This window comes from Curtobacterium sp. NPDC088465, assembly GCF_044753165.1.
Classification (GTDB): domain Bacteria; phylum Actinomycetota; class Actinomycetes; order Actinomycetales; family Microbacteriaceae; genus Curtobacterium.
Genome location: NZ_JBIVMR010000001.1, coordinates 1,343,930 through 1,401,091, shown reverse-complemented (window position 1 = coordinate 1,401,091; position 57,162 = coordinate 1,343,930). Strand labels below are relative to the sequence as shown.

Annotated in this window: 49 protein-coding genes (2 of these 49 only partly in view); 19 read left to right on the top strand and 30 right to left on the bottom strand. The window is 72.3% G+C overall.

Going from position 1 to position 57,162, the window contains the following annotated elements:
- From ACIP6W_RS06605 to ACIP6W_RS06580, 6 genes are all read right to left on the bottom strand, one after another.
- A protein-coding gene (locus tag ACIP6W_RS06605) for a type II secretion system protein J (protein WP_400428760.1) crosses the window boundary here: on the bottom strand, positions 1–579 show its 5' portion. It extends 150 nt beyond the left edge of the window; the window shows 579 of its 729 coding nt (coding positions 1–579); it begins with the start codon at positions 577–579; the stop codon falls past the left edge of the window.
- Positions 576–1,973, bottom strand: coding sequence for a prepilin-type N-terminal cleavage/methylation domain-containing protein (locus ACIP6W_RS06600; protein ID WP_400428758.1), 1,398 nt, complete (start codon positions 1,971–1,973; stop codon positions 576–578). The genes ACIP6W_RS06605 and ACIP6W_RS06600 overlap by 4 nt, the downstream gene beginning before the upstream one ends.
- Before the next feature lie 72 nt (positions 1,974–2,045).
- Positions 2,046–2,498, bottom strand: coding sequence for a type II secretion system protein (locus tag ACIP6W_RS06595; RefSeq protein WP_400428756.1), 453 nt, complete (start codon positions 2,496–2,498; stop codon positions 2,046–2,048).
- Positions 2,499–2,683: 185 nt separating this feature from the next.
- The gene (locus tag ACIP6W_RS06590; protein ID WP_400428754.1) at positions 2,684–3,916 is read right to left on the bottom strand and encodes a type II secretion system F family protein; all 1,233 of its coding nucleotides are present in this window, start codon (positions 3,914–3,916) and stop codon (positions 2,684–2,686) included.
- Positions 3,916–5,589, bottom strand: a complete 1,674-nt coding sequence (locus ACIP6W_RS06585; protein ID WP_400428752.1) for a type IV pilus twitching motility protein PilT — start codon at positions 5,587–5,589, stop codon at positions 3,916–3,918. The genes ACIP6W_RS06590 and ACIP6W_RS06585 overlap by 1 nt, the downstream gene beginning before the upstream one ends.
- 19 nt (positions 5,590–5,608) lie before the next feature.
- Positions 5,609–7,279, bottom strand: coding sequence for a GspE/PulE family protein (locus ACIP6W_RS06580; protein ID WP_251155190.1), 1,671 nt, complete (start codon positions 7,277–7,279; stop codon positions 5,609–5,611).
- Between the two features lie 369 nt (positions 7,280–7,648).
- Here ACIP6W_RS06580 and ACIP6W_RS06575 point away from each other — a divergent pair, with 369 nt between their 5' ends.
- Entirely contained in the window at positions 7,649–8,014 is a 366-nt protein-coding gene (locus ACIP6W_RS06575; protein WP_058728464.1) for a VOC family protein, read from the top strand.
- A gap of 146 nt (positions 8,015–8,160) precedes the next feature.
- On the opposite strand, the gene ACIP6W_RS06570 is transcribed toward ACIP6W_RS06575, so the two are convergent.
- The 3 genes from ACIP6W_RS06570 to ACIP6W_RS06560 all read right to left on the bottom strand — a co-directional run bounded on the left by ACIP6W_RS06570 (position 8,161) and on the right by ACIP6W_RS06560 (position 16,600).
- Entirely contained in the window at positions 8,161–12,042 is a 3,882-nt protein-coding gene (locus tag ACIP6W_RS06570) for a DNA-directed RNA polymerase subunit beta' (protein WP_066657075.1), read from the bottom strand.
- A 47-nt stretch (positions 12,043–12,089) separates the two neighbouring features.
- Positions 12,090–15,578 carry a DNA-directed RNA polymerase subunit beta gene (gene rpoB, locus ACIP6W_RS06565; protein WP_066657077.1) on the bottom strand — a complete coding sequence of 1,163 codons (3,489 nt, stop codon included), beginning with the start codon at positions 15,576–15,578 and terminating at the stop codon, positions 12,090–12,092.
- Positions 15,579–16,024: 446 nt separating this feature from the next.
- Entirely contained in the window at positions 16,025–16,600 is a 576-nt protein-coding gene (locus ACIP6W_RS06560) for a hypothetical protein (RefSeq protein WP_066657079.1), read from the bottom strand.
- A 338-nt stretch (positions 16,601–16,938) separates the two neighbouring features.
- Between ACIP6W_RS06560 and ACIP6W_RS06555 the strand changes: the two genes are divergently transcribed.
- The 6 genes from ACIP6W_RS06555 to ACIP6W_RS06530 all read left to right on the top strand — a co-directional run bounded on the left by ACIP6W_RS06555 (position 16,939) and on the right by ACIP6W_RS06530 (position 22,368).
- Positions 16,939–17,781 (top strand): spermidine synthase, encoded by an 843-nt coding sequence (locus tag ACIP6W_RS06555; protein WP_066657081.1) that lies wholly within the window; start codon positions 16,939–16,941, stop codon positions 17,779–17,781.
- Positions 17,782–17,961: 180 nt separating this feature from the next.
- Positions 17,962–18,762, top strand: coding sequence for a DUF4064 domain-containing protein (locus ACIP6W_RS06550; RefSeq protein ID WP_400428749.1), 801 nt, complete (start codon positions 17,962–17,964; stop codon positions 18,760–18,762).
- A gap of 135 nt (positions 18,763–18,897) precedes the next feature.
- The gene (locus ACIP6W_RS06545; RefSeq protein WP_400428747.1) at positions 18,898–19,764 is read left to right on the top strand and encodes a hypothetical protein; all 867 of its coding nucleotides are present in this window, start codon (positions 18,898–18,900) and stop codon (positions 19,762–19,764) included.
- On the top strand, positions 19,761–20,255 hold the full coding sequence (locus ACIP6W_RS06540; protein WP_400428745.1) for a SprT-like domain-containing protein: 495 nt from the start codon (positions 19,761–19,763) through the stop codon (positions 20,253–20,255). The genes ACIP6W_RS06545 and ACIP6W_RS06540 overlap by 4 nt, the downstream gene beginning before the upstream one ends.
- A gap of 47 nt (positions 20,256–20,302) precedes the next feature.
- Positions 20,303–21,004, top strand: coding sequence for a CGNR zinc finger domain-containing protein (locus ACIP6W_RS06535; protein ID WP_400428743.1), 702 nt, complete (start codon positions 20,303–20,305; stop codon positions 21,002–21,004).
- Between the two features lie 74 nt (positions 21,005–21,078).
- Entirely contained in the window at positions 21,079–22,368 is a 1,290-nt protein-coding gene (locus ACIP6W_RS06530; RefSeq protein WP_400428741.1) for an Nramp family divalent metal transporter, read from the top strand.
- Between the two features lie 35 nt (positions 22,369–22,403).
- Here ACIP6W_RS06530 and ACIP6W_RS06525 read toward each other — a convergent pair whose 3' ends face one another.
- Together ACIP6W_RS06525 and ACIP6W_RS06520 are read right to left on the bottom strand one after the other, a co-directional pair.
- Positions 22,404–22,706, bottom strand: coding sequence for a DUF427 domain-containing protein (locus ACIP6W_RS06525; protein WP_066657097.1), 303 nt, complete (start codon positions 22,704–22,706; stop codon positions 22,404–22,406).
- A gap of 55 nt (positions 22,707–22,761) precedes the next feature.
- Positions 22,762–23,367 (bottom strand): hypothetical protein, encoded by a 606-nt coding sequence (locus ACIP6W_RS06520; RefSeq protein ID WP_066657098.1) that lies wholly within the window; start codon positions 23,365–23,367, stop codon positions 22,762–22,764.
- A gap of 139 nt (positions 23,368–23,506) precedes the next feature.
- Here ACIP6W_RS06520 and ACIP6W_RS06515 point away from each other — a divergent pair, with 139 nt between their 5' ends.
- Positions 23,507–24,139: a GNAT family N-acetyltransferase gene (locus ACIP6W_RS06515; protein ID WP_066657099.1), complete on the top strand. Its 633-nt coding sequence runs from the start codon at positions 23,507–23,509 to the stop codon at positions 24,137–24,139.
- 74 nt (positions 24,140–24,213) lie between these two features.
- A complete protein-coding gene (locus ACIP6W_RS06510) occupies positions 24,214–24,696 on the top strand; it encodes a hypothetical protein (protein ID WP_066657101.1) in 483 nt (160 codons plus the stop codon).
- A 13-nt stretch (positions 24,697–24,709) separates the two neighbouring features.
- Here the strand turns inward: ACIP6W_RS06510 and ACIP6W_RS06505 are convergent, their stop codons facing one another.
- The gene (locus ACIP6W_RS06505) at positions 24,710–25,036 is read right to left on the bottom strand and encodes a hypothetical protein (protein ID WP_251155185.1); all 327 of its coding nucleotides are present in this window, start codon (positions 25,034–25,036) and stop codon (positions 24,710–24,712) included.
- 272 nt (positions 25,037–25,308) lie between these two features.
- Between ACIP6W_RS06505 and ACIP6W_RS06500 the strand changes: the two genes are divergently transcribed.
- Both ACIP6W_RS06500 and ACIP6W_RS06495 read left to right on the top strand, forming a co-directional pair.
- A complete protein-coding gene (locus ACIP6W_RS06500; RefSeq protein WP_066658792.1) occupies positions 25,309–25,878 on the top strand; it encodes a DUF1684 domain-containing protein in 570 nt (189 codons plus the stop codon).
- A 46-nt stretch (positions 25,879–25,924) separates the two neighbouring features.
- Entirely contained in the window at positions 25,925–26,284 is a 360-nt protein-coding gene (locus ACIP6W_RS06495; protein ID WP_066657105.1) for a GntR family transcriptional regulator, read from the top strand.
- A 173-nt stretch (positions 26,285–26,457) separates the two neighbouring features.
- Here the strand turns inward: ACIP6W_RS06495 and ACIP6W_RS06490 are convergent, their stop codons facing one another.
- On the bottom strand, positions 26,458–27,297 hold the full coding sequence (locus ACIP6W_RS06490) for an endo alpha-1,4 polygalactosaminidase (RefSeq protein ID WP_400340025.1): 840 nt from the start codon (positions 27,295–27,297) through the stop codon (positions 26,458–26,460).
- 282 nt (positions 27,298–27,579) lie between these two features.
- On the opposite strand from ACIP6W_RS06490, the gene ACIP6W_RS06485 reads away from it, so the two are divergent.
- Positions 27,580–29,259: a DEAD/DEAH box helicase gene (locus ACIP6W_RS06485; RefSeq protein WP_251155184.1), complete on the top strand. Its 1,680-nt coding sequence runs from the start codon at positions 27,580–27,582 to the stop codon at positions 29,257–29,259.
- A 142-nt stretch (positions 29,260–29,401) separates the two neighbouring features.
- Positions 29,402–29,602 (top strand): CsbD family protein, encoded by a 201-nt coding sequence (locus ACIP6W_RS06480; protein ID WP_066657109.1) that lies wholly within the window; start codon positions 29,402–29,404, stop codon positions 29,600–29,602.
- A gap of 214 nt (positions 29,603–29,816) precedes the next feature.
- On the opposite strand, the gene ACIP6W_RS06475 is transcribed toward ACIP6W_RS06480, so the two are convergent.
- Positions 29,817–30,359 (bottom strand): NUDIX hydrolase family protein, encoded by a 543-nt coding sequence (locus tag ACIP6W_RS06475; protein ID WP_066657112.1) that lies wholly within the window; start codon positions 30,357–30,359, stop codon positions 29,817–29,819.
- 73 nt (positions 30,360–30,432) lie between these two features.
- Here ACIP6W_RS06475 and ACIP6W_RS06470 point away from each other — a divergent pair, with 73 nt between their 5' ends.
- Positions 30,433–31,053 carry an alpha/beta hydrolase gene (locus ACIP6W_RS06470; protein WP_400428739.1) on the top strand — a complete coding sequence of 207 codons (621 nt, stop codon included), beginning with the start codon at positions 30,433–30,435 and terminating at the stop codon, positions 31,051–31,053.
- A 100-nt stretch (positions 31,054–31,153) separates the two neighbouring features.
- Here ACIP6W_RS06470 and ACIP6W_RS06465 read toward each other — a convergent pair whose 3' ends face one another.
- The gene (locus tag ACIP6W_RS06465; RefSeq protein WP_066657116.1) at positions 31,154–31,834 is read right to left on the bottom strand and encodes a PadR family transcriptional regulator; all 681 of its coding nucleotides are present in this window, start codon (positions 31,832–31,834) and stop codon (positions 31,154–31,156) included.
- Positions 31,835–31,985: 151 nt separating this feature from the next.
- Here ACIP6W_RS06465 and ACIP6W_RS06460 point away from each other — a divergent pair, with 151 nt between their 5' ends.
- Both ACIP6W_RS06460 and ACIP6W_RS06455 read left to right on the top strand, forming a co-directional pair.
- A complete protein-coding gene (locus ACIP6W_RS06460; protein WP_400428737.1) occupies positions 31,986–36,797 on the top strand; it encodes an ATP-dependent helicase in 4,812 nt (1,603 codons plus the stop codon).
- 80 nt (positions 36,798–36,877) lie between these two features.
- On the top strand, positions 36,878–37,657 hold the full coding sequence (locus ACIP6W_RS06455) for an Fpg/Nei family DNA glycosylase (RefSeq protein ID WP_209684886.1): 780 nt from the start codon (positions 36,878–36,880) through the stop codon (positions 37,655–37,657).
- A gap of 13 nt (positions 37,658–37,670) precedes the next feature.
- Here the strand turns inward: ACIP6W_RS06455 and ACIP6W_RS06450 are convergent, their stop codons facing one another.
- From ACIP6W_RS06450 to ACIP6W_RS06430, 5 genes are all read right to left on the bottom strand, one after another.
- Complete coding sequence (locus ACIP6W_RS06450) at positions 37,671–38,168, bottom strand: hypothetical protein (RefSeq protein ID WP_066657132.1); 498 nt, start codon at positions 38,166–38,168, stop codon at positions 37,671–37,673.
- Positions 38,169–38,290: 122 nt separating this feature from the next.
- Entirely contained in the window at positions 38,291–40,282 is a 1,992-nt protein-coding gene (locus ACIP6W_RS06445) for a glycosyl hydrolase (RefSeq protein WP_400428734.1), read from the bottom strand.
- 84 nt (positions 40,283–40,366) lie between these two features.
- A complete protein-coding gene (locus ACIP6W_RS06440) occupies positions 40,367–41,107 on the bottom strand; it encodes an HlyD family efflux transporter periplasmic adaptor subunit (protein ID WP_400428732.1) in 741 nt (246 codons plus the stop codon).
- Complete coding sequence (locus ACIP6W_RS06435; RefSeq protein WP_400428730.1) at positions 41,104–43,074, bottom strand: glycosyltransferase family 2 protein; 1,971 nt, start codon at positions 43,072–43,074, stop codon at positions 41,104–41,106. Before ACIP6W_RS06435 ends, ACIP6W_RS06440 begins: the two co-directional genes overlap by 4 nt.
- Positions 43,075–43,561: 487 nt before the next feature.
- On the bottom strand, positions 43,562–44,596 hold the full coding sequence (locus ACIP6W_RS06430) for an aldo/keto reductase (protein ID WP_209684883.1): 1,035 nt from the start codon (positions 44,594–44,596) through the stop codon (positions 43,562–43,564).
- 133 nt (positions 44,597–44,729) lie between these two features.
- Between ACIP6W_RS06430 and ACIP6W_RS06425 the strand changes: the two genes are divergently transcribed.
- Positions 44,730–45,275, top strand: coding sequence for a TetR/AcrR family transcriptional regulator (locus ACIP6W_RS06425; protein ID WP_209684882.1), 546 nt, complete (start codon positions 44,730–44,732; stop codon positions 45,273–45,275).
- A 56-nt stretch (positions 45,276–45,331) separates the two neighbouring features.
- On the opposite strand, the gene ACIP6W_RS06420 is transcribed toward ACIP6W_RS06425, so the two are convergent.
- Positions 45,332–46,252 (bottom strand): LysR family transcriptional regulator ArgP, encoded by a 921-nt coding sequence (locus ACIP6W_RS06420; protein WP_209684881.1) that lies wholly within the window; start codon positions 46,250–46,252, stop codon positions 45,332–45,334.
- Positions 46,253–46,322: 70 nt separating this feature from the next.
- Here ACIP6W_RS06420 and ACIP6W_RS06415 point away from each other — a divergent pair, with 70 nt between their 5' ends.
- Positions 46,323–47,198, top strand: a complete 876-nt coding sequence (locus ACIP6W_RS06415; RefSeq protein WP_400428727.1) for a LysE/ArgO family amino acid transporter — start codon at positions 46,323–46,325, stop codon at positions 47,196–47,198.
- Between the two features lie 249 nt (positions 47,199–47,447).
- Here the strand turns inward: ACIP6W_RS06415 and ACIP6W_RS06410 are convergent, their stop codons facing one another.
- From ACIP6W_RS06410 to ACIP6W_RS06390, 5 genes are all read right to left on the bottom strand, one after another.
- Positions 47,448–48,923, bottom strand: coding sequence for an APC family permease (locus ACIP6W_RS06410; RefSeq protein WP_066657154.1), 1,476 nt, complete (start codon positions 48,921–48,923; stop codon positions 47,448–47,450).
- Between the two features lie 384 nt (positions 48,924–49,307).
- Complete coding sequence (locus ACIP6W_RS06405) at positions 49,308–50,180, bottom strand: hypothetical protein (protein WP_081985143.1); 873 nt, start codon at positions 50,178–50,180, stop codon at positions 49,308–49,310.
- Between the two features lie 82 nt (positions 50,181–50,262).
- Positions 50,263–51,120: an alpha/beta fold hydrolase gene (locus tag ACIP6W_RS06400; protein ID WP_058729653.1), complete on the bottom strand. Its 858-nt coding sequence runs from the start codon at positions 51,118–51,120 to the stop codon at positions 50,263–50,265.
- A 213-nt stretch (positions 51,121–51,333) separates the two neighbouring features.
- A complete protein-coding gene (locus ACIP6W_RS06395) occupies positions 51,334–51,852 on the bottom strand; it encodes a methylated-DNA--[protein]-cysteine S-methyltransferase (RefSeq protein WP_209684879.1) in 519 nt (172 codons plus the stop codon).
- A complete protein-coding gene (locus tag ACIP6W_RS06390; RefSeq protein WP_251160699.1) occupies positions 51,849–53,405 on the bottom strand; it encodes an AlkA N-terminal domain-containing protein in 1,557 nt (518 codons plus the stop codon). Before ACIP6W_RS06390 ends, ACIP6W_RS06395 begins: the two co-directional genes overlap by 4 nt.
- Positions 53,406–53,776: 371 nt before the next feature.
- Here ACIP6W_RS06390 and ACIP6W_RS06385 point away from each other — a divergent pair, with 371 nt between their 5' ends.
- Positions 53,777–54,274 (top strand): molybdenum cofactor biosysynthesis protein, encoded by a 498-nt coding sequence (locus ACIP6W_RS06385; protein ID WP_251155279.1) that lies wholly within the window; start codon positions 53,777–53,779, stop codon positions 54,272–54,274.
- Positions 54,275–54,385: 111 nt separating this feature from the next.
- Here ACIP6W_RS06385 and ACIP6W_RS06380 read toward each other — a convergent pair whose 3' ends face one another.
- From ACIP6W_RS06380 to folP, 4 genes are all read right to left on the bottom strand, one after another.
- On the bottom strand, positions 54,386–54,931 hold the full coding sequence (locus tag ACIP6W_RS06380; protein ID WP_066657169.1) for a type 1 glutamine amidotransferase domain-containing protein: 546 nt from the start codon (positions 54,929–54,931) through the stop codon (positions 54,386–54,388).
- Between the two features lie 89 nt (positions 54,932–55,020).
- Positions 55,021–55,674 carry an HAD-IA family hydrolase gene (locus ACIP6W_RS06375; protein ID WP_209684876.1) on the bottom strand — a complete coding sequence of 218 codons (654 nt, stop codon included), beginning with the start codon at positions 55,672–55,674 and terminating at the stop codon, positions 55,021–55,023.
- A gap of 17 nt (positions 55,675–55,691) precedes the next feature.
- Positions 55,692–56,438 (bottom strand): pyrimidine reductase family protein, encoded by a 747-nt coding sequence (locus ACIP6W_RS06370; protein WP_400428723.1) that lies wholly within the window; start codon positions 56,436–56,438, stop codon positions 55,692–55,694.
- A protein-coding gene (gene folP / locus ACIP6W_RS06365; protein ID WP_066657176.1) for a dihydropteroate synthase crosses the window boundary here: on the bottom strand, positions 56,435–57,162 show its 3' portion. Its footprint extends 211 nt past the window's final position; the window shows 728 of its 939 coding nt (coding positions 212–939); its start codon lies beyond the right edge, outside the window — the gene reads right to left on this strand; the stop codon is at positions 56,435–56,437. Before folP ends, ACIP6W_RS06370 begins: the two co-directional genes overlap by 4 nt.

Below are 57,162 nucleotides of genomic sequence, written 5' to 3'. Positions count from 1 at the left end.
GCCCGTCGCGTCCGGAACGAGCGCGGTGTTCGTTGCGTCGAAGTAGACGAACAGGGTCTGCTGGCCGCTCGGGGTCGCCGAGACCGGCGGTGCGAGGGTCCGCGTCGTCGGAGTGCCCGTGAAGCGGTAGTAGCTCGACCCGGACACGACCGGCTGTCCGGGGGTGACGGTCTCGACCAGGCGTCGCGAGGAGTCGAGCGCGAGCACCACCTGCTGCGGACGGGGGTCGGGACCCGCGTTCGCGACCGGGGCCGCGCCCGACAGGTCCACGGCGGTCGTGAAGGTCATGGACTCGGTCCGAGCGACGGCGAACGCCGGGGCGTCGGCCGCGTTCTGCTGGGGGTTCCGCATCGCGGCGTGCAGGAGTCGGGTGACCTCGTTCATCGCCGTCGACGCCGAGCGGGCGTTCGTGTCGGTCGCGTTGGCGTACGTCGTCGCCCGCAGCATGGTGACGAACGTTCCGGAGACCACGGCGAGCACGATCGCGAAGATCATGATCGTGACGAGCAACTCGGGCAGGCTCAGCCCGCGGTCGTCGCGCCGGATCCGGTCCGCGACCCGCAGCAGGACCCCGCTCACCCCGCGGTCCTCGGGTCGAGCGTCACGACGTTCGCGGTGCCCGGGACGACGATGCCGAGCAGGCCACCGATGATGTTGCCGAGCGAGATGGGGTTGAAGTTGATCGCGTCCGAGCTCTCGGTCACGGCCCACGTGCCCCACGGCAGGGCGATGGTCGCCGTACCGTCACTCCTCGTCGCCGTGCGGGTGAACGTGTAGGTCATCCCCGCAGCACACCCCGGGTCGCCGTTGGCCGCGGTCGTCGTCGTGGCCCGGATGGTCGTGGTCCGGGCCTTCACGTTGATGGTCGTCGCTCCCATGGCGACGGTCGGTGTCGCGATCGAGCTCCCGGTCGCGGGCGCGACCTGTGCCGGAGCCTTCCCGGTCCGAGCGTCCGCACTCGTCGGCCACGCTGTCGGGTCGGTCGACAGGCAGGAGCCGCCCGGAGTGCCGGTCGGGGCGTACTTCCCTGCGTAGACGGCGTAGCCCGACGCGATCGGGCTGAGGTACTGGTCGCTGACCGGGGCCGAGGTCTGGTAGACGCCGAGGGTGCTGACGTACGAGGTCGCGAGGTTCGTCGGCAGCAACGCGCTCACCCCGGACGTGTAGCGGTTCTGGAAGTCCCACGCGGGGTCGTACGTGAACGCCGCGCCACCCGAATCGCCCGCGGCGACCGTCACCGACTTCACGGGGTTCGCGGCCTGCTCCTGGTCGCGGTACTGGCCGGACGGCGGGCTGAGCGTCACGGTGTAGGTCCCTGGTGCCACCTTGTTCGCGACGGTGCAGCCGTCCGCGTTGGTGACGTCGGGTTGTGCGCTGCCGTCGAGGATCCGCGCGGTGTTGCCGGGGACGGTACGGTCGGGCGCCAGGGTCGCCGTCACGTTGCTCGTCCCGCCGCCGTTGATCGAGGTCACCGAGATGAGGACCGTGCCGAGCGCGGGGTCGTTGATCTTGCTGGTCGGGGCGAGGACCGTGTCGGCCGCGATCTTCTGCGTGGCGGACGACTGACCGGTCCAGGACACGCGGATGTTCACGCGACGGAAGAGGAGAGAACCGTTCCCCGAGAGGCCAGCGACCGTGCAACCGGTGTCGACGTTGTTCGTGTTGATCCAGGACACGGTCCGCGTGACCGTGTACTCGACGCCGTCCACCGCAATGGCGGGGTAGGTCTTGTTCGCCAGGCCGTTCAGGTCGTTCTGGCCGTCGATCCGCGCGACGTCGATGTACTGCTGGGCGAGGTTGGCGGCCTCCACCCGACCGCGGTTGTCCGCGGTCATGCGGAGAACCAGGGTGGTGGACGCGAGTGCGCCCATCACGATCACCGTGAAGATGAGAAGGGCGATGACGACCTCGACGAGGGACAGCCCCTCGTCGGACCGGCGCACGCGCTGGAGCGCGCGGCGGATGGCGATCATCGTTCCTCCTTCCCGTCGTTCTTGCCGCGGAGGGCGAGTCGACAGCTGTCGACTCGCCCTCCGCGGCTCAGATCAGCAGCCGGTCGGCTTGTCGGTCGCAGCAGCCGGGCCGACGACCGAACTCGAGTCGGTGACGTAGAACTTCTTCGCGTCACCGCTCGGAGCGTCCGCCGCGAGGCAGAAGGCACCGCCAGCGGTCGGAGTGCCTGAGTAGGCGATCGGCTTCGTGAGGTTGGCCGGGTAACCGTACTTGCCGAGCGTGGTCCCGAGCGTGGGCGCGGCGGTCGCTGCAGGGTTGTCCGTGTAGTACGCGATGACCGCGGTCTTCGCGTTCGTCAGGTCGGACTTCACGCCCGCGTCCTTCGAGCTCGACTGGATGCCGAGGTACACCGGGATCGCGATGGCCGCGAGGATGCCGATGATGATGACGACCACCAGGAGTTCGATCAGGGTGAAGCCCTTGTCGTTCTGCTCCAGCAGTCCCTTGCGGCGAGCTTCGAGCTTGCCCATGAGAGCGAAGTACATTGTTGTTCCGTTCCTTCGGAAATGGGGTGGGATTGCGTTCGGGAGCAGTGCCCTGCCGCCTGCTCAACTGTATGCAAGACAGATTCTCGGCATAATCCCGAGAACGGGGGTGATCGGCGCAGCAAAATGCCCCCAGTACCGGGGGCAGAATGCATCCGGCCTCCCCTCGGACGAGGGGCGCGCGATCACCCGGACTGCTGGATGACGGACGAGATCTGGAAGATCGGCATGTACAGCGCAATGATCATGCCGCCCACGACGACGCCGAGGAAGGCGATGAGCAGCGGCTCGATGAGCGACGTCAGCGCCTCGGTGGTGGCGGTGACCTCTTCATCGTAGAAATCCGCGATCTTCTCGAGCATGATCTCCATGGAACCCGCATCCTCACCTACGGCGACCATCTGCGACACCATCGACGGGAAGACCGTCTCCGCGGACAACGGATCGGCGATGGAACTGCCTTTCCGAACCGATTCAGCAACGCGTTCCAGTGCGCGTTGCACGACGATGTTCCCGGACACTTCTCCGGTGATCTGCAATGCCTGGAGAATGGGTACACCGGCACCGATCATGTTCGAGAAGTTCCGCGAGAACCGCGCGATCACGATCTTCTTGTTCAGCTTGCCGAACACCGGCAGCCGCAGTTTCAGCGGGTCGAACACCGATCGCACCGCATCGGTGTTCTTCCTCGCACGCCACCAGAGGACGAACACGACGATCGCGACGGCCAGGACCGGCCCGACGTAGACCATCGACGCCGACAGGTTGACGAGGATCTGCGTCGGCAGCGGGAGTTCGCCGCCGAGTCCCTCGAACATCTTCTGGAAGATCGGGACGATGAAGACCAGCATGATCACCACGCTGAGCAGCGACATGACGAGCACGACAACCGGGTAGGTCATCGCCGACTTGATGGTCGTCTTGAGCTTCTGCTCCTTCTCGAAGTTCGTCGCGATCGACGCCATCGCCTGGTCGAGGAAGCCGCCGGTCTCCCCCGCGCGGATCATGTTGATCATGATCGGCGGGAACTCGACCGGGTACTTCGCGACGGCGTCCGAGAGCGCCACCCCGCGTTCGACGTCGTCGCGGACCTTCTCGAGGATGCCGCGGAGCTTGGTCGACTGCGTCTGCTCGGCCAGGATGCTCAGCGTCCGGAGCAGTGAGAGCCCCGAACTCAGCATCGTGGCGGCCTGACGCGCCGTGATGGCGAGGTCCTTGAGCGCGACGCCCTTCTCGAGCCCCGGGATCTTGATCTCGGTCTGCAACCCGGTGCCGGGCTTCGCCTCGGTGATGGCGATCGGCGAGACGCCCATGCCGCGCAGGCGCTGGACGACCGCGCCCTCCGACGCGGCGTCGAGCCGACCCTTGACGAGCTTGCCGGCGCCGTCGCGGCCCCGGTAGTCGAACGCGAGCGACATCAGTGGCCTCCGGAGTACTTGTCGCCGAAGTCGATCTCGGATGCGGCGATCGCGGCGGCGGACGAGTCGGAGGGCGACTCGACGCGCTGGACGAGCCGGTCGAAGCCGTCCTCGTCGTGCACCTTCTCCATCGCCGCAGCCCGGGTGACGGTGCCGACGTTGACCAGCTCGGCCAGGTCCTGGTCCATCGTGTGCATCCCGGCGTCGCGGCCGGCCTGCATCGCCGAGGTGATCTGGTACGTCTTGCCCTCGCGCACCAGGTTCGCGATCGCCGGCGTCGTCCGCATGATCTCGGTGGCGACGACCCGGCCGGTGCCGTTCGCCTTCGGCACGAGCGTCTGGCAGACGACACCCTCGAGTGTCGCCGCGAGCTGCGTTCGGATCTGCCCCTGCTGGTGCGGCGGGAACACGTCGATGACGCGGTCGATGGTGCCCGGAGCGCTCTGCGTGTGGAGCGTCGCGAAGACGAGGTGGCCGGTCTCGGCCGCGGTGAGCGCGACGGAGATGGTCTCGAGGTCGCGGAGCTCACCGATCAGGATGACGTCGGGGTCCTGCCGCAGCACGTGCTTCAGCGCGGCGGCGAACGAGTGCGTGTCCGCCCCGACCTCGCGCTGGTTGATGATCGCCTTCTTGTGGTCGTGCATGAACTCGATCGGGTCCTCGACCGTCACGATGTGGTCGGCCCGGGTCTCGTTGACCAGGTCGATGAGCGCGGCGAGGGTCGTCGACTTGCCGGAACCGGTCGGCCCGGTGACGAGCACCAGGCCGCGGGGCAGCTTCGCGAACTCCCCCACGTGCTCCGGGATGCCGAGCTGCTTGAGCGTCTTGATCTTCGTCGGGATGATGCGGAAGGCCGCGCCCCAGTTGCCGCGCTGCTGGTAGTAGTTCACGCGGAAGCGGAACTCCGGCGACAGGGAGTACGCGAAGTCGAGTTCCTGCTCGTGGTCGAACTGCCCGGCCTGCTCGGGGCTCAACAGGGTCTTCAGTGCGGCGATCACCTTGTTGCGTGCCCAGGGTCCCCCGGGGACCGCGGGTCGCAGGGAGCCGTCGACCCGCACGGTGGGCGGGGCGTCGGCGGTGACGTGGAGGTCCGAGGCGCCCTGGTACACGACCTGCGAGAGCGCCGTGATGAGGTCGGCGTCGGCGACCTCGCGCGCGTGGCGCGTGAAGCCGATCTCGGGGTGCGCGCCGGCGTCGACGGCGCGGCCCTGCGTCGTGGTGGTGACGGCCTGGAGGCTCGTGGTCGGTACCGCGGGCGCCACCGGCAGGTGCTCGGTCACCGTCTCGGCGTAGCCGTACGCGGCCGTCGACGCGGGGACGGCCGCCGGGGGCGTGGCCGGCGCGGCCTGCGGCTGCGCGACCGGGACGGCGACGGGGTCGCCGGCGGGCGGCGGCCACGAGGATCCGCTGGAGGTCGCAGCCGCGGACGAGCCGCCCCACGCCGCCGTTGCGCCCCACGCGGGCTCGGTCGACAGGTCGTACACGGCACTGCTCGACGTCGGCACGGGCGAGCGGTCGCTCGACGACGCCGAGGGTGCCGACGCCGCAGCGGCCGCAGCAGCGGCAGCGAGCCGCGCAGCCCGACGACCGCCGACCTCGTTGCCCGGCTGTCCGGGGTGCCATCCGGCGACGGGGTCGTCGCCGGCCTCGATGTCGTACACCGATTCGTTCATCGTCCTCGTGCTCCCGGGACTACGCGACCACGCGCAGGATCTCGTCGACGCTGGTCATGCCGAGCTTGACCTTCTCCCACCCGTCCTGTCGGAGGGTGAGCATGCCCTGCTGCTGGGCGACGCGGCTGATCTCGGCGCTCGAGGCCCGCGCGACGGCGAGCCGCTCGATCTCCTCGGAGACGGTCATGACCTCGTGCAGGGCGATCCGGCCGCGGTAGCCGGTGTTCGAGCAGACGGCACAGCCGATCGGCGCGAAGAACTCCGGCACGGCCGCGTCCGCACGGTCGAGGAACCCGAGCGCGTGCAGCTGCTCGGCCTCGTACACCGCCGGGGCCTTGCACCGGTCGCAGAGCCGGCGGGCCAGACGCTGGGCGACCACCGAGTCGAGTGCGGAGCCGACCAGGAAGGGCTCGATGTCCATCTCGGTCAGACGGGTGACGGCCGACGGTGCGTCGTTGGTGTGCAGCGTCGAGAGCACCAGGTGACCGGTGAGCGAGGCCTCGATCGCGATCTGCGCCGTCTCGTGGTCGCGGATCTCACCGAGGAGCACCACGTCGGGGTCGGAGCGCAGGATCGAGCGCAGCGCGGACGCGAACGTCAGCCCGGCCTTCGGGTTCACCTGCACCTGGTTGATGCCGGCCATCCGGTACTCGACCGGGTCCTCGACCGTGATGACGTTGATCTCGGGCTTCGCGACGGCGTTCAGCGTCGTGTACAGCGTGGTCGACTTGCCCGAACCGGTGGGCCCGGTGACCAGGATCATGCCGTACGGCTTCGAGTAGGACCGCTGGTACGCCTGGAAGTTCTGCTCGAGCAGGTTGAGGTCCTTGAGCGTCAGCGACGTGTTCGTGTTGTCGAGGATCCGCATGACGACCTTCTCGCCCCACACGGTCGGCAGCGTCGCCACACGCAGGTCGATCTGCCGACCGCCGTGGCGCACCGACATGCGGCCGTCCTGCGGCTTCCGACGCTCGGCGATGTCGATGTCGCTCATGATCTTGAGCCGGCTGATGACACCGTTCTGGATGTTCTTCGGCGCCGGGGCCATCTCGTGCAGCACGCCGTCGATGCGGTAGCGCACCCGGACCTCGTGCTCGCCCGGCTCGATGTGGATGTCGGACGCGTGGTCCTGGATGGCCTGCGACACGAGCAGGTTCACGAAGCGGACGATCGGCACGTCGTCGAGCGCGCCGTCGGTCAGGTCCACCTGCTGCTGGGTCGGGGCGGCCGACTGGTCCTCGAACGACGAGGTCAGGTCGTTGAGCTCGTCGTCGGCGCGCAGGTACCGGTCGAGGGCGCTCACCAGGTCGCGCTCGTCGACCTGCAGCGGCTTGATCGAGCGACCGGAGGCGGTGCGGGCGTCGTCGATCGCGAGCACGTTCGAGGGGTTCACCATCGCCAGCACGAGCGTCTCGCCCTCGAACCCGACACCGAGCACACCGTGCCGACGGCAGAGCGCCGCGGGCAGCATCGACACCGCCGTGCCGTCGACCGGGTAGTCGGTCAGCGGGACGGTGTGCGCGTTGTTCGAGGCCGCACGCGCGGTGATGTACTGCGCCTCGCTCACCACGCCCTGGTCGACCAGGGTGCGGATCGAGCGCTCGTCGATCGCTTCGTCCCCCGTCATCGAGTCGAGGTGTTCGATCGGCAGTGCGCCGTTGAGGATGAGGATCTCGGAGAGCGTGGCCATGTGTCCCGGAGCCTCCTTCGGGTCGAGACCGGGTCGTGGGGATGCGTCCCGCAGCGGTGCGGCGCCCGTCCACGCTATTGCCGCGGTGCGCGGCGACCGCAGTCCCACAACGAGGGGGCGACGGGGTGGCGGGTGTCCCCAGTGCAGGGGTACCCGCCGGTACTGGGTGGTCCGGACGATGATCGACACGGGTCGATGCTCCGTCGCGAGCGTGCTCGCGGGGTGGGCGGTCCGGCGATCGGTGGAGCACTCGGTCGAGACCCCGGGCTGTGCAGGAACGGACGCGACGGGGTCCACGCGCGGCCGCCGCCCGCACCGCCCCACGACGAAGTCCTCGACGTGCGGCGCCGCCCCGGGCCATGATGAGCCATGGACATCACGAGCGTGACCGTGGGCCTCCCCGTCTCCGACATCGAGGCGTCCTGCCTCTGGTACGGCGCCGTGTTCCAGCGTGCGGACCCCGACCTGGAGCCCGAGGACGGCGTCGTCGAGTACGAGATCGGCGGCATCTGGCTGCAGCTGTACCTCGACGCGGACGCCGAACGGCGTCCGGCGACCGTCCGGTTCGGTGTCGACGACGTCCGGTCCCAGCACGCCCGCATCGGGTCGCTCGGCATCGACGTCGGCCCGGTCGAGTGCGTCGACGGTGCCGTCGACTGGTTCGACGTCCGCGACCCCGACGGCAACGTCCTCAGCCTGTACTCGTTGGTCGACGAGAAGGGCCGCACGGCCTGAGACGCGACTGCGCGCCGGCCTGGAGGCGCGTGGCGGGCCCGTCACGAGCCTCCAGGCCGGCAGCACGCCGCTGACCGGCCACGCGCCGGCAACGAGGAAGGCCCCCGCATCCGAGGATGCGGGGGCCTTCCGGGTTCAGCTCAGGCTCAGTTGTAGGTCCCGGGCGTGAAGTCGTCCGACGAGAAGCTGTCGAAGTCGACGAAGCTCAGGTCGGCGTCCGAGAACGAGGAGTCGTCGGCGAAGATGCGGTTGGGGTACCGCTCCGCCTTGGCTTCCTCGGTCGCGGCGACGTCCACGTCACGGTACCGGCTGAGGCCCGTCCCGGCGGGGATGAGCTTACCGATGATGACGTTCTCCTTGAGGCCGACGAGGTGGTCCTGCTTGCCCTCCATGGCCGCCTGCGTGAGGACGCGGGTGGTCTCCTGGAAGGACGCGGCGGACAGCCACGACTCGGTCGCGAGGGACGCCTTCGTGATGCCCATGACCTCCTGGCGAGCCGAGGCGGTCTTGCGACCCTCCTGCAGCGCCGCACGGTTCAGCGCGTTGTAGCGCGACCGGTCGACGAGCTCACCCGGCAGCAGGTCGGTGTCGCCGTGGTCGACGACGGTGACCTTGCGGAGCATCTGGCGGACGATGACCTCGATGTGCTTGTCGTGGATCGGCACGCCCTGCGAGCCGTACACGTCCTGCACACCGTTGACGAGGTGCTTCTGGACCTCGCGCACACCCTTGACCCGGAGGACCTCCTTCGGGTCCACCGTGCCGGCGATGAACTGCTCGCCGAGCTCGACGTGCTGGCCGTCCTCGATGAGGAGGGTCGCACGCTTGAGCACCGGGTAGATGAACGGCTCGTCGCCGTTGTCCGGCGTGAGGATGATCCGACGACCCTTGTCCGTGTCCTCGATCGTGACGCGGCCGGGGGCCTCGGCGATCGGGGACGCGCCCTTCGGGGTGCGGGCCTCGAAGAGCTCGGTCACGCGGGGCAGACCCTGCGTGATGTCGTCGGCCGAGGCCGAACCACCCGTGTGGAAGGTACGCATCGTCAGCTGGGTACCGGGCTCACCGATGGACTGGGCGGCGATGATGCCGACCGCCTCGCCGATGTCGACGAGGTTGCCCGTGGCGAGCGAACGGCCGTAGCACTTCGCGCAGACACCGACGGCCGACTCACAGGTCAGGACCGAGCGCACCTTGATGCTCTCGACACCCGCCTCGAGCAGCGTGTCCAGCAGGACGTCACCGACGTCCGAACCGGCCTCGGCGACGACCGTGCCCTTCGCGTCCGCTGCCTCGGTGGCCAGCGTGCGCGAGTAGACGGTGTTCTCGACGCGCGGGTCGCGGACGAGGGCGCCGTCGGCACCCACGGTCGCGATCGGCAGCTCGAGGCCACGGGTCGTCCCGCAGTCGTCCTCACGGATGATGACGTCCTGCGACACGTCGACGAGACGACGGGTCAGGTAGCCCGAGTCGGCGGTACGGAGAGCCGTGTCCGCCAGACCCTTGCGGGCACCGTGCGTGGCGATGAAGTACTCCGCCACGGTCAGGCCCTCGCGGTACGAGTTGATGATCGGGCGGGCGATGATCTCACCCTTCGGGTTGTTCACCAGACCACGCATACCGGCGATGTTGCGCACCTGCAGCCAGTTACCACGAGCACCCGACGAGACCATGCGGTTGATGGTGTTGTCGACCGGGAAGTTGTCACGCATCTCCTGCGCGATCTCGTTCGTGGCCTCGGTCCAGATCTTGATCAGGTCGGCGCGGCGCTCCGCGTCGGTGATCAGACCCTTGTCGAACTCGCCCTGGACCTTGGCGGCCTGGACCTCGTAGCCCGCGATGATCTCCTTCTTGCGAGGAGGCGTCACGACGTCCGACAGCGCCACGGTCACACCGGAGCGCGTGCCCCAGTAGAAGCCCGCGTCCTTGATCCGGTCCAGCGCAGCGGCCGTCTCGGTCTTGGAGTAGCGCTCGGCGAGGTCGTTGACGATCGCGGAGAGGGTGCCCTTGTCGGTGACGCGCTGGACGAACGGGTAGTCCGCCGGCAGCGTCTCGTTGAAGAGCGCACGGCCCAGGGTGGTCTCGAGGAGGATCGGCTGACCGACCTCGTAGCCCTCCGGCGCCTCGCCCTCGGCGAAGTGGACACCCGACATGCGGATCTTCACCATCGCGTTGAGGTGCAGCGTGTTCTGGTCCTTGGCCAGGATCGCCTCGGCGACCGACGAGAACGCACGGCCCTCGCCGAGCGCGCCCTCACGGACGGTCGTCAGGTGGTGCAGACCGATGATCATGTCCTGTGCGGGCAGGGTCACCGGACGGCCGTCCGACGGCTTGAGGATGTTGTTCGAGGCGAGCATCAGGATGCGGGCCTCGGCCTGGGCCTCGACCGACAGCGGCAGGTGCACGGCCATCTGGTCACCGTCGAAGTCCGCGTTGAACGCAGCACACACGAGCGGGTGGAGCTGGATGGCCTTGCCCTCGACGAGCTGCGGCTCGAACGCCTGGATGCCCAGACGGTGCAGCGTCGGCGCACGGTTCAGCAGGACGGGGCGCTCGCGGATGATCTCCTCGAGCACGTCCCACACCTGCGGACGCGAACGCTCGACCATGCGCTTGGCCGACTTGATGTTCTGCGCGTGCGACAGGTCGATGAGGCGCTTGATGACGAACGGCTTGAACAGCTCGAGCGCCATCTGCTTCGGCAGACCGCACTGGTGCAGCTTGAGCTGCGGGCCGACGATGATGACCGAACGACCCGAGTAGTCGACGCGCTTGCCGAGCAGGTTCTGGCGGAAGCGACCCTGCTTTCCCTTGAGCATGTCGCTCAGGGACTTCAGGGCGCGGTTGCCGGTACCCGTGACGGGACGACCACGACGACCGTTGTCGAACAGCGCGTCGACCGCTTCCTGCAGCATGCGCTTCTCGTTGTTCACGATGATCTCGGGGGCACCGAGGTCGAGCAGGCGGCGGAGACGGTTGTTGCGGTTGATCACACGACGGTAGAGGTCGTTGAGGTCCGACGTGGCGAAGCGGCCACCGTCGAGCTGCACCATCGGGCGCAGCTCCGGCGGGATGACCGGCACGACGTCGAGCACCATCGCGGCCGGCGAGTTGCCGGTGGCGAGGAAGGAGCTGACGACGCGCAGGCGCTTGATCGCGCGGATCTTCTTCTGACCCTTGCCCTCGGCGATCTGCAGGCGCAGCGACTCGGCCTCGGCGGCCAGGTCGAAGGCCTCGAGCCGCAGCTTGATCGCCTCGGCGCCCATGTAGGCGTCGAAGTAGATCCCGAAGCGGTCCTGCAGCTCGTGGAACACGGCGTCCTCGGGCTTGAGGTCGCCGACCTTGAGGTTGCGGAAGTCCTCCCACACGCGCTCGAGGCGGGTGATGTCCTCGTCGAAGGACTTGCGGACCTGGGACATCTCCTTCTCGGCGGTGTCCTTGGTCCGGCGCTTCACGTCGGCCTTGGCGCCCTCTTCCTCGAGCGCTGCGAGGTCGTCCTCGAGCTTCTTGAGGCGGTCGGCGATGATCGAGTCGCGCTGACCCTCGAGGTTCTTGATCTCGAGGCGCATCTCGTTCTCGAGACCGGGCATGTCGGCGTGACGGCCCTCTTCATCGATGTCGATGATCATGTACGCCGCGAAGTAGATGACCTTCTCGAGGTCCTTCGGCGCCATGTCGAGGAGGTACCCGAGGCGCGACGGGACGCCCTTGAAGTACCAGATGTGCGTGACGGGCGCGGCGAGCTCGATGTGGCCCATGCGCTCACGGCGGACCGAGGACTTGGTGACCTCGACGCCGCAGCGCTCGCAGACGATGCCCTTGAAGCGGACACGCTTGTACTTGCCGCAGGCGCACTCCCAGTCGCGGGACGGACCGAAGATCTGCTCGCCGAACAGACCGTCCTTCTCGGGCTTCAGGGTGCGGTAGTTGATGGTCTCCGGCTTCTTGACCTCGCCGTACGACCACTGACGGATGTCCTCGGCGGTCGCGAGGCCGATCCGGATGGCGTCAAATGACGTTGCTTCGAGCAATGTTCTTCTCTCTTGCTGAGTTCGAAACGTGTTCGGTACGGGCCGGCTCAGATGTCGTCGACGGACGACGACTCGAACCGCGAGGAGATGTTGATGCCGAGCTCTTCAGCGGCACGGAAGACCTCGTCGTCCGTGTCGCGGAGGCTGACCGCCTGGCCGTCCGCCGAGAGGACCTCGACGTTCAGGCAGAGCGACTGCATCTCCTTCATGAGGACCTTGAACGACTCGGGGATGCCGGGTTCCTGGATGTTCTCGCCCTTGACGATCGCCTCGTAGACCTTCACGCGGCCGAGGATGTCGTCGGACTTGATCGTCAGGAGCTCCTGGAGGGCGTAGGCGGCGCCGTACGCTTCGAGCGCCCACACCTCCATCTCACCGAACCGCTGTCCACCGAACTGCGCCTTACCACCCAGCGGCTGCTGCGTGATCATCGAGTACGGACCGGTCGAACGGGCGTGGATCTTGTCGTCGACCAGGTGGTGCAGCTTGAGGATGTACATGTAGCCGACCGAGACGGGCTCCGGGAACGGCTCGCCGGAGCGGCCGTCGAAGAGCTGCGCCTTGCCGGAGGAACCGATCAGGCGCTCGCCGTCGCGGTTCGGGAGCGTGCTGTCGAGGAGCCCCTCGATCTCGCGCTCGTACGCACCGTCGAACACCGGGGTGGCCACCTTCGTGCCGGGCGCCGCGCTGTGCGCTGCTTCCGGCAGGGCGGATGCCCACTCCTGGATGCCCTCGACGTTCCAGCCCTGCTTCGCGAGCCACCCGAGGTGGATCTCGAGGACCTGGCCGAAGTTCATGCGGCCGGGGACGCCGAGCGGGTTGAGCACGATGTCGACCGGGGTGCCGTCCGCGAGGAACGGCATGTCCTCGACCGGCAGGATCGTCGAGATGACGCCCTTGTTGCCGTGACGACCGGCGAGCTTGTCACCCGCGGTGATCTTGCGCTTCTGGGCGATGTAGACGACCACGCGCTGGTTGACACCCGAGCCGAGCTCGTCGTCGCCGTCCTGCGCGTCGAAGACCTTGACGCCGATGATCGTGCCCTCTTCACCGTGGGGCACCTTCAGCGAGGTGTCGCGCACCTCGCGCGACTTCTCGTTGAAGATCGCGCGGAGCAGGCGCTCCTCGGCGGAGAGCTCGGTCTCGCCCTTCGGCGTGACCTTGCCGACCAGGATGTCGCCGGGGCGGACCTCGGCACCGATGCGGATGATGCCGCGCTCGTCGAGGTCGGCCAGGAGGTCCGGGCTGACGTTCGGGAGGTCGCGGGTGATCTCCTCCTTGCCGAGCTTCGTGTCGCGAGCGTCGACCTCGTACTCCTCGATGTGGATCGAGGAGAGCGTGTCGTCCTTCACGAGGTTCTGCGACAGGATCATCGCGTCCTCGTAGTTGTAGCCCTCCCACGGCATGAACGCGACGAGGAGGTTCTTGCCGAGCGCGAGCTCGCCGTTCTCCGTCGCGGGGCCGTCGGCGATGACCTCGCCCTGCTCCACGCGCTCGCCTGCGGAGACGATGACGCGGTGGTTGTAGCTCGTGCCCTGGTTCGAGCGGTCGAACTTGCGCAGGTAGTAGGTCTGCGTGCCGCCCTCGTCGAGCTGCAGGGTCACGGCGTCGGCCGAGACCTCGGAGACGACACCCGCCTTGTCGGCGGTGACGACGTCACCGGCGTCGATGGCGGTGTAGCCCTCCATGCCGGTGCCGACGAGCGGCGACTCGGAACGGAGCAGCGGGACGGCCTGACGCTGCATGTTCGCACCCATGAGGGCGCGGTTCGCGTCGTCGTGCTCGAGGAACGGGATGAGCGAGGTCGCGACCGACACCATCTGGCGCGGCGAGACGTCCATGTAGTCGACCTCGTCCTTGCCGACGAGCTCGACCTCGCCGCCCTTCTTCCGGACGAGCACCTTGTCGTCCTGGAAGTGGAAGTCGTCGGTCAGCGGCGCGTTGGCCTGGGCGACGACGAAGTCGTCCTCCTCCGATGCCGTGAGGTAGTCGATGGTCGTGGTGACCTGACCGTTCACGACGCGGCGGTACGGCGTCTCGATGAAGCCGAAGGAGTTGATCCGACCGAACGACGCGAGCGAGCCGATCAGACCGATGTTCGGGCCTTCCGGGGTCTCGATCGGGCACATGCGGCCGTAGTGCGACGGGTGGACGTCGCGGACCTCGACGCCGGCACGCTCACGGGACAGACCACCCGGGCCGAGGGCCGACAGGCGACGCTTGTGCGTCAGACCCGCGAGCGGGTTGTTCTGGTCCATGAACTGCGACAGCTGCGAGGTGCCGAAGAACTCCTTGATCGCGGCGACGACGGGTCGCACGTTGATCAGGGTCTGCGGGGTGATCGCCTCGATGTCCTGCGTGGTCATGCGCTCGCGGACGACGCGCTCCATGCGGGACAGACCGGTGCGGACCTGGTTCTGGATGAGCTCGCCGACGGCGCGGATGCGACGGTTGCCGAAGTGGTCGATGTCGTCCACGTCGAGACGGAGCTGGACGGGCTCGCCGTCACGGACACCGTCGAGCGTCGTCTTCTCGGCGTGCAGCGAGACGAGGTACTTGATGGTGCGGACGATGTCCTGCACGGTCAGCACCGAGTCCGAGAGCTGCGCGTCGATGCCGAGCTTGCGGTTCAGCTTGTAGCGACCCACCTTGGCGAGGTCGTAGCGCTTCGAGTTGAAGTAGAAGTTGTCGAGGAGCGCACGCGCGGCCTCGGCGGCGACCTGCTCGCCCGGACGCAGCTTGCGGTAGATGTCCTTGAGCGCCTCTTCCTTGGTGAGGACGGCGTCCTTCTCGAGGGTCGACTCGATCGAGGCGAAGCCCTGGAACTCCTCCATGATCTCCTCGCTCGTCAGGCCGAGGGCCTTGAGGAAGACGGTCACGGACTGCTTGCGCTTGCGGTCGATGCGCACGCCCACCTGGTCGCGCTTGTCGATCTCGAACTCGAGCCACGCACCACGCGACGGGATCACACGGGCGGAGTAGATGTCCTTGTCGGAGGTCTTCTCCTGCTGGCGCTCGAAGTAGACGCCCGGCGAGCGGACGAGCTGCGAGACGACGACGCGCTCGGTGCCGTTGATGATGAACGTGCCGCGCTCGGTCATGAGCGGGAAGTCGCCCATGAAGACGGTCTGCGTCTTGATCTCACCGGTCATGTGGTTCATGAACTCGGCGTTGACGTACAGCGGCGCGGCGTAGGTCTTGCCACGCTCCTTGCACTCGTCGATGGAGTACTTCGGGTCCTCGAGCTCCGGGGACGTGAACGAGAGCTGCATGGTCTCGCCGAGGTCCTCGATCGGGGAGATCTCCTCGAAGATCTCCTCGAGGCCGGAGTGCAGCGCGAGGTCGGTGCGACCCTGCTCCTGTCCTTCGGCGAGGCGGGCCTTCCAGACGTCGTTGCCGACGAGCCAGTCGAAGCTCTCCGTCTGGAGGGCGAGCAGATCCGGCACCGTGAGGGTGTCCGTGATCTTGGCGAACGAGAGTCGCGAGTGGTTGCGACCGTTCTTGGGGTTGGTGGATGCGTTGGGCGCAGCAGCCAAGGGTGTGACCTCCGGTAGGCCCCGTCGGGCCGGTACTGACGAGCAGCACGTAGGTGAGTGGATTGATCGCTCGGCGCGACCCCGGGACCACCGACACGGAACGCACGACGGCAACGACCGTCGAGGACCTGTGGGATGATCGGTGAGCGGGTCCCGCCGCCATATACGGGACCGGCTGCACCAGGGCGCGTGTTCGACCGCAATATGACGACACACGAATGCCAGGGAGCGCGAACTGTCATCATAGGTCGCCCTGGCGCGCGCTGTCCAGTCCTGGCTTGACCGGATTCGGCGATGGCGTGTATAAGCACGCGGACCGCCCCCCGCGACGGCGTGTACAAGCACGCGGACCGCCCCCGCGACGGCGTGTACAAGCACACCGACCGCCCCGTGACGGCGTGTACGAGCACACCGTCCGCCCCGGGATTCCCGCAGCGCGGCCCGGATCAGTCCTCGAGCGCGTGCAGCAGCTCCTCCGGGTGCTCGGTCCGGACGAAGGTCACCCGCCCCCGGTCGTCCGTGATCCGCACGCCGCGGCCCGGCGTGAGGATGAGCGCCCGCACCCCGCGACCGAGCCGCAGGCCCACCCCGCCGAAGGTGCGCGCGTCCGCGTCGGCCACCGTCACGTCGGCGATGCGTCCCCGCGCGATCCGCCGCGTCGGCAGCGGCCGGAAGTGCAGGACGACGGCGGCGTCGGTCACCGCGATGCCGGTCCGGGCGAGCAGCAGCAGGGCACCGGCCACGAGTGCGACCACGCCCGGCAGCAGCAGCGCGACCTCCGGTGCGTCCCCCGGCCAACCGAGGACGGCCGCGGTCAGCGCGCCCCCGCCGAGCAGCAGCACGGCGCCGACCACGCGCATCCACCGGGGAGCGCGCTCACCGTCGACGGCCACCGGCCGGGAGGCGCGGTGCGGCCGGGCGGACCGGCGACCGTCCGCCGCGGCGGAGCCGGTCCGGCTGCGTGGCACGCCGGCCGGGCGCCGGGCGGGACGGAGGGTGGGGATGCTCAGGGTGTCGGTCATCGCGGGTCTCCTGCGGGAGTCGTGTTCCTGCCGCGGGCGCCCGGGTCGTCGGACGGCGCACGCGTGGTGCCGTGCGCCGTCGCACGCGGGAGGGCGGCGAGCCTCGGGTGGGGGTGCGGGGCGCGCCGACGACGTGCGGGGCACCCGGGCGCGGTGGGGGTCGCGCGGGGTCGTGCCGGTCCACGTCGCGGTCACCCGGACCGGCGGAACACCACGGCCTCGGCCGCACGGTGCTCGACACCGGTCGGGTGACGACGACGAGAACGGTACGTCGTGTCCCTTGACGTCGGCTGGTCGTGCGGAGAGCGGAGGCTCCGCGGTGGTGTTCCATGGGAGGCATGGCTGATGCGTTCGACGGGTTCCGGATCGGTGCGGGCTGGGCGTCGGTGGAGCCGGACCGGCACCGCCCCGGGTCCTTCACGCTCGTGGTGGACGGCACGCCGCAGTCGCACGTCGACCTCGAGGACCCCACGCACCTGGCGTTCGAGTACATCCGGCGCATCGGACACGCGATCGACCTCCTGCCGGAGGGACCGATCACGGCGCTGCACCTCGGTGCGGGTGCACTGACCCTGCCCCGGTACGTCGCCGTCACCCGCCCGGGCTCGCGGCAGCAGGTCGTGGAGCTGGAGCGGGACCTCGTCGAGCACGTGCGCGAGGTGCTCCCGTTCCCCCGCGGCGCCTCGATCCGGGTCCGCTACGGCGACGCCCGCGAGGTGCTCGGCAAGCTGCCGGCCGGCCTCCGCGGCACGGTGGACCTGGCGGTCGTCGACGTGTTCGGCGGCTCGCAGATCCCCGCGCACGTGACGAGCGTCGAGTTCTACCGCTCCGTCGCCGAGTTCCTCTCGCCCACCGGGATCGTCGCCGTGAACGTCGCGGACGGGGCCGGCCTGGCCTTCGCACGCGGGCAGGCATCGACGCTGCAGGCCGTCCTGCCGTCGGTCGCGGCCGTCGCCGACACCGGCATGCTCAAGGGGCGGCGGTTCGGCAACATCGTGCTGCTCGGGTCGCGGACCGACCTCCCCGTGGCGGACATGCCCCGGCGCTACTCGTCCGACCCGATGCCGGCGAAGGTGGTGCACGGGCAGGAGCTCCGTGCCTTCACGGCGGGCGCGCCCATCGTCACCGACGCGACCGCGGTCGCGTCCCCCGAACCGAACCGCAGCGTCTTCGGCGGCTGAGCCCGCGGTCGCGTCCCGACCACACGCCGGACGGGAGGCCCGGTGCCGGTCCGGTGCCGGGCCTCCCGGCCGTGGGACGGGTACAGGAGCGCCGAGTCCCCCTGAACACGTCGGGCATCCGGCTGCCAGGATGGGGGACAACGACCGCGCGACCGCGCGACCGACCGAGGGAGTCCCCTGATGACGAACGACGACCGGAGCAACGAGGACCGGACGGGCGACGGCGACGCGCCGGTCTGGGGCAGTGCGCCGCAGCGCGACCAGCACGACGCACCCCGCTACGGCGAGCGCGTGGACCCGGCACCGGGATCGGCGCCGCAGTACGGCGAGCAGCACCAGGGCCAGCAGCAGTACGGGCAGCAGCAGTACGGCGAGCGCGACCAGCACGGACAGCAGCAGTACGGCCAGCCGCAGCACGGCGAGCACGACCAGCACGGTCGGTACGACCAGCGCGACGGCCGTCACGAGTCCCCGACGTGGGGCGAGCACCAGGGGTCGCACCAGCCCTACGCGGCGTCCTCGGCGCCGGCGAGTGCAGGCAGCCCGGCGTGGCAGTCCTCCGAGGAGACGAAGCCGGCGAAGAAGAAGAAGACCGTCGGCCTCGTGGCGTTCGCGCTCGGGGTCCTGTCGCTCGTGCTCGGCGTCGTCGGCGGTGCCGTGCTGGGCGCCGCGTTCGCGGGCAACGCCGCACTCGAGCAGATCGCACGCGACGGCGGCGGATCGGTGCAGCAGCAGGAACAGCTGCAGCAGCAGCTCATGAACGACCCGTCCGCGATGAGCCAGCTCGGCGGCGGGGCGATCATCATCCTCATCGCAGCCGTCCTCGGCCTGTGGGCCCTGGTGCAGGGCATCATCGCGGCGGTCGCGGGCCGGGGTCGCGTCTGGGGTGTCCTCGCGATCATCCTCGCCGTCGTCGCCACCTTCGCGACGTTCATCGCGGTCAGCATCGCCGCGGCTGCCGCGGTCACCGGCGGCAACTGATCCACGAGTACCACCGACGGCCCGTCCCGCTGCAGCGGGGCGGGCCGTTCCGCGTCACGGACCGGTCCGCGTTCTCGGACCCCCCGTGCGCGTGGCACCGCCCGCTCACGGGAGCCCGCGGTTACCCTCGAACCGATGTCCCTCCCGCCTGACGACAGCCAGCATCCCGACCGCGCTCGGGAACCCCGTCACGCCGCGCCGGGCGACTCCGCCCCGGTCACCGCGGGTGTGAGCCCGGGGAGCACCTTCGCGCCGATCAGCCTGCGGCCGGCCGTCGACGCCGACGCCGTGCAGCAGCGGCTGCGCGACCTCGGGCAGAGCCGGAGCACCGAGGCCCTGGCGGAGCGGGCCGAGCTCCTCCGCCTGCTCGGCCGGCTCGACGAGTCGCTCGTCGTCGCGGAGGAGGTCTTCCGGCTGACGATGTTCACCGGTGAGCGGTCGGACAAGGTCGCCGCGCGCATCCGCCGTGCGCACGTGCTGCACGACCTGGGACGCCACGAGCGCGCCGCGACCGAGGCCGCGATGGCGCGCGACACCGCCCGGACCGAGGAGTGGCCGGAGCTCGAGGGCGCCGCCGCCGAGCTCGAGGGCTGGTCGCTGTTCGAGCTGTCACGGTTCGACGAGGCCCGGTCGGCGCTCTCGCGTGCCTACCAGGCCTTCCGGCAGGCGGGGGCTCCGTCGGAGCGCACCGAGGCACTCCGCACCGCGGTCGAGGCCGCGCTCCGGGCCTCGGTGGCGCAGCCGAAGGCCCCCGAGGACAAGCCCCGCACGGCCCGCGAGGTCGCCGCGCGCCGGGCCGAGGACGACGAGCCGCAGACGACCCGCGTCGCCGAACCGGTCAAGCAGGTCCCGCCGGTCCGTCGCCGTGTGCTCGGCGCACCCGACGCCGCACGCACCGACGCCGACGACATCTGGGGTCGGATCGCGGCGAAGGCGGCGCAGAAGGGTCAGGCGCCGCGCGACGAGCCCACCGACGACCTGCGGGACCCCGGCGCACGGTGACGACGCAGCCCGCAGCGGCGACGCAGCCCGCGGCGACGCTCGAGCGGGTCCGTGCACGAGCCGAGCACCTGCTGGCGGTGTACCTCGGCCCGGGCGGGTGGACGTTCGCGTTCGACCACGCCAGGACCCGCGCGGGGCAGTGCGACTTCGGCCGCCGACGCATCACGGTGAGCCGGCACATCGTCACCCGGGTGTCGGACGACGACGTGGACCAGGTCCTGCTGCACGAGGTCGCCCACGCGCTCGCCGGCCCCCGTGCCGGTCACGGGCCCGTCTGGCGACGCACCGCGGCGGACATCGGGTACACCGGCTCCCGCCTGTACGACGGGCCCGTCGCGTCGGAGCTCGCGCCGTGGGTCGGCACCTGCCCCGCGGGCCACGAGCACTTCCGCTACCGGACACCGACGCGCCCCCTCGCCTGCGCCCGGTGCGCGCGACGCTTCGACGGCCGGAACCTCATCACCTGGGAGCGGCGCGCGGCTACCGCATGATCGATCCGGCACGTGGAGGCGCGCCGGGGAGCCGTTAGCCTGGGCGGATGCACACGGGGCAGCACATCCGGACGGACAGCGGGTCGTCGTGGTTCTTCGACGCCGGCCGGATCGCCCTGGACTTCGCCCACACCGGTGGGTTCGCCGACGATGCCGACGGCCGTCGCCCCCGCGCCCGGCTCGGTGAGCTCCTCGTGACGCCGGCCGACCTGGACGAGTGGCTCGGCGACCACACCGAGCCGATCGACGTCGGCGCGACGGCGCGGGAGCTGCAGGACGCCCGAGCCCTCCGCGCCGCGATCGGACGACTGGCCGTCGCCGCTGCCCCGGCCCCCGTCCGCTCGTCGGGCCCCGCCGAACGGACCGCGGTCGCGGCCGGGCTCCGCGCCGGTACCGGTCGGACCCGGCCGGCACCGGACGACATCGACACGGTGAACCTGTTCGCGGCGCTGCCGGACGTGCCCCCGAGCCTGCCCGGGGGCCGACGCCGCGCGGGTGCGAACCGGGTCCGTCTGGCCCAGGCGCTGTCGAGCGTGGCCCGCGACGCGGTGGCGCTCTTCACCGAGGTGGGCTTCGACGACGTCGCCGCGGACGGACAGGCGACCCGCCTCAGCCGGTGCTCGGCGGACGACTGCGGGCTCGTCTTCTACGACTCGTCGCGTGGCGGCACCCGCCGGTGGTGCTCGATGCAGCGGTGCGGCAACCGCGCGAAGGTCCGCGCGCACCGGGCGCGACGTGCGGCCGCCTAGGGCGCCCTGCCCGGACGACTCGTGACACGCCGAATCTGAGGATTCGGTCCGCCGAAACCTGGCAGGCTGTCGGCATGTCCGACACCGCCGCCGCCCGCCGTGCCCCCTCCGGACCTCTCGACGACGGCACCGGCGGACCCGGTCCCGGTCGGCCGCGTCGCCGTGCCGCCGGCCTCACGCTGCTCGGGCCCGCCTTCGTCGCCGCGATCGCCTACGTCGACCCGGGCAACGTCGCGGCGAACCTGACCGCCGGTGCGCAGTACGGGTACCTGCTGCTCTGGGTGCTCGTCGCCGCGAACGCCAGTGCCGTCGTGGTCCAGTACCTGTCGGCGAAGCTCGGGGTCGTCACCGGGAGTTCGCTGCCGGAACACCTGGGCCTGCGGATGCGTCGCACCCCGCGGCTGCTCTTCTGGGCCCAGGCCGAGGTCGTCGCCGCCGCGACCGACGTCGCCGAGGTCATCGGCGGGGCGCTCGCGCTGCACCTGCTGTTCGGCCTGCCGCTCGTCGTCGGCGGCGTGCTCACCGGCGTGGTCTCGATGGCGATCCTGCTCCTGCACAGCCGCCGGGGCACCCGCACGTTCGAGGCCGTGGTGACGACGATGCTCGCGGTCCTCACCGTCGGCTTCTGCGCGGGCCTGCTGTCCGCGCAGGTCTCCCCCGGCGAGCTCGTCAGCGGCCTGGTCCCCCGGTTCGAGGGCGCGCAGTCGGTGCTCCTCGCCGCCTCGATGCTCGGTGCGACGGTGATGCCGCACGCGGTCTACCTGCACTCGGCCCTGGCACGGGACCGGCACGGCGACGTCCCCGCCGGGCCGGAGCGCCGCCGGGTGCTCGTCGCGACGCGGTGGGACGTCGGGCTGGCCCTCATCGTCGCGGGCGGTGTCAACGTCTGCATGCTCGTGCTCGCCGCCGCCACGCTGCCCGGGGTCGCGGGCACCGACACCATCCCCGGCGCGCAGGCCGCGATCGCGGCGAACGTCGGCCCCGTCGTGGGCGTGCTGTTCGCGGTCGGCCTGCTCGCGTCCGGTCTGGCGTCGACCTCGGTGGGCTGCATGGCCGGCGCGGAGATCATGCACGGGCTGCTGCACGTCCGCATCCCGGTCGCGGTACGCCGGCTCGTCACGCTGCTGCCCGCCGTGGTGCTCCTGGCCGTCGGCGCGGACCCGACGATGCTCCTCGTGCTCAGCCAGGTGGTGCTGAGCTTCGGCATCGCCTTCGCGATCGTGCCGCTCGTGGTCTACACGTCACGGCGGAGCATCATGGGCGCAGACGTCAACGCGATGACCACCCGCGTGGTCGCGGGTGTCATCGCGCTGGTGATCGTCGCCCTCAACGTGGCGCTCGTGGTGCTGACGCTGGCCGGCTGAACCCGCCGGACGGCGACGACCGGGTCGTCCCCGTGTCAGTCGACGACGCGGACTTCCTTCCAGAAGGCGTAGTAGCCCGAGTAGTCCTTACCGACCCGGTCGAACGACGACGGGATCGGCGTGGGGTAGGTCCAGGCGCGGTCCGGCAGCGCCTGACCGTCGACCGTGACGGTGTAGTACTGCGTGTCGCCCTTCCACGGGCAGTGGTACTGGGTGTCGCTCTCCGAGAAGAACTCCGGCGCCACGCTCGACGGCGGGAAGTACCAGTTCCCCTCGATCTGGATGAGGTCCTCCTGCGGAGCCTCCGCGATCACGGTGTCGCCGACGACTGCCTTCATGACGTGCTCCTTGCGATCAGCGGCGTCCTGGCGACGCCGGTCCCGATCGGGAACGCTACGCCCGGGTGCCGGATTCCCGCAGGACGACGAGCTCGGGCCCCGCGGCGAGCGCCGCGTGCACCGTCTCCCGGTCCAGGTCAGCCGCACCCTCCGCGGCGCTCACGAGGTGCCGCACCGCGCGACGGAGTCCCGTGTACGCGGCGCAGGCGGTGGCCGCCTCGGGCGAGGTGTGGTCGATCCCGACCGTGACGAGGGCGTCGACGACGGCCCCGGCGGCGAGCAGGTCCTCGACCGCGGGCTCCGGCGTCTCCGCGCCGTCCGTCGGCTCCCCGGCGGCGTCCGCGACGGTGACGCCGGGGTCGGTGGTGCGGCCCGCGGCGACGACCGCGACGACGCACCGGTCCCCGCGCTCGGCCTGGAGGCTCGTCACGCGTTCCGCGACCGCCGCCGCGTTGCCGAGGTGGCCGAGCACGACCTCCGGGCCGTCGGGCAGCAGCGCTGCCGCGGCCCGCGCCCGTGCCGCGGGGTCGGCCCCACCCCCGGACGGTTCCGGCAGGACGTCCACCCACACCACGAGGTGCGTGCCGTGCGCGATCCGGTCGGCACCGGCGCTCCCCCACGCGAACCGGACCTGGTACTGCTCCTGGGTGCGTGCTGCCACCGGTCCACGATAGCCGCGGGCCGTCCCCGTCCGTCCCGGTCCGTCCCCGTCGGTCCCTGTCCGTCCCCACAGGAGCCCGGTCCACAGCCTGTGCCCGCTCGACCCCGCTGTCGGTGCCGCGACCGTAGGATCGGTGACCATGGAGATCGCCACCGTCCCCACGCTGACCGGCGACCGCGTCACCCTCGAGCCCCTGGCGGCCGAGCACGCGGACGACCTGCGGGCGGCGGTGGCGGACGGCGACCTCTGGCGCACCTGGTACACCTCGGTGCCGGCCCCCGACCGGGTCGAGGCCGAGATCGACCGGCGGCTCGGCGAGCACGCGGCGGGGCGGATGGTGCCCTTCGCGATCCGTGACCGCCCGACCGGTCGCGTCGTCGGGGCGACCACCTTCGCGAACATCGACACCGCCAACCGTCGCGTCGAGATCGGCTACACCTTCCTGGCGCGGGCGGCACAGCGGAGCGGGATCAACACCGAGGCGAAGCTGCTCCTGCTCTCGCACGCGTTCGACACCTGGGACTGCATCGCCGTCGAGTTCCGGACGCACTGGCACAACCAGCAGTCGCGGGCGGCGATCGCCTCGCTCGGCGCGAAGCAGGACGGCGTCCTGCGCAGCCACTCGATCGGCCGGGACGGCACGCTGCGCGACACCGTGGTCTTCTCGATCACCGCCACCGAGTGGCCGACCGTGCGCCTGTCGCTCACCGAGCGCCTGCGCACGCGGGACCGTGCCGAGGGCGCACGGCGTCGGGCCGCCCGGCACGCCTGACCCGTCGGACGCACGGGTGCACCGTCCCCCGCGGGGACGTCGCCCGCCCAGCGCCACGGCGTAGCGTCCGCAGCATGCACGTCGGTCTCCGCATCGTCCTCGACGCCCCGGTCGACGCCGTCCGCGACGCCCTGCTGTCGCCCTCGGTGATGGTCGCCGTCACGAAGCCGTTCCTCGTCTACCGCTCACGGTCACCGGAGGGACTCCCGGAGCGCTGGACCCCCGGCGTCCCGCACCCGATCACCGCCGACGCCCTCGGGGTCGTGCCGAGCGGCGACACGCACGTCGACATCGACCTGTACGAGGTCGACGGGGTGCCGGTGCAACGCGACAACGGAGGTGGCACCTCGGGACTCTTCGGGCGGATGACCATGCGGCACCGGATGGCCACCGTCGACCTCGGTGACGGGCGGACCCTGCTGCTCGACCGGCTCACCTACCGGATGCGCCCCACGCTCCTCGGGGCCGCACTCTGGCCGGGCATGTGGGTCATCTGGCAGTGGCGTGCGCTCCGGATGCGGCAGCTCGCCCCGTCGTGGGGCCGTCCCGGGCACTGACGCGCGACGTCCGTCAGGACTTCGGCTGCTCGTCCACCTGCACGTGGACGGCGTAGTCCGTGCCGTCGACGTCACGCACCTCGACGACGGAGTCGTACACGGTCGTGTCACCCTCGGCACCGATCTCGCAGTGCACGGTGTTCCCCTCGACCAGGTCGATCGGGTCCGTACCGCAGTCGACCAGCGGACGCTGACCGACCTCGCGTTCGAGTGCGTCGGCCACCACGTCCTCGAACCCCGACGGCGACACCGTCCGGTTCGCGGAGGCGGACACCGTGCACCCGCTCAGGACCGCGACGAGGGTCAGACCCGCCACGATCGGGGCGATCGAGCGGTGCACGCGTGGTGCCGCCCGTCCCGCCGTGGTCCGCGCGGCGGCGGTCCGTCTGGTCGTCGTTCCCCTGGTCACGTCGCCCGTCCCCTCGTCGGTCGCTGTCCGACCAGTGTGCCAGGGCCGTCACGGGAGCACCCGCAGGGGACCGTCCACAGCCCCGGCCCGTCGCTGGCGGGTCCGGAGCACCCGGGCGTACGCTCGTCCTCGTGAGCCAGACGCAGGAGCCGAGGGCCCAGGACCGCGTGCACAGCACCCTCGCCACCGTGGACTGGCGGCGGATGACGTTCGACCTGTACCGACGGGTGCGGGCGACGGCCGACCCCGAGACCGCGCACGCGATGTGGCGCGAGACCCGCGACGCGATGTTCGCCGAGCACCCGGCCAGTCCACTGCTCGACGAGGACGCCCGCGACTTCGAGGCGCTGCCCGTGCCCGACTACGACCCCGAGTGGCGGTTCCGCGCGCGCATCGAGTCCGCCGAGCCCCGTGCGATGGACGTGGAGACGGGCACCGACGGCGTCGTGCACTTCGACCGGCTCGGTGTCGTGCGGCTGCCGGGCATCGGCACGCTCGACGTCTGGTCGCACGGCGGCTACGCGGGCGGGGTCTTCGTGCCCGTGAAGGACGCCAGCGCGGGTCGTGCCCGCGGCACCTACGGCGGCGGGCGGTACCTGCTCGACACGATCAAGGGTGCGGACCTCGGCGGCGACGACGGCGAGCTCGTCCTCGACTTCAACTTCGCGTACAACCCCTCGTGCGCGTACGACCCGGCGTGGGCGTGCCCCCTCGCGCCCCCGGGCAACACCGTCGCCGTGCCGATCCCGGTCGGCGAGCAGTACGACTTCTGACACGACGCACGCACGAGCACACGGACAGGACGCAAGGGTGGATCGCATGACGGGACTCGTGGCACTCGACGCGGGCGGCCGGGTGCCGCCCTTCGAGCAGGTCCGTTCGCAGATCGCGGCGCAGATCGCCGCCGGGTACCTGGTCGACGGGGAGCGCCTGCCGAGCGTGCGGGCCCTGGCCGAGGAGCTCTCGCTCGCCGCGGGCACGGTCGCGAAGGCCTACCAGCTGCTCGAGGAGGCCGGGCTCGTGCACACCGCCCGGGGCGCCGGCACGCGGGTGGTGCGGCCGGCCGAGGTGCCCGACGCCGTCGCCGGGGCAGCGCACGCCCTGGCCGCCGCCGCGCGAGCGGCCGGGTTGTCCGCCGACCAGGCCGCAGCGGCACTGCGCGACGCCTGGCCCGCCTGAGGCGACCGCCCGCCGTCCGCGACGCGCGGGGCGGACGCACACCGTGCCTCCCGGCCGACCGCCGCGCGCGCCCTCCGCGACACGCAACGTCGGCGAGGTCTCGCAGCGCTGTGCTCCTGCGCACTGCCGCCGACGTTGCGTCGCGCCGGGCGGGACGGGACCGGACGGGGTCCTCAGCAGTGCTCGAAGACGTACTCGTCCGACGCCGGGGTGACCAGGTCGCGGTCCCGCAGGATCGTCATGGCCGGGCGGTCGCGCAGGCGGCACACCGATGCCCACGAGCGGTCGAGCGTGTCCGCGTACTCGACGTCGACCACGCGCTTCCCGTACGCGGCCGTGTAGGCCGAGCACTCGTCGTACTGCACGCACTCCTCGGAGACGACGAAGTCGAAGCCCGTCGACTGCCGCCCGGCCTTCCCGAGCTGCGGCGTGTTCTTCTGCCCGACGGCCAGACCGCGGTCGTGCCCGAGCCGCACGAGCGTCGCCGCCAGCGCGAGGTTCCCCGCGCGGGTCAGTCGCTTCCCGGACCGTGTCCACGAGTCGAGGTTGTCGAACTCGACGGCGGCGAACCCGCGGTCGGCGCACCGCGCGACCGACTTCGTGAGCTCCTTCGTGATCGCGGCGCGCTTCGCGGCGGTCCGGGTGTCGAGGAGCACCTCGTCCGGCCAGCCCGGGTCGGCCACGAGCTCGCCGGAACCGTCGCGCAGCAGTGCCGACGGCGCCCGGCGCTCCCACCCGGCGAGCGCTCCCGGCTGGGTCTGGAAGCCGTTGACGTAGCAGATGGAGTACTTCCCGGCGGCCGGGCGGTCGGTGCTGTCCCGCTCGACGATCGTCACCCCGGACGGCGGCGTGTACCCACCGCCGAGCTGGTAGTCGGGGCGCCCGGAGGTCGGCAGGTTCCGGTACGAGGAGGCCGTCGACCCGGCGGGTGTCGCGGCCTCGGCACAGCCTGCGCTGCCGAGGACGGCGACCAGCGCGATCGCGGTGGTCAGGAGGACGGATCGCGTGCGCACCACGGGATCATCGCACGCCACGTCGCACGCCCGACGCGAACGGCCCCGGCTCGTTCGACGAGCACCCGCTATGCTGGTGGTACTCGAGGCGCCGATCGCCTCGTGCGTCGTACGGACGCCCCCGACTCCCGACCCTCATCCGGTCGATGATCGCGCACCGACATCCCGGTGCCAGGCTCTCTGCTGCGGCGACCGCGTCAGCCTCTGCTGACGCGGGGTTCCCGCCCGCGCGCCACATGCCAGCGCGCCCACGGCCGGCACGAGCCGGCCCGAAAGGTCACCATGACCAACCAGGACATCCGTTTCTCCGACCTCGGCGTCCCCGCGCCGATGGTCCAGTCCCTCGCCCAGCAGGGCAAGGAGACCGCGTTCCCGATCCAGGCCGACACGCTCCCCGACTCCCTGCAGGGCAAGGACGTGCTCGGCCGCGGGCGCACCGGCTCCGGCAAGACGATCGCCTTCGCGATCCCCCTGGCCGCCCGTCTGGCCGCGAGCCGTCGCCCGCGCCGCGCCGGCCGCCCCCGTGCGCTCGTGCTCGCCCCGACCCGTGAGCTCGCAACGCAGATCGACGCGACCCTCGCCCCGCTCGCGAAGTCCATGGGCCTCAACACGACGACGATCTTCGGCGGCGTCGGCCAGGGCCGTCAGGTCGACGCGCTCCGCGCCGGTGTCGACGTGGTCGTCGCCTGCCCGGGCCGCCTCGCCGACCTCATGCAGCAGGGGCACGTGAGCCTCGGCGACATCGAGGTCACCGTCCTCGACGAGGCCGACCACATGGCCGACATGGGCTTCCTGCCCGGCGTGACGAAGATCATGCAGGCGACCCCGGAGCAGGGGCAGCGCCTGCTGTTCTCGGCCACGCTCGACAACGGCGTGGACAAGCTCGTCAAGAAGTTCCTGCACAGCCCGGTGATGCACTCGGTCGACGACGAGACCAGCCCGGTCGAGGCGATGACCCACCACCTGTTCGAGGTCGCCGACGCCGACGCGAAGAAGGACCTCGTCCGCGCGCTCGCCTCGGGCACCGGCCGCCGCATCCTCTTCATGCGCACCAAGCACCACGCGAAGCGCCTGGCGAAGCAGCTCACGAGCCAGGGCATCCCGGCCGTCGACCTGCAGGGCAACCTGTCGCAGGGTGCGCGTGAGCGGAACCTCGCGAAGTTCTCCTCCGGCGAGGCCCTCGTGCTCGTCGCCACCGACGTCGCCGCCCGTGGTGTGCACGTGGACCACGTGGAGCTCGTCGTGCACGTCGACCCGCCGACCGAGCACAAGGCGTACCTGCACCGTTCGGGCCGCACCGCGCGTGCCGGGTCCTCGGGCGACGTCGTCACCGTGACGCTGCCGGCCGAGCGCCGCGACGTCGCACAGATGATGCGTGCCGCCGCGATCAAGGTCACCCCGCAGCAGGTCACCGCGACCTCGCCGGCCGTCGCGTCGCTCGTCGGCGAGGTCGCGCCGATCCGCCACCTCGCTCCGGAGCAGCCCGCACAGCAGCAGCGCCAGCGGCAGCCGCGTGCGACCGAGACGGGTCTCGCCGAGTCCGCGGGCGGCGGTCGTCGCCGTGGTCGCGGCGGCCGGTCGGGAGGCTCGACGCAGGCTCCCGAGACCACCTCGGCCGGTCGCGGCTCGGGTCGCACCGCCGGTGGTCGCGGTGGTCGTCCGGTCACCGCGGGGGCTCCGGCCGCCGCTGGTGGCACCGGGCGCGCCGGTGGCGCCGGTCGCGGCAACGGCTCGGGCTCGGGTGCTGCAGCGTCGGGCGGTGCGGCCGCCGGTGGGCAGCGTCGTTCGGGCGGGAGCCGTCGGGCGTCGAGTGACGTCGTCCGTGGCGGGTCCGCCCCGGTGTGGTCGTCCGAGGGCGGCTACGCAGCGGGTCGTTCCGGTGCGGGTGAGTCCGGCGGCGGTCGTCGCCGCGGCGGCTCGCGTCGCGCATCGCGTCCGGCGGGGGCTGCCGACCGCCACTGAGCGGTCCGCTCGGGCCGGAGCGACGGTGTCCGGAACCTGGACGCCCGGTGGGAGCACCGGGCGTCCCCACGCGTAGGTTCTCCTTCACCGACGGCCGCGCGAGTGGCCGACGGGGAATCGTCCGTCGTTGGAAGGAGACCGTATGGCTGGCAGCGAAGAGAACCACACCGGCGAGAAGCTCGTCGGCAAGGTCAAGGAGGGCGTTGGCAACCTCACCGGCAACGACAAGCTGAAGGCCGAGGGTCAGACCGACCAGGCCAAGGCGTCGGCCAAGCAGGGTGTCGACGACGTCAAGGGCGCAGCGCACGGCGTTGCGGACTCCCTCCGCGACGAGAAGCACTGAAGCCGGTCCACGACCGAGCTGCGAAGCCCCCGGAACCGCATGGTTCCGGGGGCTTCGTCGTGTGCGGGCACCGCGTCGGTTCGGTCGCCCGCGGATCGAACCACGGAAACGACGTGGAACCAGACCGTGCCGGTGGTTCGATGTCGCTTCCGTGGTTCGGAGCAGGTCGGCATCGTCGCGGGCGCGGCCCGGGAGCGCCGCGGTGATGTGGTGGCTAGTGCAGGGCGCCGACCGAGGCGAGGCCGGCGCGCAGGAGTGCGCCGCGGCCGCCCTCCATCTCCTCGGCGACGGCGTCGGAGGCTGCCTCCATCGGGCTCATCCACGTGAGCTCGAGGGCGTCCTGCCGGGGCTCGCAGGTGCCGGTGACCGGGACGACGTACGCGAGGGAGATCGCGTGCTGCCGCTCGTCGGTGAACACCGAGGCGCCGGGGAGCGGGAAGTACTCGGCCACCGTGAAGGGCGTGGGGCTCGCGGGGAGCTGCGGGAACGCCATCGGACCGAGGTCCTTCTCGAGGTGCCGGAAGAGCGCCGTGCGGATCGACTCGCCGAACATCACGCGGCCGGAGACGAGCGTGCGCGCGATCGAGCCGCTCGGGGCGACACGGAGCAGCACGCCGACCTCGGTCACGACACCGAGCCCGTCGGTCCGGACGGGCAGGGCCTCGACGTAGCAGATGGGCAGTCGACGACGGACGTCGGCGAGCTCCTCGTCGGACAGCCAGCCGGAGTCGGGGTCGGGGGTGCGCAGCGAGGCCATGCACCGTGTCTACCAGTCGCCCCGGCGAGTTCGGCGGGAGGCGCGGTCGCCGTGGACGGCTAGCGTGGTCCCCGTGATCGATGCGGACATCGTGCAGTGGACCCGTCCGACCGGGGAACGCGCGGGCACGCCCCTGCTCGTGGCCATGCACGGGGTGGGGTCGCACGAGCGCGACCTGCTCGGGCTCGCGCCCGCGCTGCCGTCCGTCTGGACCGTCGCATCGCTCCGCGCACCGATGCCGTGGGGTCCCGGGTTCTCCTGGTACCCGCTCGGCACGCCGGGGTCCCCCGCGCTCGAGCCGGTCGACGCCGCGGTCGCCGGTGTCCTCGACTGGATCGACGCCGTGTCCGCCGACCACCCGCGCATCGGTCTGCTCGGGTTCTCGCAGGGCGGGTCGATGGCGCTGCAGCTCCTGCGTGCCCGACCGGCCGCGTTCGCCTTCGCGGTGTCGTTGTCCGGGTTCGTGGTGCCCGGGGTGACCGACTCCCGCGACGAGGCGGTCGCGGCCGTCCGTCCCCGGGTCTTCCTGGGACACGGCGACCTCGACCCGGTGATCCCGGCCGAGGCCACCGCGCGGACGCAGGCGTGGGCCGCGACGCACACGGACGTGACCGACCGGACGTACGTCGGCCTGCCGCACGCGGTGTCCGCCGAGGAGCTCGCCGACGCGGCCGCGTTCGTCGACGCGTCCTGACGGCCGCTCCCGCGACGGGTCCGCGAAGGTGACCGGGTGACCGACTGACGGCCAGGAGGCGCGTGGCGGGGTCGCCACGTGCCTCCCGTCCGGCACGGCGCTACTCGGCGAGGATCTGCAGCAGGTCCTTGCGGAGCTGGTCGACCTTCGCCGTCGCGGCCCTGGTCTGCTCGTCGGAGGCGCTGGTGCGGTACATGTGCAGCACCCCCATCGCCTTGCGGAGGGCCTCGACGAACTCGCGCTGCGTGTCGGGCATGCCCGGCGCGGCGTCGAACGCGGCGGCGATCTCGTCCGCCTTCGCCTCGGCCTCGGCGCGGCCGGCGTCGGTGAGCTCGAAGAGCGTCTTGCGGCCGTCGCCGTTCGAGACGACGAGGTCCTCGTCGACGAGCTGCTGGAACGTCGGGTAGACCGAGCCGGGGCTCGGCTTCCAGGCACCGCCGGTGCGCTCGGCGATGGTCTTGATCACGGCGTAGCCGTTCTGCGGGCCCTCGGCGAGCAGCCCGAGGATCGCGAGGCGGACGTCGCCGCGACGGCGGCGCTCGCGCCCGAAGCCGGGGCCGCCGCCGAAGCCGGGACCGAAGCCCGGGCCGAAGCCGCCGCGTCCGCCGAACCCGGGGCCGAAGCCGCCGCGTCCGCCGTGGTCGTGGTCGCCGCGGTCGCGGCCGGGGAAGCCGTGGCCGTGGTGCTGCCGCGCGCCGCCGAAGCGGGGGCCGCGCGGACCGGTGCCGCGGGGGCCGCGGCGGGGCGTGGTGCTGTCGAGGTCATCGTACGAGGGGCGCATGATGACTCCTTCCTGTCGGTGGTGACGTGAGCTCGCGATGCGTTGTGTTCCTATCGCGATGGGTCAACGATAGATCGCTACGGATCGGCCTGTCAAGCACCCGTCCTCCCTCGGACCGCTGTCGGTGGCGACGGGCAGGATGGGACGGACCATGACGGACGTCCTCGAGCGCTTCTCCCCCGCGACCGCGGAGTGGTTCCGCGGCGCGTTCCCCGGCCCGACCGCGGCGCAGGCCGGCGCGTGGGACGCGATCTCCACCGGGCAGCACGCGCTCGTGGTCGCCCCGACCGGCTCCGGCAAGACGCTGGCGTCGTTCCTCTGGTCGATCGACCGGCTCATCAGCGCGAGCGACCGTCCGCCGGCGAAGCAGCGCACGAGGGTGCTCTACGTCTCCCCGCTCAAGGCCCTCGGTGTCGACGTCGAGCGGAACCTCCGCAGCCCGCTCGTCGGCATCACGCAGACCGCGCGTCGGCTCGGGACGGAACCGCCCGAGGTCACGGTGGGCGTCCGGAGCGGTGACACCCCGTCGTCCGACCGGCAGCGGCTCCTGCGGCAGCCGCCGGACATCCTCATCACGACGCCCGAGTCGCTCTACCTCATGCTCACGTCGCGGGCGCGCGAGACCCTGGTGAACGTCGACACCGTCATCGTGGACGAAGTCCACGCGGTCGCCTCGACCAAGCGCGGCGCACACCTGGCGGTCTCGCTCGAGCGCCTCGACGACCTGCTCGAGAAGCCCGTGCAGCGGATCGGCCTGTCCGCGACCGTGCGCCCCGCGGAGGAGGTCGCCCGGTTCCTCGGCGGCCGCGCGCCCGTGTCGATCATCGCCCCGCCGGCGCAGAAGACCTTCGACCTGCGCGTGGTCGTGCCGGTCGACGACATGACCGAGCTCGGCGCCCCGCCGGTCGGTGCCGACGCGACCGAGTCACCGACGAACGGCTCGATCTGGCCCCACGTCGAGGAACGCGTCGTCGACCTCATCGAGGAGCACCGCTCGACGATCGTGTTCGCCAACTCGCGCCGACTCGCGGAACGCCTGACGGCACGGCTCAACGAGATCCACGAGGAACGCGTGCTCGGGGCCGTCGACACGGCGGGTGTCGGCACGGCTGCGCTCGGCGCGCCGGAGGTCGTGGGCGCGGAGGCCGTGGGCGCGGTGGCCGGGTCGGCTCCCGTCACACAGTCCCCCGGTCGGGCGTCCGCGCACGCACCCGTCGCACAGCCGAAGCGACCGCCGGCGCAGCTCATCGGGCAGTCCGGACAGACCGAGGGCGGCGGCTCCGACCCGTCGGTCCCGGTGCTCGCCCGCGCCCACCACGGCTCCGTGTCGAAGGACCAGCGCGCGATCATCGAGGACGACCTGAAGTCCGGACGTCTGCGCTGCGTCGTCGCGACCAGCTCGCTCGAGCTCGGCATCGACATGGGCGAGGTCGACCTCGTGGTCCAGGTCGAGGCCCCGCCGTCGGTCGCCAGCGGCCTGCAGCGCGTCGGTCGCGCCGGACACCAGGTCGGCGAGATCTCGCGCGGCGTGCTGTTCCCCAAGCACCGCGCCGACCTCGTGAACAGCGCGGTCACCGTCGAGCGCATGGTCTCCGGGCAGATCGAGTCGATCTCGGTGCCCGCGAACCCGCTCGACGTCCTCGCGCAGCACACCGTGGCCGCCGGGTCGATCGACACCGTCGAGGTGGAGCACTGGTTCGAGCTCGTCCGGCGGAGCGCCCCGTTCAGCTCGCTGCCGCGGTCGGCGTTCGAGGCGACGCTCGACCTGGTGACCGGGCGGTACCCGAGCGACGAGTTCGCCGAACTCCGGCCGCGCCTGGTGTGGGACCGCGTGCACGGGACCCTGACCGGGCGTCCGGGCGCCCAGCGACTCGCGGTGACGAGCGGCGGCACGATCCCGGACCGCGGCATGTTCGGCGTCTTCATGGTCGGCGAGAAGGCATCGCGCGTCGGCGAGCTCGACGAGGAGATGGTCTACGAGTCCCGCGTCGGCGACGTCTTCGCCCTCGGCGCGACGAGCTGGCGCATCGAGGAGATCACGCACGACCGGGTCATCGTCAGCCCGGCGTTCGGGCAACCCGGGCGGGTCCCGTTCTGGAAGGGCGACGGCATCGGTCGTCCCGCCGAGCTGGGACGGGCGACCGGTGCGTTCGTGCGCGAGGTCGACGCGGCCTCCGACGACGACGCGCGTGCCCGGGTCGCCTCCGGCGGGCTGGACGAGCGGGCCGTGACGAACCTGCTGACCTTCCTGCGCGACCAGCGTGCGGCGACCGGTCACGTGCCGAACGACACCACGCTCGTGGTCGAGCGGTTCCGCGACGAGCTCGGCGACTGGCGGCTCATCCTGCACTCGCCGTACGGCATGCAGGTGCACGCGCCGTGGGCCCTGGCGGTCGGCGCCCGGCTGCGCGAGCGGCACGGCATCGACGGCGACGCGATGGCGGCCGACGACGGCATCGTGGTGCGGATCCCGGAGACCGACGCGGAACCGCCCGGCGCCGACCTGTTCGTGTTCGAGCGCGACGACCTCGAGGCGCTCGTCACCGACGAGGTCGGCGGCTCGGCGCTCTTCGCCGCCCGCTTCCGCGAGTGCGCGGCCCGGGCCCTGCTCCTGCCGCGGCGGAACCCCGGGCAGCGGTCGCCGCTCTGGCAGCAGCGCCAGCGGGCGTCGCAGCTGCTCGAGGTCGCGCGGAAGTACCCGACGTTCCCGATCGTGCTCGAGACCGTGCGCGAGGTCCTGCAGGACGTCTACGACGTGCCGGCGCTGCTCGGCATCTCGGACCAGATCGCCGAGCGCCGCATCCGCCTGGTCGAGCGCGAGACCGAGCAGCCGTCGCCGTTCGCCCGGTCGATCCTGTTCGGGTACGTCGCGGCCTTCATGTACGAGGGCGACTCGCCGCTGGCCGAGCGCCGGGCGGCGGCACTGTCGCTCGACTCGACGCTGCTCGGTGAACTGCTCGGACGGGCCGAGCTCCGCGAGCTCCTCGACCCGGCGGTCATCGCCTCCGTCGAGCGCGACCTGCAGCGGCTCTCCCCCGACCGTCGGGCGCGCGACACCGAGGGGCTCGTCGACGTGCTGCGACTCGTCGGCGCCCTCGAGCTGGACGAGCTCGTCGCCCGCAGCTGGGTGGCCGACGCCGCTGACCCCGACGCCGCGCGTGCGACCGTCCGGTCGGCGCTGGAGACCCTCGAGCGCGACCGCCGTGTGCTGTCGTTCACGCAGGGCGGTGCGACGCGCTGGTCGGTGATCGAGGACGCCTCCCGCCTCCGCGACGCCCTCGGCGTCCCGCTGCCGATCGGCGTGCCGACCGCCTTCGTCGAACCCGTCGCGGACCCGCTCGGCGACCTGGTCGGCCGGTACGCCCGGTCGCACGGACCGTTCGCCGCGCAGGAGGCCGCGAGCCGGCTCGGCCTCGGCATCGCCGTCGTGCAGGACACCCTGCGCCGCCTGGTCGCCGACCGCCGCGTGGTCGAGGGCGAGTTCCGCCCGGACCGCCAGGGCGCGGAGTGGTGCGACGCCGAGGTGCTCCGCCGCATCCGGACGAAGTCCCTCGCCGCGCTCCGGCACGAGGTCGAGCCGGTGTCGCCGGACACCCTCGCCCGGTTCCTGCCGGCGTGGCAGCACGTCCAGGCGCCCGGCACCCGCGGCGGGCTGCGCGGGGTCGACGGGGTGCTGCAGGTCATCGACCAGCTGGCCGGCGTCGCCCTGCCCGCGAGCTCGTGGGAGACCCTCGTGCTGCCGTCCCGCGTGAGCGACTACTCCACGAGCATGCTCGACGAGCTGACCGCCACCGGCGAGGTCCTGTGGTCGGGCGGCGGCACGCTGCCCGGGAACGACGGCTGGGTGCGCCTGCACCTCGCCGAGACCGCGTCGACGACCCTGGCGGAGCCCGACGGCGGCGAGACCACCGAGCTGCAGCGCGACGTCCTCGGAGCGCTGGCCGGCGGTGGTGCCTACTTCTTCCGGCAGCTCGGCCAGGCGGTCGGCAGCACGGACGACCAGGCCCTGACGACCGCGCTGTGGGACCTGGTCTGGGCCGGACAGGTCACGAACGACACGTTCGCGCCGCTGCGGTCGATGCTCGGCGGCAAGGCGAGGTCGACGAGCGCGCCGCGGGCCCGGGCGTACCGCGGGCGGCGTCGGCCGACGCTGCCGTCGCAGTCCGGTCCGCCGTCCGTGGGTGGTCGGTGGTCGATCCTGCCGCTCGCCGAGTCCGACTCGACGCTGCGTGCGGCAGCGACCGCCGAGCAGCTGCTCGAGCGCTACGGCGTCGTGACCCGCGGTGCCGTGCAGGTCGAGGGCGTCCGTGGCGGGTTCGCCGGTGTCTACCGGGTGCTCAGCCGGTTCGAGGAGTCCGGCCGGGCACGCCGCGGGTACTTCGTCGAGGGGCTCGGGGCGGCACAGTTCGCGACGAGCCCGACCGTGGACCGGCTCCGGACCTACGCACGCGACCTCGACGACGACGAGCGCGCCGACCCGGACCGCGAACGCCAGGCACTCACGCTCGCGGCGACGGACCCGGCGAACCCGTACGGTGCGGCGCTGCCGTGGCCGTCGGACGACGCCCCCGCCGACCCGGACGCCGACCCCGCTGCTCCCGGTCCCGCGGCCGACGCCGCTCCGACGGGCGCCCGCGGTGCGGCCGTCCCCGCCAGCCGGTCGACGTCGACGAGCGGTCGCGGACACCGACCGGGGCGGAAGGCCGGGGCCCTCGTGACCACGGTCGACGGCCGCCTCGCGGTCTACGTCGAGCGCGGCGGGAAGTCCGTCCTGACCTTCACCGACGACCCGGCGGACCTCGCGGTCGCGGCGCGTTCGATCGCCGCCACCGTGCGGAGCGGGCTGCGGAAGCTCTCGGTGGAGCGGGTGGACGGCGACTTCGTGCTGGAGACGCCGCTCGGGTCGGCACTGCGCGAGGCGGGGTTCACGGCGACCCCGCAGGGACTGCGGCTGCGTGTCTGACGCGACCAGGGCCTCCCGGGCGTGCGCCGGTGCACGGGACGTGACACGGCCGACCGGACGAGCCGCAGCGGAGGTGTGCCGTGCCCGAGGGTGACACCGTCTTCCGCGCTGCCCGGCGCCTGCACACCGCGCTCGCGGGCAAGGTCCTGACCCGCTCGGACTTCCGCGTCCCCGCGTTCGCGACCCTCGACCTGGTCGGACGGACGGTCGACGAGGTCGTGCCCCGCGGCAAGCACCTGCTGCACCGCATCGGCGACGTGACCGTGCACTCGCACCTGAAGATGGAGGGCCGCTGGGACGTCTACGCGCCCGGGGAGCGGTGGCGACGGCCCGCGCACCAGGCCCGGGTCGTGCTCGACGCCGAGGACGTCTCCACCGTCGGGTTCACCCTCGGGGTGCTCGAGGTCGTCCCGCGCGACCAGGAGTCCGAGGTCGTCGGGCACCTCGGCCCCGACCTGCTCGGTCCCGACTGGGACGCCGACCGGGCGCTCGAGAACCTGACGGCGGACCCGGAGCGCCCGATCGGGCTCGCGCTGCTCGACCAGCGCGTGCTGGCCGGACTCGGCAACGTGTACCGGAACGAGCTGTGCTTCCTGCGGGGGGTGCTGCCGACGCGACCCGTCGGACAGGTGCCGGACCCGGCGCGGGCGATCGCGCTGTCCCACCGGCTCATCACGATGAATCGTGACCGCAGCAACCGCGTCACGACGGGCGTCGACCGGCCCGGGCGCCGCTTCTGGGTCTACGGCCGCGCCGGCAAGCCCTGCCTGCGGTGCGGGACCCCGGTGCGTCGGGGCGAGCTCGGCGACTCGGAGCTCACGCTGCGGGACACCTACTGGTGCCCGCGCTGTCAGACCTGAGCCGGGCCGGGGGTCAGCGGTCGGCGGCCTCGACGGCGCAGCTCTCGGCGCGCTTCGCGGCGTCGGAGTCCGCGCTGAACGCGCTCGGTGCCGGCGACGCCGAGCGTGACTCGTCCGAGGTGGCGTCCTTCGCGGTCTGGTTCACGGCGTAGATCGTGCCGTCCCAGTCGTCGGCCGTCGGGTCGGTCTCCGTCGCCCAGATGGTCAGCTCGTCGTCGTTGGCGTCCTTGCTGTCCGACGGCACGATCGACGCAGCCAGGTACCAGCCACCGTCGCCCTCCGCCACGTTCGCGAAGTCCGTCGTGTCGTGCGGACCGACCGCGGTGCCGATCGCGTCCACGGCGTTGCTCGCGGCGACGGCGCACTCGGTCGACTGCGACTTCTGCTCGTCCCCGGGGACCTTGCCGACCGGGTCGATGTTCTGGGCACCGCCCGGGTCGCACGCCGTCAGGAGCAGGGCGAGGGTGGCAGCGCCGAGCAGCGCGGTGGCGGTCTTGGCTCGCGTGGTCATGTGGTGGACGGTAGGCCGCGGTCCCCGTGCAGGACCCCAGGGCGTCCGGGAAGCGAACGACGGGCGGCACGCGGTCGGTGGACCGTCGTGCCGCCCGTCGGGCTCGCGCGGGGGACGGGCCGCTACGCCCGACCCTGGGTCATGATCCATGCGAGCAGGTACGACCGCGTGTTCGCCGAGTCGATCACCGCGTCCGGCAGCCGTTCCGCGTCGCGCAGGGCTGCCGCCGCGTCGGCCTTCCCGCCGAGCGCCCGGTACATGAGCAGGTAGTCGCCGAACTGGACGCCGTAGCGACCGTCCGGCACGGCCTCGTCGAGCACCCGCCCGATCTGCTGCCGGCCGCCCGCGTCGACGTACTCCGCCGCCATCGCGGGCATCGGGATGAGCTCGATCCCCGCCGGCGCCGCGGCCGCCGCGCTGAACCACGTCGCGTGGTCGCGCTTGCCGCCCCAGGTCAGCGAGACGACCCGGTGCGTGAAGCCCGGGAACGCCGACAGGTCCGGGTCGAGCACGTCGCGCTGCGCCGAGGCGGCCTCGTTCGACAGCAGCCAGGTGCCGGTGGACTCGAGCGAGGCCGACCCGGACACGGCACCCCAGCGGGCCAGGCCGTTCCACGCGGACACCGCCTCGGACGACGACTCCTGGTTGTTGCCGTCGGCGAAGGGCGCGTAGCCGGACGCCCAGGAGTGCTGCGCGTACGGGTCGTAGACGCGGAGCGCGGGGAACGACTCCGTCGCGGTCGGCGAGGCGATGTCCGCGGCGACGAGGTCCGCGACGGTGCGCCACTTCCGCACGAGGGACGCGTCACCGTCGGCCACCATCGCAGCGGCGGACAGCACGTACCCGTAGTGGAAGTGGTGGTCGTTGAACTCGTCCGAGCCGAACGACGCCTCCTGGCCGACGAGCCCGTGGACCTCGGGGTCGTAGGCGAAGCACCGCGCGGTCCTCCCGCCGCAGCCCGCCGGGTCGAACCACTGGTCGAGCTCCGCGACGACGGACGTCTTCAGCGCCGCGGCCTGGTCGTCGAGCCCGAGCGCGACGGCGAGCCGGTACAGCGTGGCGACGCGGTACAGGTCCTTGCCGCCGCCGTACGAGTCGGCCGCGTACGACGAGGCGTCGACCCCGGCGGCGTCCTGCCGGACCTGTGCGGCCAGGGTGTCCCGCTGACCGTCGGACAGGCCGGACAGGTCGAGCCGGTCGGACGGCTCGACGGTGTCGGCGTCGAAGCGCAGCGCCGTCCCGGTGCAGACCGGCGCGGGACCCGTCAGGGTCGCGACCCGCAGGTCGGTGCACGTCAGCCCGTGGGTGCCCTGGCCAGGCTGCGGCACGAGCACCCCGGCACCGCCGTCGAAGTCGTACGACAGCGTGGTGCGCTGGGACCCACCGGACGCGCTGCGCTCCAGCGACGAGCCGGAGAGCGGCCGTGCGGCCGCGACGAGCCGGGAGACCTCGGACGACGACGCGCCGTCCGGTGTCGGCAGGAGCACGACCGACCCGCCGCTGCGCAGGCGCACGCCGGACGCGGCGACCGAGCCGTCGCGCACGACGACCTGCCAGGTGCGGCCGCCGCCGGACATCGTCGCCGTGCCGTCGCCGGTCGGGTCGAGTGGCGAGGTGCCGGTCAGCGTCTGGTCGCGGTCGGCGGTGTAGGTCACGAGGGGCGACCCCTCGGCGACGACCGAGTGCCCGAGCACGGTGTCGCCGTCACGGTGCTCGACGGTCACCGACACCGCGTCGTACGCCGACACGAGCGTGCTCGTCGCGCCGAGGTCGAAGCCGACCTGCGGTACGGCGCCGCCGGCGATGGTCTTCTCGGTCGCGGTCACGTCGGGCAGTCCGGCTGCGAAGCCGTGGTCGGTGACCTGCCACGAGATCGGCGTCGGGAACACCGGCTGGGGTGCGTCGCCGAACACCAGGCCGGAGAACCACCGGTTCGTCGGCGGGGTCAGTCCCTCGGCCAGGCGCATCGTGCCCACCGTCGACGACGCGACGTCGCCCAGGGCGGCGACCGCGCGTGCCTGGGCCGCCGCGTCGGTCGGGGTGGCCGACGGGGTCGGGTGGTCCGTGCCTCCCGTCCCGGTGCACGCAGCGAGCAGCAGGGCGACGGACGTCACCAGGGGGACGACCAGGAGCGTCGACCGGGAGGCCCGGCGTGCGCCCGCAGGGCGGCGGCCGGGGTGCAGGTGGTGCCGCACCGGCTACAGCCCGATCTGGCGCGAGAAGTCGCGGACGGCGTCGGTGACGCCCGCCAGCGCGCCGTCGTCGCGCAGGTGCAGGGTCGCGTCGACGGGCGTGCCCGGGCTCGTGATGCCCGACGACGGCGAGGCCGACAGCTCGGGGCTCTCGACGTCGACGGTGGTCTTCGCCCGGCCGTCGTCGTTCGTCTCCACGCTGACGCTCTTCACGGTGCCGGTGATGGTGCGGTCGTCCGGCAGGCGGAGCTCGACCTCGGCACCGTTCCGGATGCGCCCGTAGTCGCGCGCGGTGACGGTGAACTCCGAGGTGACGAAGAGGCTGTCCTCCTTGTGGATGGTGCCGAGCTCGGAACCGGCCTGCACGTACCCGCCGGTCTTCACGTCGATCTTCGCCACGGTGCCCGAGACCTCGGCCTTGAACGTGATGAAGCCGTCCTCGCCGATGTCGTACGCGCTCGTCTGCGTGTCCGCGCCGACGACGCCCTTCCGGATGTCCTGCGCCAGCTGCAGGCTCTGCACCTGCAGGAGCTTCTCGCCCTTGGTGACGGAGTCGCCCTCCTGGACGTACTCCTCGGTGACGGTCCCGCCGTAGTCGGTGCCGACGGCGTACTCCTGCGCGGCGATGGCCGCCGAGGTGCTCGCCACGGCGCTCTGACGCTGGTTGAACACGAGGGTGCACGCGGCGACGATCACCAGGACGACGACGAGCCCGCCGAACAGTCGGAGTCGGTTGGTCCAGGTCATGCGCGGGGTCCGTCCTGCATCTGCATCGCGACGCCGGCGATCGCGGCGCGCTGGGGTTCGAGGGTGTCGGGGCGGACGACGGTCGTCCGCACGGGGCTGACCGGGGCCTGCACCAGCGGTGCGGCCGGTCGGACGGCCTCGCCGCGAGCGCGCTGCCGGTCGGCCACGCGGTTGCGGGCCTGCTCGCGGAACGCCGCGACGATGAACGCGGCGAAGACCAGCGTGTTCGTGATGTTCCACGCGGTGGCGAGCGTGAACTGCCCGTTGCCGGTGTCCCGCCAGACCGCGACCACGCTGGTCAGGGTGAGGAACACGAAGACGAGCACCTGCGGCACGATGAAGTTGAACGGTGAGGGTGTCCGTCCGCGGTCGGCACCGGTGACGTGCCAGGCCTGCTCCTTGCCGCAGAGCACGTTCCAGAGCGCGCTCGCGTAGATCGGGAAGGACACCGCCGCGAGCAGGAGCGTCTCGTAGCGGAACGAGCCGAGCGCGTAGAAGGCCAGCACCACCTGCATGAGGTAGAACCCGAGGTAGAACAGCACCCACTCGCCCGCACCGATCGACAGGTTCATCGGGCGGAGGTCGAAGAAGATCTCGAGCGGCGGCACGAGGAGCAGGAGCCCGGGGACGATGCCCGTCAGGTAGAAGCTCGCCGTCACCAGGTACTGCAGACGCTGGTCCATCGTCAGGCGGTGCTTCGGGTTGAACGGGAAGTGCGTCAGCAGGATCTCGAACCCGCCGGTCGCCCAGCGCAGCTGCTGCTTCGTGAAGCCCTCGATCGTCTCGGGTGCGTCGCCGACGGCGAGGGTCATCGGGATGAAGACCGACTTCCACCCGCGCTCGTGCAGCATCAGGCTGGTCCAGACGTCCTCGGACTTCGAGTCGGTGTGCATGCCGCCGATGTCGTCGATCGCGCTGCGGCGGAAGATGACGTTCGTGCCGACGCAGAACGCCGCGTTGAAGCGGTTCCGGCCGGGCTGGATGAACTTGTAGAAGACGGTCTGCATGTACCCGGCGCCGCGGGACACCAGGTTGTGCAGGTTGCCGTAGGTCTGGGGCGTCTGCACGAACGCGATGGTGTCGTCCGCGAAGAACGGCACGGTCTCGAACAGGAACTCCGGCTCCGGGACGAAGTCGGCGTCGAACACGGCGTAGTAGTCGCCCTTGGCGAGGGTCAGGGCGTGGTTGATGTTGCCGGCCTTGGCACCGTGCGACGACAGCCGGCGGACGTACCGCGCGCCGAGCCGGGCGGCGAGCGCCTGGACCTCGTCGCTCCGGCCGTCGTCGAGCACCCACGTGCGGTGCTCGCCGCGCATCGCGACCGCTGCCCGCACGGTGGCGGCGATCTTGGACAGTTCCTCGCCGTAGACGGTGATGAAGACGTCGACCTCGACCTGACGGCCCCGCACGTGCATCGGCCAGCGGTGCGGCTGGTCGGTGAGCCCGTCGCGCTCGATCGTGTCCCGGTCGAACAGGGTGTCCTGCGTGTGGTGGAACGCGAAGTCCCGGGGGTCGGCACCGCCGGACAGGATCGTCCACATCGACAGCAGCGCCTGGCCGACCAGCACGCTCTCCGCCACGATCACCAGGCCGTACGGCAGGAAGTCGCCGCGGTTCGCGGGGTCGAGGAGGAACACCGCGTAGGCCATCACGCCGAGGGTCGCGACGAGCACGATGAGCACCATGACGGGGCTGTGCGCGCGGCTCTCGGAGCGGGGTCGCACGTGCCCGACCTGCTCGGCCTGCCGGCGTCGACGGGCGCGCTCGCGGTCACGCGGGGTGAGCGGCTGGGGGAGCGGCTGCGGCGGGAGCGCCTGCTGCTGGAGCAGTCGGGGCTGCTGGAGCAGTTCCGTCTGCTGCGGCTGAACGGGCTGGGCCGCGTCCGGGGACTGCGGCTGGGCGCTCCGGCGGTACTGCGGGGTGCTGGCGTCCGGGCGTGCGCGACGGACGTCCGTTGGTGCGGACATGAGGATCTCCTGTCGGGTCGGGAGAAGCTCGCGGCCCGCAGGCAGGGACGCCGACGGGTCGCGAGACGGGCGTCGGCGACTGTGGCGACATGGGCCCGGACCGTCGGGATGGGTCCGGCTCGGCGAGGGACCAGGGATCCTGCGCCGGGGAGGTCGCGACCGAGGGTGCGGTCGCGGTGTTCGGTGTCGAGAGCGGTCGTGCGGCGACGGCCCGTGCCGTCGGTCGAGTGCGACACTACGACCCGCTCGACGCGCTCGGGTGTCCGTCGTGTGAATCCCGCAGGACCCCGCTGCTTCTTGCGGTTTCCCGCATCACCGCGTTGCGGGATCGGGTGGGGCGCCACCACTCCCCTGCTCCCCCGCCCCGCCGCTCCCCCGCTCTCTCGCTCTCTCGCTCTTTCGCGAGACGCAACGAGGGCGGCTGCTCGCAGCGGTACAGCGCTGCGAGCAACCGCCGGGGTTGCGTCCTGCGGAGGGCGAGGGGGCGTCAGGCGGCGGAGCGCTCGGCGGCCGGACGACGGCGGAGCTCGGGTCGCAGGAGCGCGGGCGGCTGGTACTGCTGGTCGAGCCGCGTGACGTCGGTGCCCGGCGGGACGATCGCGTCGATGCGGTCGAGCACCTCGTCGGAGAGCGCGACGTCCGCCGCCGCCAGCAGGTCGTCGAGTTGTTCCACCGACCGCGGCCCGATCAGCGCGCTCGTCACGCCGGGGTGGGCGATCGCGAACGCGAGGGCGAGGTGGGTGGTGGGGATGCCGGTCTCCTCGGCGAGGGCGACGACCTGCTCCACGGCGTCGATCCGCCGGTCGTCCTGGTCGTGGCGGAACATGCCCGCCCGCGACAGGTCGTTCTGCTGTCCCCGACGGAAGCGCCCGGTCAGCATGCCGCCGGCGAGCGGACTCCAGACCAGCGCTCCCATGCCGTAGCGCTGGGCGACCGGCAGGACCTCGCGCTCGATGCCCCGGCTGAGGATCGAGTAGGTCGGCTGCTCGGACCGGAAGCGCTCGAGACCGCGACGCTCGGAGGTCCACTGCGCCTCGACCTGCATCGATGCGGGGAAGTCCGACGAGCCGATCGCACGCACCTTGCCGCTCCGGACGAGGTCGGTGAGTGCGGACAGGGTCTCCTCGAGGTCCACGGTGTCGTCGGGGCGGTGCGCCTGGTAGAGGTCGATGTGGTCGGTCTGCAGGCGTCGGAGCGAGTCCTCGACCGCCGCGGTGATCCAGCGGCGGGAGTTGCCGCGCCGGTTCGGGTCGTCCCCCATCGGACCGTTGAACTTCGTGGCGAGGACGACGTCGTCGCGCCGGCCCTTGATCGCCTTGCCGACGAGCACCTCGGACCCGCCCTGCGAGTAGCGGTCGGCGGTGTCGATGATGTTGATGCCGGCGTCGAGCGCGCGGTGCACGATGCGGATGGAGTCCTGCTCGTCGCCGTTGCCGATGCGACCGTCGGTGCCGAGCATCATGGCGCCGAGCGCGAAGGGGCTGACCTGGATGCCGGTGCGGCCGAGGGTGCGGTACTGCATGGTGGTGCCTCCTGTCGGTGGCGTCCCGAGGCCGGTCGTCGTAGGCTGGCTCGAAGCGGAACGCTCTTCCGCAACGATACGGAAAGCTGTTCCGTTTCCGCAAGCCCTCACCGCGACCCCGTTCGGAGGAACCGTGCGCGCCGATGCCCGCCGCAATCTCGACGCCCTCGTCGACGCTGCCCGTCAGGTGTTCGCCGACCAGGGCGTGGACGCTCCCGCCAGGGTGATCGCCGACCTCGCCGGCGTCGGTGTCGGCACGCTGTACCGCCACTTCCCGCAGCGCTCCGACCTGGTGGTCGCGGTGTTCCAGCAGGCCGTCGAGGAGTGCGCCGACGCCGCCGCGGACCTCGCCGAGCACCACGCGCCGGACGACGCCCTCGCGCTCTGGCTCCAGCGGTTCACCGGGTTCGTCGCGACGAAGCGCGGGCTCGCTGCGGCGCTCCAGTCCGGTGACCCGGCGTTCGAGGGACTGCACCCCTGGTTCATCGGTCGACTCGGCGGGGCGCTGACCGGACTGCTCGACGCGGCCTCGGCAGCGGGGACCATCCGCAACGACATCGACGCCACGCAGCTGCTCCGCGCGGTCGCCGACCTCTGCCACGGGGCGCCGACGACCGAGCAGAGCCAGCAGCTGGTCGGACTGCTCGTCGACGGGCTGCGCTGGCGGGCGACCGTCTGATCCGGCACCGCGGGCGGGGTCCGCAACCCGCTGGGCGGGGCGGAGAGCGTCCGCGGTCAGCCGGGCTGGTGCAGTCGCTCGTGCGCGGTCGCCCGCACGGCCTCGGTCACCCGTTCGAGCAGCGGTGACGCCAGGTTCCACCGCTGCCACCACAGCGCCACGTCCGCCCGACGCCCCGGCGTGAGCTCGACGAGTGCTCCGCTGCGCAGGCCGTCGAGGCACTGGGCCTCCGGCAGCATCCCCCACCCGAAGCCGAGCGACACCGCGCGCGCGAAGTCTGCCGACGTCGGGACGAAGTGCCGCGGCCCGCGAGGGGCGTGCCCGAGGACCCGGCGGAGGTACCCCTGCTGCAGGTCGTCGTCGCGGTCGTAGTCGACGAGCGGGACCGCGTCGAGCCGTGCGGTCATCTGCCGCTCGGACACCGCACCGGCGAGGTACCGGTCGACGAAGGCAGGCGCGGCGACGGCCCGGTAGCGGTCGACCCCGAGTGCCACCGACGAGCAGCCCTGCACCGGGTCGGCCTCTGCGGTGACCGCGGCCATCACGGTGCCCGCACGGAGGAGCTCGGCGGTGCGGTCCTGGTCCTCGCGGTGCAGGTCGAACACGACCTCGGTGTCGGCTCGGGCGAGCGCGAGGGCGTCGAGGAACCACGTGCCGAGCGTGTCCGCGTTCACGGCGAGCGGGATCGACGGCACGACGGGCGCGTCCGCATCCCCGACCGCGCCGAGCGCCCGGGCGGTCTCGTCCTCGAGGAGCCGGGCCTGCCGTGCGTGCCGGAGCACGACCGCACCGTCGGCGGTGGGCGCGACCGGCGTCGTCCGCTGGAGCAGCACCCGGCCGAGCTGCTGCTCCATCGCCTTGATGCGCTGCGACACCGCGGACGGGGTGATCGCGAGGGCGCGGGCCGCAGCGTCGAGCGTGCCGTGGTCGACGGCGGCGAGGAGCGTCTCGAGGTGGTCCCGCTGCAGACGGAGCATGCAGCAGAGCTTACGGACCTTCAGGAACGTGAGCTGGACTGCACCGGGGGTCGCTCCTACCGTCGAGACCGTGACCGTCCTCCTCCCCCTGTTCGCCGGTCTCGGCACCGGCCTCGCCCTGATCGTCGCGATCGGGGTGCAGAACGCGTACCTGCTCCGGCTCGCGGTCAGCGCCCCGGCGCGGGTCGTCGCCGCCGCGGTCGCCGTCTGTGCGGTGTCCGACGCGGTGCTCATCGTCGCCGGGGTGCTCGGCGTCGGGGTCGTCGTCGAGCGGTTCCCCGTCGCGCTCGTGGTGGTGCGGTTCGTGGGCGCGGCGTTCCTCGTGGTGTACGGGGTGTTCGCGGCCCGCCGGGCGTTCCGTCCCACCGGGGAGGCCATGGCCGTCGAGCAGGAGGCGGCGGACGACGGCGTGGTGGCGCCGATGACGGTCGCGCCCACGGCGGTCGCGGCGCCTGCGACGGCCTCGTCCGAGACGGTCGCGCAGGCGGCTGGTGACCCCGGACCGGCCGCGGGCCGAGCCGCGCGGCGGGCCGACGACACCGTCGTTCCCGACGGCGGGGGCGGGGCAGCGGGGCGGAGCGCGGAGGAGCCTCCCGGCCGGACCACGACACCTGCGGTCGCGACGCGGACCGCCTCCGCAGCACGCGCCGTCCCGACCCTCGGTGCGGCGGTCGCGACGATGCTCGTGTTCACCTGGGCGAACCCGCACGTGTACCTCGACACCCTCGTGTTCCTCGGCTCGGTGGCGAACCAGCAGGGCGTCGACGACCGCTGGTGGTGGACCGTCGGCGCGGTCGCCGCGAGCTGCCTCTGGTTCGGCGCACTCGGGTTCGGGGGACGACTGCTCCGACCGCTGTTCGCGAAGCCGCTCACGTGGCGGGTCTTCGACGGGCTCGTCGCCGTCGTGATGCTGTCGTTCGGCGTCGCGCTCGCCGTCGGGGCGTAGGCGCGGGGGCGCGGGCGCGCGGCATCCGGCACGGCGGGCGGCGGCGCGGGCGGCGGACGGCGGGCGGCGGGCGGCGGCGCGGGCGGCGGACGGCGGGCGGCGGGCGGCGGCGCGGGTGCCGGACGGCGGGCGGCGGGCGGTGGCGCGGGCTGCTCCGGCACAACCAGAAGCACCTCGCGCCACGGCGATCCGTGGCGCGAGGTGCTTCCCGTTGTGCACGCGGCGAAGCCGCCGGCGAGGCCGCCGCCGCTACTGCAGGCCCTTGCCCACCCGGCTGTTGCGTCGGCTGTAGCCGAAGTAGATCGCGAACCCGATCGCCAGCCAGGCGATGAAGCGCAGCCAGGTCTCGACCTCGAGGTTGAGCATGAGCCAGAAGCACAGCACCGCGGAGAGGATCGGCAGGACCGGCACCCACGGCACCCGGAAGGCTCGCGGTGCGTCCGGGCGGGTCTTGCGCAGCACCACGATGCCGATCGACACGAGCACGAACGCCGAGAGCGTGCCGATGTTGATCATGCCCTCGAGGCGCTCGACGGCGGTGAACCCGGCGATGAACGCGACGACGACACCGGCGACGACCTGCACCCGCACCGGGGTCTGCGTCTTCGGGTTCGTCTTCGAGAACCAGCGGGGCAGCAGACCGTCGCGGCTCATCGAGAAGACGATGCGGGACAGGCCGAGCAGCAGGACCATCACCACGGTGGTCAGGCCGATGAGCGAGCCGATCGCGATGATGCCCGCGGCCCACGGCAGTCCGACGATGTCGAAGGCGGAGGCGAGGGACGGCGCTTCCTCGTCGGCGAGCCGCTGGTAGGAGACCATGCCCGTGATGACGATGCTGACGCCGATGTAGAGCAGCGTGACGATGCCGAGGCCGATGAAGATGCCTCGGGGCAGGGTCTTCTGCGGGTTCTCGGTCTCCTCGGCGCTCGTCGCCACGACGTCGAAACCGATGAAGGCGAAGAACACGAGCGAGGCCGCGGCGAGCAGGCCGAACACGCCGTACTGCGCCGGGGCCTGACCGGTCACGAAGGACACGAGCGACTGCGTCAGCACACCGCCCTCGGCGCCCTTGGACGCCTCGGCCGGCGGGACGAACGGGGTGAAGTTCGCGGCCTTGACGAAGAACGCCCCGGCGACGATGACGAAGACGACGATCGCGACCTTGATGATCGTGATGACGGCGGAGACGCGGGACGACAGGCGGGTGCCGAACGCGAGCAGCAGCGTGAAGACGCCGACGATGAGGACCGGGCCCCACGTGAAGCCGATCGGGCCGAGCTGGATCGTGTCGGGGAGGTCGATGCCGAAGACCCCGAACGCGGTGCTCAGGTAGATGCCCCAGTACTTCGCGATGACGGCGCTCGCGGTCAGGGTCTCGAGGATGAGGTCCCACCCGACGATCCACGCGAGCAGCTCGCCCATCGTGGCGTACGTGAACGTGTACGCGGAGCCGGCGACCGGGATGGTCGAGGCGAACTCGGCGTAGCACATGATCGCCAGGCCGCACGTGACGGCTGCGAGCAGGAACGAGATGATGACGCTCGGGCCGGCGAAGTTCGCGGCGGCGTTCGCGCCGACCGAGAAGATGCCGGCGCCGACGGCGACCGCGATGCCCATCGCGGCGATGTCGAACGTCTTGAGGGACCGCTTGAGCGAGCGACCCTCCTCCTCGGAGTCGGCGAGGGAGGCCTCGATCGACTTGATGCGGAGCGGTGATGCCATGGAGGTTCCCGTCGAACGGCTGGCGATGGACCCCGTGAGGGTACTGGTGTACCACCCCGGCTCGCAAACGGTGTCGCCCCGGGACACGGGGCCAGCAGCACCAGCCGTCCGGACGGTGCGCGGCGCTGGCGTCCGGGCGAGGGCGGCGCTGGCGTCCGGGCGAGACGGCGTGGGGTGCGAGACGACGGCGTCCCGGCGAGACGCCGTCGACGCGTCGAGACACCGCCGGATCCGGGACCGTCTCGAGGCACTCAGGGCGTCTGGTGCAGACGCCGGCGTCTCGGCACCCGGGCACCCGTGCAGACGCGGCATCGCGGCATCGCGGCATCGACCTGGAGGCTCGGCGCGGGTCCGGCGCGGGAGGCCCGCCCGAACGCGGGCAGCTCAGGCGCCGCGGCGCCAGTCGGCCAGGAAGCGCGCGCCCGCCTCGTCGTGGATCACGCCGTCGTCCGCGGTGAGCACCGGGTACGGCGTCGCCGGCACCCCGTCCGCCGGCCGGACGTCCACGTGCGCGACGTCGTGCCCGTTGGCGTGCAACCAGTCCGCCATGGCGTAGTCGCTACGAGAGTCGCCGACGGTCCGCCAGGTCACCGGCAGCTCCCCGTCCTGCGCGAGCAGCTCGAGGGCTCGCTCGGCACCCATGTCCTTGCCGGACCGGTCGGACTCGACGTCGGTGGAGATGATCGTCGGGTCGACGCGCCACTGCACCGCGCCGTCGGCGTCCGGTCGGACGTCGTCGAGCCGGCGGACACCGAGCCCGCGCCGCTCCAGCGCCGCCATCGCCTTCGCGTCGAACTCGGCCTGGCGGGCGAGGTACGCGGCGTTCGGCACCTCGACGCGCTGCTCGATCGAGACCATCGCGTGCTTCGTCTCGTCGAAGAACACCAGGTCGGCGTACTCGTCACGGACGAGGTCGCGCATCTCGTCGGCGAAGTCCCGCGGGAGCGCGAGGTCCTCGGCGATCACCAGGTCGCTCATCCCGCCCTCGTACTGCGGGCCGATCGAGCACCAGACGGCACCCTTCTCGCACACCGCGTGCACCCGGCCGCCCTCCGCGAGCCCTCCGGCGATCAGCGGACCGACGACCTGCTCGCGGATGAACGCGTCGCTGCGGCCGGTGTTGAAGACGATCGGGACGCCCTCGGCGGCGAGCGCGACGAGGTCCGCCACGATCGAGGGGATCGCGATCGTCCGGGTCACCGGGCTGGCGATGGGTCCGTCGACGTCGAGCAGCAGGCCGAGGCGGGGAGCAGTCACGCCTCCATCCTCTCGCACCCGCGATGCCCATCCTCCCGCGTCGGCCGGTGACGACCGACCGCAGCGGCTCCGGGCGCGCACGTCACTCGGGCGCGGGCAGCCCGACGAACCGGTCGACCAGGTGCCGCAGCACCTTCGGCTCCGGCACGTGCCCCTGACCGGGGACGACGAGGTGCCGCGAGCCGGGCACCGCCTCGGCCAGCGCGACCGAGGCCTGCCGCATCCACTCGGCGCCGCCGTCGCCCGAGGCCACGAGCACCGGGACGCCGACCGACGCCGCCACCCGCTCGGGGACGGAGAGGCCGTTGAGCACCCGGACGTCCCGGGAGAGCACGTGTGCGTCGGCCAGGAGCGACCGCCACAGTCCGGGCTTCAGGCGCGCCGCGGTGATGTGCGGGATCGGGATGCCGAGCACGCGGGACAGGAAGGCCCGCACCGCCTGCGCCCGGCGTCCGGCCGCGACGTGCCCGTCGAGGAAGTCCGCGAACAGCACGTCGTCGCCCTGCGGGTCGACCGTGGCGCGGTACGGCGGCTCCCAGAGCACCGCGCGCCCGAACGGCACGCCGGCGGCGAGGCCACGCAGCACCACCCCTGCACCGACGCACCACCCCACCGCGTCGGCCGGGCCGTCGACGGACGCCGCGACCGCCGCCAGGTCCTCGACCTCGCGCTCGACCGACCACGGCGCGGTGTCCCCGCTCGCACCCCGACCCCGCCGGTCGTAGGTGACGACCCGGTAGCGGTCGCTGAGGGCCGCGACCATCCGGTCGACCGCCGGGCTGCCGTGGTGGTCCCAGGCGCCGCCGACCAGCACCAGGGCGGGCCCGGAGCCGCTCTCGGCGACCGCGAGCGGTGTGCCGTCCGCGGACACGACCGTGCGGTCGACGTGCGCGGGGTCCCCCGGCTGCTGTCCGGGCGGGGCGTGCTGGTCGGGGGGCATGGGTCCTTCCGAGGTGCGCGACGGCGCTGCGTCGGGTCCTGCGGAGGGACCGTGCGGGTCGGTACCCAGAGCATGACAGTCCGGACCGTGAGCGTCACCACCCGCAACCAGGGGGAGCGCTCCACGTTCCCTGTGCACTCTGCTCGGTCGAACCTGCTCGATCGCCGCTCGGTTCCCGCTCGGTCGCCGCTCGGTTCCCGCGCACGGAGCGGCTCAGGCGAGCGCGGTCACGCCGACCGACTCGCGCTCGAGCAGGGAGCGCTTGACGTCGAGCCCCCACGCGAAGCCGCCGAGCGTCCCGTCGGACCGCAGCACCCGGTGACACGGCACGAAGAGCGCCGGGGCGTTCCGCGCGCAGACGCTCGCAGCCGCGCGGACGGCGTCCGGTCGCCCCATGGCCGCCGCGAGCTCGGTGTACGTCAGGACGGTGCCGGCCGGGATCGCGCGGAGCTGCCGCCAGCCCTCGGCGAACAGGTCGGTGCCGTGCTGCCGGACCGGGACCCGCATCGCCGCCTCGACCTCGCCGGCGTAGAAGGCCTCGACCGCCTCGGCCGCACGCACCCGGCCGTCGGTCAGCCGTCGTGGGCGGTGCCGGTCAGCCAGCCGCGCGAGCAACCGTGCGGAGTCGTCGGTCCACCCCGACGCGAGCACGTACCCCTCGTCGTCCTCGAGCACCGTGAAGGGGCCGTCGGGGGTGTCGAGCGTCTGGATGGTCGTCGTGGGCTCGGTCATGCTGTCTCCTCCTGGTGGTCCGTCGCCGCTGCTGCCTCCGCCGTCGCGCTCGCGCGGTCGACGATCGGACGCCAGCAGTGCATCGTCAGGTAGCTCCGCCACGGCGCCACCTGCTCCGACCGTAGGGAGAGCTCGCGGGCGCCACCGGGCAGTCCGAGTTCCTGTGCACCGTTCCGCACGGCGAGGTCGCTGTGCAGGAACACGTCCGGGTGGTGCCGGACCCGCAGGGCCACGTAGTCCGCCGTCCACGGCCCGATGCCCTTCACCGCCAGGAGCCCGGCGCGCAGCTCCGCGAGGGACTGTCCCGCGTCGACGACGAGCGACCCGTCGGCGAGCGCCGCCGCGACGCGCAGGATCGTGTCCACCCGTGCCGCGGGTCCCCGCAGGACCTCGTGCCCGCGGGTCGCGATCGTCGTCGCGGTCGGGAACAGCAGCCCGTCCTCGGCCAGCCCCGGGTCGACCGACTCCCCGAGGGCTGCGACGAGCCGGGTCTGTGCGGTGCGGGCGGCGGCCACGGAGACCTGCTGCCCGATCAGGGTGCGGAACACGACCTCGTGTGCGTCGACGGCGCCGGGGAGGCGGATGCCGGGGACCCGGGCGACCGCCGGGGCGAGGACGGGGTCCGTGGCGAGGACGGCGTCGACCGCCTCGGGGTCGGCGTCGAGGTCGAACAGGGCCCGCACCCGCGCCACGAGCGTCGGCAGGTCGGAGAGCGTCGTGAGCCGGACGCGCAGGGCGACCCCGACGCGCCCCGCGCCCCTGCCGACCCCGTCGGTGGCGGGGGCCGAGGCGGTGAAGCGGGCCGGGCCTCCCGGCAGGGCGACGAGGCGACCGTAGGCCGTGACGCGGCCCGAGGCGTCCCGCTCGACGTGCTCCAGCCCCGGCAGCGCGTGGAGCGCGTGCCAGTCGAGCAGGCCCTGCAGGTCGAAGGGCGCGCGCGCGGGGAGGTGGACGTGCAGCCAGCCGTCGTCGGCCGACGTCGGCCGGTCGGTCCGGCGCGCGCGGAGCTCGGAGGGGGTGAGGGCGAAGACCTCGCGCACGGTGTCGTTGAACTGCCGGACGCTCGTGAAGCCGGAGGCGAACGCGACGTCGGCCACCGGCAGGTCCGACGAGGTCAGGAGCGTCCGCGCGGTCTGTGCACGGTGCGCCCGGCTGAGGGCCTTCGGTCCGGCCCCGAGCTCCTCGGTCATGATCCGGCCCAGCTGCCGCTCGGAGTACCCCACGCGGGCGGCCAGGCCGGGTACCCCCTCGCGCTCGACGACGCCGTCGAGGACGAGTCGGACGGCACGGCCGGCGACGTCCTCACGGAGGTCCCACTCCGGGCTGCCCGGCGTCGCCTCGGGCAGGCAGCGCTTGCACGCGCGGAAGCCGGCGAGGTGGGCGGCGGCACTCGTGCGGTAGAACGTGACGCCCTCGGCGCGCGGGGTCCGGGCGGGGCAGCTCGGGCGGCAGTAGATGCCGGTGGAGTGCACGGCGGTGACGAACTGGCCGTCGAACCGCGCGTCGCGGGAGGCGACGGCGCGGTGGCGCTCGGCGTGCAGCTCGGCGTGCAGCTCGTCGGGCTGCGCGTCGGGCTGCGGCTCCGTGCCGGGTGCGGGGTTCGTCACGCGGTCAGCCTGGCACGGGCCCCCGACAGGTACTGGCGGGAATCGGACACGGCAGCGGGGCGGCGGTGTGTACCGGCGGTCGGCGGCTGTGTCGAGACGGCGGCGTCGCGTCGAGACGCACCGTTCGCTCCGAGACGCCGCGGGATCCGGCGGCGTCTCACAACCTTCGCGGCGTCTCGCGCGCACGCCGGCGTCTCACCACGACAGCGGGACAGCGGTGCCGGCCGGGAGGCACGACTACCGTGGGCGCCGTGACCTCCGTCGACGACGTGGCCGGCCCCGGCGACCTGCCCTTCCGCACCGACGTCGAGGTCGCGATGCTGCTCGTCTCCCCGCACCACCGCTACGAGGGGCGCCCGGCGGACGGGGCGCTGCCGGCCGCGGGCCCGGAGCTCCGCGACCGGATCGAGCTCCGGGCGGGACTCGGCATCGTCGGTGACCGCTACTTCGCCGCACGGGCGCACGTGCACGCCACCGTCACGGTGATCGGTCTCGAGGGGCTCGACGCCGTGGCCGAGGCGGTGGGTGCCCCCGTCGACCCCGCGGCGACCCGGCGCAACGTGTACCTGCGGGGTGCCGACGTCGAGGCACTCCGGGGTTCGCCGTTCTCGCTCGAGAGCCCGGGGTCCGGCGGTCCGGTGTCCTTCCGCGGGTACCGGCCGGCGAACCCGTGCGCCTGGATGGACCACGAGGTGGCTCCCGGCGCGTTCCGGGCGATGCGCGGGCTGGGCGGGGTGCGCTGCGACCCGGAGTCCGACGGCGTGCTCACCCTCGGGCCCGCGGTGCTCCGCACGGCGCGCCCCGTCGCGCTCTGACGGACGGGCGCTCCCCGCCCGTTCCGGCCGTTCCGGGAAACGCACCGTGGGCGGCACCTCGCAGCGCCGTAGCCCTGCGAGGTGCCGCCCACGGTGCGTGGTGCGAGCGGGTCAGGCGGTGAGCGCCTGCTCGATCGCGTCGACGAACGCCGGCAGGTCGTCGGGGTTGCGCGACGTGATCAGGCCGCCGTCGACCTGGACCTCCTGGTCGACCCACTCGGCGCCGGCGTTGCGCACGTCGGTCTGCAGCGAGGGGAACGAGGTGATGGTCCTGCCCTGCAGCACACCGGCCTCGATGAGGGTCCACGGGCCGTGGCAGATCGCGGCGACGGGCTTGCCCGCCTCGGCGAAGGCCTTCACGAGTGCGACCGCGTCCGAGTCCTGGCGGATGGTGTCCGCGTTGATGGTGCCACCGGGGACGACGAGTGCGTCGTAGTCGCCTGCGCCGCTGACACTGCCGATGGTGGTGTCGACGGAGACCGACTTGCCCGGGTCCTTGTCGCCGACGAGGGTCTCGATCGAGCCGGACTCCTGCGCCGCCACCGTGACGTCGGCACCGCGCTCGCGGAGCTGGTCGGTGGGGACGACGATCTCGTCCTGCTCCACGCCGTAGTTCGTCGCGATGACGAGGATCTTCTTGCCGTCGAGGGCTGCCATGGTCGCTCCTTCCGCTGCCGGGGGTCTCCCGGCGCGATGTCCACGGTCGTCCGGACGGCCTGGGGACGTTCGCAGTCCGGAGCCGACGTTCAGCCCCGGATGCGGAAAGCGGACCCCTCGCGGACGACCTCGATGCCGTCGTACCCCGTGATGCGCGGCAGCCCTGCGGTGACCGGTGCCTCGAGCGTCCCGACGACGACGGTCGTGGCTCCGGAGGCGACGGCGGCCTCGACCCCGGCGGGGGCGTCCTCGAACGCCAGGCACCGCTCCGGCGGCACCCCGAGCAGCGCGGCACCACGCAGGTAGCCCTCGGGGTGCGGCTTGCTCCGCTCGGCGTCCTCCGAGGGCACGAGTGCCTCGGGCACCGGGACCCCCGCGGCCCGCATCCGCTCCACCGCGAGCTCCCGCGGCGCGCTCGTGACGAGGGCGACCGGCACACCGGTGTCGAGCAGGCGCTGCACGAACGCGCCCGCTCCCGGCACCTCGACGATGCCCTCGGTGTACCCGATCTCGGCGGCGATCATCGTCGCGACGATCGCCCGCTGCTCGTCCGGGGCCAGGTGCGGCAGGAAGCGCTGCACGGTGTCGATCGTCTGCCGCCCGTGCGAGAAGCCGAGGATCTCGGTGGGGTCGATGCCGTGCTCCGCACCGAAGCGGCTCCACGCCTCCTCGACCACGGCGGTCGAGTCGACGAGCGTCCCGTCCATGTCGAACAGCACCCCGGACACCACGACGTCGATCACGCGTCCGACCCTAGCCGCTACCGGTCGCGCACCCACCGGGTCAGCAGCACACCGCCGTCGCCGAGCAGCACGTGCGCGGGCCGCATCCGGCGCAGCTCCGGCGAGGACCCGGTCGCGATGCGCGGACCCTCACCGCCCTCGAGCGTCGGGTCGATCGTCAGCGTCAGTTCGTCGACCGCGTCGGCCGCGACGAGCGCCCCGAGGAACGACGGACCGCCCTCGCAGTGGATCCGGTCGAGGCCCCGAGCGGCCAGGGCGTCCCGCACGGCACCCACGTCGACAGCATCCGAGCCGCAGTCCACGACGTCCGCGACGGACGCCAGGGCCTGCCCGGACGACGACGCGGCACCGGACCCGGACGTCAGCACGATCGGCCGCACCGGAGCCTCGGTGAACACCCGCGAGCCCGCGTCCACCGACGCGGAGTTCGTGACGATCGCGAAGACCGGGTGGTCGGGCATCCCGTGCGCGCGGCGCCAGGCGACGTCCTCGTCGTGCAGCACCATCGGACCGTACTCCTCGTCGCGCACGGTGCCGGCGGCCACGAGCACGACGTCGGCGACCCGGCGGAGCAGGTCGAACACGCGCAGGTCGTCGTCCCCGCCGAGGGACGCCGTGCGACCCGACGCGGACGCCGAACCGTCGAGCGTCGCGACGAAGTTCACCCGCAGCCAGGGGCCGTCGGGGACGTCCGCGGTGTACCGGTCGAGCAGCTCGTCGTCGGACAGGTCGGCGATCGACGCCGGCAGGGAGGGGCTGTTCACGTGTTGTGCCTCGCTTCCACGGGTTCGCGCCAACCGAGGACCGCCTCGACCATGCGCATCGCGTCGACGCTCTCGACGACATCGTGCATGCGGACGATCCGGGCACCGAGCATCGCGCTGACGGTCGCCGCGGCGAGCGACCCCGACAGGCGAGCACCACGGGGACGCCCGAGGGACTCCCCCACGAAGTCCTTGTTCGACACCGCTGCGAGCACCGGGAACCCGAGCGCGACGACCTCGGGCAGCCGTCGGGTCAGCTCGAGCGTGTGCACGGTGTTCTTGTTGAGGTCGTGCCCGGGGTCGACGATGATCCGCGACTCGGGGATCCCCGCTGCGAGCGCACGGTCGACCCGCTCGCGCAGGAAGTCCACGACCGAGGCGGTCACGTCGGCGTACGTCGGCGGCGTCGGCAGCTGCTGGCGCGGCGGGGCGGTCGAGTGCGTGATGACGACGGTCGCGTCGGAGTCGGCGACCACGGACGCCATCCGCGGGTCGGACAACCCCGTGGTGTCGTTGACGACGCTGGCCCCCGCGGCGATCGTCGCCGCAGCGACCTCGGGCCGGAAGGTGTCGACCGAGATCACGACGTCGGACTGCTCGGCGAGCTGGGACACGACCGGCAGCACCCGGTCGATCTCGTCGTCGGCGGACAGCTCGGGCCCCGGCGCGAACTTCACCCCGCCGATGTCGACCCAGTCCGCCCCCTGGTCGGCCGCGCGGACGG

What these genes read in the sequence shown, in the direction of transcription:
- ACIP6W_RS06600 (WP_400428758.1), bottom strand. Translation starts at nt 1,973, where the DNA reads ATGATCGCCATCCGCCGCGCGCTCCAGCGCGTGCGCCGGTCCGACGAG.
- ACIP6W_RS06595 (WP_400428756.1), bottom strand. Translation starts at nt 2,498, where the DNA reads ATGTACTTCGCTCTCATGGGCAAGCTCGAAGCTCGCCGCAAGGGACTG.
- ACIP6W_RS06590 (WP_400428754.1), bottom strand. Translation starts at nt 3,916, where the DNA reads ATGTCGCTCGCGTTCGACTACCGGGGCCGCGACGGCGCCGGCAAGCTC.
- ACIP6W_RS06585 (WP_400428752.1), bottom strand. Translation starts at nt 5,589, where the DNA reads ATGAACGAATCGGTGTACGACATCGAGGCCGGCGACGACCCCGTCGCC.
- ACIP6W_RS06580 (WP_251155190.1), bottom strand. Translation starts at nt 7,279, where the DNA reads ATGGCCACGCTCTCCGAGATCCTCATCCTCAACGGCGCACTGCCGATC.
- ACIP6W_RS06575 (WP_058728464.1), top strand. Translation starts at nt 7,649, where the DNA reads ATGGACATCACGAGCGTGACCGTGGGCCTCCCCGTCTCCGACATCGAG.
- ACIP6W_RS06560 (WP_066657079.1), bottom strand. Translation starts at nt 16,600, where the DNA reads ATGACCGACACCCTGAGCATCCCCACCCTCCGTCCCGCCCGGCGCCCG.
- ACIP6W_RS06555 (WP_066657081.1), top strand. Translation starts at nt 16,939, where the DNA reads ATGGCTGATGCGTTCGACGGGTTCCGGATCGGTGCGGGCTGGGCGTCG.
- ACIP6W_RS06550 (WP_400428749.1), top strand. Translation starts at nt 17,962, where the DNA reads ATGACGAACGACGACCGGAGCAACGAGGACCGGACGGGCGACGGCGAC.
- ACIP6W_RS06545 (WP_400428747.1), top strand. Translation starts at nt 18,898, where the DNA reads ATGTCCCTCCCGCCTGACGACAGCCAGCATCCCGACCGCGCTCGGGAA.
- ACIP6W_RS06535 (WP_400428743.1), top strand. Translation starts at nt 20,303, where the DNA reads ATGCACACGGGGCAGCACATCCGGACGGACAGCGGGTCGTCGTGGTTC.
- ACIP6W_RS06530 (WP_400428741.1), top strand. Translation starts at nt 21,079, where the DNA reads ATGTCCGACACCGCCGCCGCCCGCCGTGCCCCCTCCGGACCTCTCGAC.
- ACIP6W_RS06525 (WP_066657097.1), bottom strand. Translation starts at nt 22,706, where the DNA reads ATGAAGGCAGTCGTCGGCGACACCGTGATCGCGGAGGCTCCGCAGGAG.
- ACIP6W_RS06515 (WP_066657099.1), top strand. Translation starts at nt 23,507, where the DNA reads ATGGAGATCGCCACCGTCCCCACGCTGACCGGCGACCGCGTCACCCTC.
- ACIP6W_RS06510 (WP_066657101.1), top strand. Translation starts at nt 24,214, where the DNA reads ATGCACGTCGGTCTCCGCATCGTCCTCGACGCCCCGGTCGACGCCGTC.
- ACIP6W_RS06500 (WP_066658792.1), top strand. Translation starts at nt 25,309, where the DNA reads ATGACGTTCGACCTGTACCGACGGGTGCGGGCGACGGCCGACCCCGAG.
- ACIP6W_RS06495 (WP_066657105.1), top strand. Translation starts at nt 25,925, where the DNA reads ATGACGGGACTCGTGGCACTCGACGCGGGCGGCCGGGTGCCGCCCTTC.
- ACIP6W_RS06485 (WP_251155184.1), top strand. Translation starts at nt 27,580, where the DNA reads ATGACCAACCAGGACATCCGTTTCTCCGACCTCGGCGTCCCCGCGCCG.
- ACIP6W_RS06480 (WP_066657109.1), top strand. Translation starts at nt 29,402, where the DNA reads ATGGCTGGCAGCGAAGAGAACCACACCGGCGAGAAGCTCGTCGGCAAG.
- ACIP6W_RS06475 (WP_066657112.1), bottom strand. Translation starts at nt 30,359, where the DNA reads ATGGCCTCGCTGCGCACCCCCGACCCCGACTCCGGCTGGCTGTCCGAC.
- ACIP6W_RS06465 (WP_066657116.1), bottom strand. Translation starts at nt 31,834, where the DNA reads ATGCGCCCCTCGTACGATGACCTCGACAGCACCACGCCCCGCCGCGGC.
- ACIP6W_RS06460 (WP_400428737.1), top strand. Translation starts at nt 31,986, where the DNA reads ATGACGGACGTCCTCGAGCGCTTCTCCCCCGCGACCGCGGAGTGGTTC.
- ACIP6W_RS06450 (WP_066657132.1), bottom strand. Translation starts at nt 38,168, where the DNA reads ATGACCACGCGAGCCAAGACCGCCACCGCGCTGCTCGGCGCTGCCACC.
- ACIP6W_RS06440 (WP_400428732.1), bottom strand. Translation starts at nt 41,107, where the DNA reads ATGACCTGGACCAACCGACTCCGACTGTTCGGCGGGCTCGTCGTCGTC.
- ACIP6W_RS06435 (WP_400428730.1), bottom strand. Translation starts at nt 43,074, where the DNA reads ATGTCCGCACCAACGGACGTCCGTCGCGCACGCCCGGACGCCAGCACC.
- ACIP6W_RS06430 (WP_209684883.1), bottom strand. Translation starts at nt 44,596, where the DNA reads ATGCAGTACCGCACCCTCGGCCGCACCGGCATCCAGGTCAGCCCCTTC.
- ACIP6W_RS06420 (WP_209684881.1), bottom strand. Translation starts at nt 46,252, where the DNA reads ATGCTCCGTCTGCAGCGGGACCACCTCGAGACGCTCCTCGCCGCCGTC.
- ACIP6W_RS06410 (WP_066657154.1), bottom strand. Translation starts at nt 48,923, where the DNA reads ATGGCATCACCGCTCCGCATCAAGTCGATCGAGGCCTCCCTCGCCGAC.
- ACIP6W_RS06400 (WP_058729653.1), bottom strand. Translation starts at nt 51,120, where the DNA reads ATGCCCCCCGACCAGCACGCCCCGCCCGGACAGCAGCCGGGGGACCCC.
- ACIP6W_RS06395 (WP_209684879.1), bottom strand. Translation starts at nt 51,852, where the DNA reads ATGACCGAGCCCACGACGACCATCCAGACGCTCGACACCCCCGACGGC.
- ACIP6W_RS06385 (WP_251155279.1), top strand. Translation starts at nt 53,777, where the DNA reads ATGCTGCTCGTCTCCCCGCACCACCGCTACGAGGGGCGCCCGGCGGAC.
- ACIP6W_RS06380 (WP_066657169.1), bottom strand. Translation starts at nt 54,931, where the DNA reads ATGGCAGCCCTCGACGGCAAGAAGATCCTCGTCATCGCGACGAACTAC.